A 55655-nucleotide genomic window follows, 5' to 3' on the forward strand; every position below is an offset into this window, starting at 1 on the left:
CAATGTCGGAGGGGTCACACCCGTTCCCATCCCGAACACGGAAGTTAAGCCCTCCAGAGCCGATGGTACTCCGCGGGAAACCGCGTGGGAGAGTAGGTCGCTGCCGGATTCTTTTTGAAAGCCCCTGGCGCCGCAAGGCGCCAGGGGCTTTGTCTTTGCGGGCTTGTCACGCTGACATCCCTTGCATGCGTCTTCGTGGATTGATCCGACGGGATGCGAACGTACGGGCGCCTGCCTTTGAAGCTGGCACGACCCGGCCTGCTTTTGCTTGAGTGGCACTCCTTCCCCCTCTCTGGACAGGAGCCTCTCGCATGCATCTGCTTCGAATCTACGCCGCCGGGCTGTTTGCGTTGGGGCTCCTGCTGGTGCCCGCCGAATCCAAGGCGCAGCAGTCCGGGGTCCGCCTGGGCGTGGGCGCGGACTACTGGGTCGATACCAGCGCCGCCTTCAACTTCACGCTGGGCGTCGAAGGGCATGTCGCGGGGCCGCTCTTCGTGGGTGCCCGGTTCGGCGCCGTGCTCGTCACCGACGGCAACATCATCGGCGTTCCGTTGGACATCTCGCTTCGGGCGACGGTAGGTCGCACCGTCTACATCGAAGGACTCGCAGGGCCGTGGATCTTCTTCAAGGGGGACACCTTCAAGGCCCATGCGGCGTTTGGCTTTGGCCTCCAGGGAAAGGCCGCGAGCATCGGCATCGAGGTGGGCTACCTCGACCCGAACCCCGTCATCGGTCTGCGGCTGGGCTACAAGTTCTGAGGCCGTGCCTCAGTAGTGCGGCGGACGCTCCTGCTGGCGGGCGTCCACCAGGCCCGGCTCGGCGTCCAGCTTGCGCTTGAGCCGGTCCAGCTCCGCCCGGAGCGCGTCGATGACGCGCCCCTGCTGATAGAGCACGTCGCTCAGCTCCTGCAGCAGCTCCTGCTGCTGTGTGTAGCGGATTTCCAGCTCGACCAGGCGCTTGTCTTCCATTGCCGTCTTCTCCGCTCGGGGACCGTGCCCCATGAATACCGTCGAATACCTGCAGCGTGCTCGCGAGCTGCTTGGACGCGGACAGCCCGAGCTGGCGGAGTCCGCGCTGAGTGACGCCATCGATGCGGCCGTGGCGGCGGAGGACCTGGTCCTCCTCACCCAGGCCCGGTTCGCGCTGGGTGAGCTGCTCTTCCAGCAGGGCCGCGATGAAGAGGCAATCCCCTTCCTCCAGGCCGTGGTGCGCACCGAACGGGCCGACGGGTCCGTGGATGCCCCGGTCATCGCCTCCGCGCGGATGCTCCGGCAGATCCGGGGGCAGGAGCCGCGGTGAGCTTCCCCTGAGCCTCAGGGCAGCCGGCACTGCTCCCGGATGGCGTCCATCCGCTGCGGGAAACGCCGCTCCAGGTCCGTGCGCGTCTGGCGAGCTCCCTCGAACCTTCCTGCCTTCACCTGAAGCGTGCAGAGCATGCCCAGGGCCCGCGTGTCGGAGACGTCCAGACGGTCCGCCTGACGCAGGGCCTCCTCGGCGGCGTTCTCGTTCCCCAGCTGGAACCAGGCGATGCCCAGCTGGAAGTGGCCTTCCGCGAGCTTCGGGTCCTTCTGCACCGCCTGCTGCAATAGCCCCACGGCTTCGCGGTTCCGGCCCTCCCTGGTGAGCACCAGCCCCTGTTCCACCAGGAGCCGCGCCGCGGGCACCCTTCCCTCCAGGGAGTGGAAGACCTTCAGGGCTTCCTGGGGCCGTCCTACCCGGCTGAGCAGCCGGCCGTAGCGCACACCGACGAGGGGATCGCCTGGCGCCACGCTGTAGGCCTGGGCCAGGGCCGACGTGGCGCCCTCTACGTCGCCCTTCACCTCGCTCAGGTCCGCCCGGAGCAGCTCCGCCCGCGGGTCCGCCGGCGCGAGCTTCCGTGCCTTGCCGAGTGCTTGCTCCACGCAGCGGGACATCCGCTCCCGGTCGCAGATGCGCGCGAGCAGGAGCTGGGTCTCCAGGGCGTTCGGGTCCCTTCGCTCGGCTTCCAGGGCCAGGTCATGCGCTTCCGCTGGCGCTCCTTCGCGCAGGAGCTCCGCCGCCGCGCGCAGATCCGCCGCCGTCGCCTTGTCGTTGTGCTTCAAAGGCACCAGGAATCGCAGCCGGCCTTCCACGTTGTCCGTGGCCCGGGCGATGGCCAGCTCCTGCTCGGGCATGTTGCGGGGCAGGAACAGTGGAATGACGTGGATGACGAGGGCCACCCCGCAGACCCAGAGAACGCCCCGGAGCCCCTGGTTCCAGCGCCGGCCGGTCCGCTCCCCCGGTTCGTTCGATGGGTCGCTCATGAGGCGTTTTTAAACGGCTCGGAGGTGGGAGCGCAGCCCCGAGGGAAGCTCGAGCTCGCAGCTCCAGCAAAGCTCGAAGTTGGCGGGATTCTCCTCGCCGCAACGCGGGCACGTCACCGAGCGGCTGGCGGCTTCCTGGTTGGCCTGGAGCTCCGCGAGGACCTGACGCCCGGCCTCCAGTTCCTGGGGCCATAGCCACAGCTCCACCCAGGCCTCGGTGCTGGGGATTTCTCCGCTCAGCGGGACCAGGGACTCGCCGCGGATGTCGACCGAGAGCCCCGCTGATTCCAGGGCGCCCGCCAGCATCCGCGCCTCTCCGACCGTGCGGTGCACGGAGAACTGCACGCGCTTCATGCTGCTTGTCTGTCAGAACCGGGCCGTCAGGGCAACCCGCCCCGGTTGCTCCCCTGCTGTGCCCTGCCCGACGTGGTCCCTACGGGCCGTGTGGCCCTGTCATTCGTCGTGACGGAGTTGGTGCGGCAGCACGGCGTGCGCGTGGCGGGGGGCCCGGGCGTGGAGCTCCGCGGTCAGCAGGGCGTCCAGCTCCGCGAGCAGGCGATCATACCCGCCACCGGCGCCCTTCGCGGGCAGCCGCTCCGTGGCGAGCCTCAGCCGGGGCGTCTCCTCGTCCTCGAAGGCCAGGGTCACCGCCAGCCCGTCCGGGCCTCCTGCCTGGGGGACGAGGGCGGCGGGTTCGGGCTCCCGCTGGAGGGTTTCCAGCAAGGGGGCCAGCCGGCGGATCTCCTCCGGCGTCAGGTCCCGCTCCACCACCGGTTCGCCCTGTTCCAGGACGCGGAGGTGCTTGAGGCCTTCCACTCGCAATGCCTGCGCCCCTGTGTTCGTCCGGCCACTGCGCTCGTAGGTTACCGTCTTCACGCGCCGTACCTCCGTGGGTTCAGGAGTAGGCATCCGCCTCCTCCCCGGCATCCGGAGCGGAGCGCTCCCGGCGCTTCCTGTCCCCGAATGGCAGATCGAGCGACCGATGCCGGACACTGGGCCGCGCCCGCTGGGCCCCTGAGTTTCCCGGGCGCGTCTCCCTACCGTGCCTTCCGTCCGGGCGCCCTGTCCGGACACTGGGAGGTCGCCGAACGATGAGCAAGCACAAGAACCCGAACCCGAATGATCAGCGCTCCAACACGAAGAACCCCGAGCGCCCCGAGCACAAGTCCGCCCAGGACAACCGCGCCAACCAGATGAACCCCAACCGTCCTCCCAACCCGCCGTCCCAGATGCCCTCTCACGGCGGTGGCATGACGGGCGGGGACGACACCTCGAAGCGCTGACCGGAACAGGAGAGGCCGGCCGCGTGTTCGGGCCGGCCCCTCCCCGGTGCGGGGTCCTAGCGGACGCGCGGTGAGCACTCGCCTTCGCCACGGTAGTGGCCCACGGTGCGCACGAGCGCCGTGATGAAGTCGCGCAGCGTCCGGACGCTGCCCGCGCCTCCCGTGCCGTACTGGTTCGAGGGCAGCGCCGTCAGGTCCACCAGGCCCAGTTCATCCAGGGTGATTTCGCCGTCCGGACCGACCACGCCCGTGCTGTCCGCCGCTGCGATGGCGTCGAAGCGCATCTTCGCGTCGGCCGACTGGAGGTCGTCGAAGAAGAGGTGGTCCCCGTGGATGGTGAGCTGCACCGTCTCCGTGCCGCCCTTAGGCACCGTCACGCCGTCACCGATGTCCTCGTTCTCGCAGTGCTCGTAGACGGTGTTGGTGGGGAAGCCCCAGCGGAAGCGCTTCGTCACGGTGCCCTTGGTGGCTGTGCCCTCGACGTAGACGGACCAGCCTTCGGTGTTCATCCGCGTCACGTCCTCCGCGTCCGCGTTGCCGGCGGTGGCGTCCGTGACGGGGGCGATGGCGTAGCTCACCTCGTCCCATTCCTCGGAGGCCAGGTCGTTGAACGTCGCGACGTTCACCGGTCCTGGACGGTGCACGTCGTACACCTTCGCGGCCGTCTGCTCGGCGGCGGTCTCTCCCTCGTGGTTGGCGACCTTCACCTCGCCCAGCTTCACGAGGAACTTGTCGTACTTCACGGTCCAGCCGTCCTCGAAGGCGCTGGCGGGGATCTCCTTCTCGATGAAGTCCTCCCCGTACGTGGTGAACGTCACGTTGCCTTCGCCCGAAGAGCAGGCGACCAGACCCAGACACGACACACCCATCAGCCAATGCTTCATCACGGTGCTGCTCCTTCCACCCACGTCACGACGTAGGCGCTGGTGTCTTCCACGCCGCGCACCAGCCCGTTCTGGGCCTGGCTTCCGGCGGGGAAGGTGGAAACGCCAGACGCGCCCGGGAGGGACGCGGTGGCGAAGTCGATGCGGTCCATCCATTTCCCCAGGTCCACCGCGATGCGCACGAAGCCGGCCTCCTGCTGGAGGTCGCGCTCGAAGCGCACGCCTTCAATGGCCTTGGGCAGGTCCACCGTCGCGTCGAAGCGCACCGTGGCTCCGGACGTGTGCGTCGCGGTTCCTCGCACGTGCGCCTGGTGGCCCCCGAGGACGTTCTGCGTGTCCGTGGCCGCCGTGGGCGTCACGAGCGTCAGCTCCAGCGAGCCGTACGAGCCCGTGACGGCATTGGCGTCTCCCAGGCTACCGCCCGCGAGCAGGTCCACCGTCTGGGGGTTCAGCACTTCTCCCAGTGCGTCGCCGGGGACGTAGTGGCCAGGATGCGCATTCGCGGTGCCTCCGATGAGCGAGTACCAGTCGAAGCGAGGGGCCCGGCGTGAGAGCAGCACGCGGCCCTCGAAGAACCGCACCGAACCCACGGACACCTGGGCGGCTTCGGGCGTCACCGTCCAGCCGTACTCGTTCGGAGCCGTGGGCGCTGTCGCCGTCATCGTCACGGCGAAGGTGCGGCGCTCCGCTTCCGTCTTGCCTCCGCAACCCAGGCTCAACAGGGTCGCGGTCAATGCCAATGCCAGCGCTCGGTTCATCACAGGTGGACCTCCAGGGTGAGCGAGGCCACGCGTGGTGCCCCCGCGGTGAAATGCCGGGCTGGAACGAGGCTCGGCTGGGATGTGGGGTCGAAGCGCGAGCTGTAGACGAACTCGCCGTCACGCCAGCGCGTGTTGAGCAGGTTCTTCACGTCGAGCCGCAACGCGAGCGCTCCCCTGCGCAGCGCGGCCTGCGCGTCCGCGAGGAACACCGTGTGGCTGTATTCGTCGTAGGGCAGGGGGCGCGGACCGATGAGCGTGAGGCCCGTGCCCACCGACAAGACGGATCCGATACCGGGAAGTGGCTTCTCCCAACCCACGTCCGCCCGGGCGACCAGGGGCGCGAAGTAGGGGAGCTTCGCGTCCGTCTTCGTCACCGTGGCGTTCGCCACCGTGGCGCTCAGCGCGGCCGTGAGCCCTTCGAACGGACGTGCCTGGAGCGCCGCGGAGATGCCCGTGCGCAGCGTCTCTCCCGTGAAGACGGTGGTGCCCACCGTGTGGTCGAAGAAGAAGTCGTCCGCCACCTGCGAGCCGAAGACGCTCGCCTGGAAGGACAGACGTTCTCCGTCCCTCCGGGTGCCCAGCTCCGCGCCGTGTACGTTGACGAAGGGGGCTTGTTCGCCTTCCGCGAGGCTTCGCGCCTGCGGGGAACGGAAGCCGTCACCGTAGCTGGCGAAGAGGGCCCAGGTGTCCGTGAGCGCGTATTCGACGCCGGCCTTGGCGCCCCAGTGCACCCCGAAGGCGCTCCGTGAGTAGCCCTGCCCGTCGTAGTAGCGCGGGTCCCGGAAGGCGAGCGCGTCGAAGACCTCCACGCCCAGCGCGTCGGCCCGGCCTCCGAGGCGGAAGGCCCAGCGGCCCAGGGGGAGCCTGGCTTCGGCGTAACCCCAGACGTCCGTCTGCGTGAGGTCCGCGTCCACTTCGTCCGCGAAGAAGGTGCCGTCCGTCTCGCGGTAACGGCGTTGCGTCTGGTGGATGCCGTCGCGCCGTCCTCCGAGTCCCAGCTCCAGCGCGACGGGCCGGCCGAAGAGGGTGACCTGGCGGCGGTGCTCCGCGCGCAGGCCCAGGGTGGAGCCGTCGTGGGTCTGCTCCAGGCCGTCGCCACGGTCGTCCACGCGGTAGCCGGTGAAGTTGTTGCGCAGGCGCAGGTCGGAGAGGATTCCAAAGGCCTCCAGCCGCGTGCGCGCGGTGCCTTCGCGCGGCAGGTCCACTCCGATGAGGAGCTGGTGCCGGGACACCGTGCCGCCCTGACGGTCGAAGGAGCCGGAGTAGAAGGTGCGGCGCCCGGCTTCGAGGTCGTCCTGCCGCACCACGCCCGGTGAGTCGAAGCGCGTGACGTAGCTGCCTCCCAGGATGCGTGCGCTCAGGCCGTGGCCCAGGTCCAGGTTGCCTTGCGCGAGCAGCGTGGCCCGGCCGTAGCCCCGCTGGGGGCCGAAGCCGTCACTCTCTCCAATCTCCGCCGCCGCGAAGGTGCCGGGGTCCTCGCCCGGGCGCACCGTCACGACGAGCCGGCGCGTGTTGAACTGGCCCAGCGTTCCGGCGAACTCCACGCCCTTCTCGCGGGCGCCCAGGTCCATGCGCACGGTTCCCGCGACCGCGAAGTCTCCCTGGAACGCGCGGTAGGAACCCTCCGTCACCTCCAGCGATTGGACGAGCTCCGGGATGATGAAGTTCGTGTCCGCGTAGCCGAGCGCGTGGATGTGGCTCACCTCATTCACCGGCAGGCCTCCGACGTTCAGCTCCACGTCCTGGCCGTGGAGCGCGTCAAAGCCCCGGAGGAAGAGCTGCTGGGCCTTGCCCTCGCCGCTGTGCTGCGAGGCCACGAGGCCCGGGACGACACGGAGCACGTCCGTCGCGTTCATGCGCGGTGCCGTGTCGAGGATGTCGCGGCCGATGGTGACCTCGGAGGCGCTCTGCGCCGGGCGCGTGCCTCGCACCACCGTGGAGCGCTGCTTGCCCGGTGCCTCCGGCGGCGGCGTGGGCTGCTGCTCCGTGGGGGAGGCGACTGTCCCGGCAGGGGCAGGTGCTTCCTGGGACTGCTGCATCACGGGTTGCTGCTGTTGCTGCGTGGCTTCTGTCTCCGCGTGGCGGGTCGCCTCCGGGCGCGGCCCTTCCTGTGCGGCGGGCACGGCCGAGGCAAGACACGTCGAGAGCGTGGTGAACGCGATGAGCAACATGGTCACGGTGAAGAAGGCACGAGGAGACAACGACACGTCGCCGGCTCGCGTGGGGACGCGCTCCGGAGGGTGCGGGTTGAAAGACAGACGGATTCGGGACGCACGCGCACGCAGGCCCGTGTCTGGCCCAGGCCAGACGGTCCGCATGCTCGCGAGTCACCCTTACAGAAGTTCGAAAGGGGCCTACGGGCCCTGCGGCATCGCCGCGGACCGCAGCCGCTGGCGCGGCGACCACTCGGGGCCTCTGGCGGCTTCGACCTGCCAGGACACCCAGCGCAGCTTCGGCGGTACGAACACCGTCCAGGTGGCCGCCACCGCCAGCAGGTGCTCCACCGAGCCCGTCAGGTGCTGATGGCCGTGGCCTCGCTTCGCTCCGTCTGGCGTGCCCTGTTCGGGCTCCGCCTTGCACGGGACCTTCTCCGCGCCGCACGCACCCGTGGTGCGGTGCACGTGGCTTCCCGTGCCGTGCTCGTGGGAGTGCGCCCCCAGGCCTCCGCCGTGTCCCACCACCGCGTGCAGCACCGGCGCCACCGCGAGCCCGTACACCAGGACCCACAGTCCCAGGAACGCCAGGTCACGTCGGTCTCGGGAGTCCCACACGGCGGTTCGGAGTGAGGCGGCGGAGCGTCCAGGATGGGGGAGGTGAGGCGACTGCCTCCCTATCCGTCCTCCCCAGGACAGGCAAGGCCGCCCCCGCCGCCCGCTGCCAGACAGTCCCCTGCCATCCAGTCCCATGACCCCGTGGACCGCTTGACGCATTGCATTGGAATCCGCTGCGGCCGCAGACTTCCCGTCATAGACTCCTGGCGTGCGTTCCGAATCCGCCGTGCTTCGTTCCCTGCCTGCCTCCACGGAGGTTCCCGCCCCGCCGTCGCGCGCGGACCGTCTGCGCTCCCTGGCGAGTGAGTCCTTCGACCTGCTCGTGATTGGCGGCGGGGTGACGGGCGCGGGGGCCGCGCGGGACGCGGCGCTGCGGGGCTTGAAGGTGGCCCTGGTGGAGCGCGAGGACTTCGCCAGCGGGACTTCCAGCCGCTCGTCGCGGCTCATCCACGGCGGCCTGCGCTATCTGGAGCATGGCCACCTGGGGCTCGTCTTCGAGTCGAGCATTGAGCGGCGTCGCCTGCTCAACCTGGCGCCCCACCTGGTGCGGCCGTTGGCCTTCGTCTGGCCCGTCTACGCGGGGGCTCGCGTGCCGCGCTGGAAGCTCAACGCGGGCCTCATGCTGTACGACGCCCTGTCCCTGTTCCGGAACGTGAAGGCCTACCAGCGCCTGTCGCTCAAGCAGGTGGTGGAGGCCGAGCCCGGCATCCGCTCCGAGGGGCTCAAGGGCGGCGCCCGCTACTACGACGCGGCCACCGACGATGCCCGGCTCACGCTGGCCAACGCGCTGGGCGCGAGCGAGGCGGGAGCGGTGGTGCTCAACCACGCCTCCGTGAAGCGGCTGGTGCTGGCGGAGGGCAAGGCGCAGGGCGCGGTGGTGGTGGATCACCTCACCGGCCTGGAGCACACGGTGCGCGCGCGCGCCGTCGTCAACGCGACCGGACCCTGGAGCGATGAGATCCGTCAGCTGGATTCAGGGCAGGTCCGCGCGGGGCCTTCGGTGCGCGGCAGCAAGGGCGTGCACATCGCCGTGCCCCGCTCGCGGTTGAACATCGGGGACGCGCTCACGCTGTTGTCCCCCGTGGACGGCCGCGTGATGTTCATCCTGCCCGCGGATGCGTTCACCCTCATTGGCACGACGGAGACGGCCACCCGCGCCCACCCGGCCGAGGTGCGCGCGAGCGAGGCGGACGTGGCCTACCTGCTCGCTTCCGCCAACGCCTTCTTCCCCGAGGCGCGGCTCACCCGCGAGGACATGGTCAGCGCCTGGGCCGGCATCCGCCCCCTGGCCGCGAGCGGCTACCACGGCAACAGCGACGCGGGCAGCGCCAGCCGCGAGCACTCCATCGACGTGAGCCCTTCCGGCGTGCTGGCCATCAGCGGCGGCAAGCTCACCACCTTCCGGGTCATGGCCCGCGACGTGGTCAACGCCGTGGAGCGCCACCTGGCCCTCCCGCACAAGAAGCCCGTCACCCACGAACAGCCCCTGCCTGGCGGCGACATCCTGAAGCTGGACGCGGAGTTCGCGGCGGCGCGGCAGGAGGTGGGAGACGCGGCCACGGGCGAGCACCTGGTGCGTGCGTACGGCAGCCGCTGGCGCGCGGTGTGGGCGCTCACTCGCGAGACGCCGGAGCTGGCCGGGCCGCTCGTGGACGGCCTGCCGTACCGCCGCGCCGAGGCCGCGTGGGGCGTGACCCACGAGATGGTCCAGACGCTGGCCGACCTGCTCATCCGCCGCCTCAAGGTCGCGTTCGAGACGCGCGACCAGGGCCGCGCCGCCGCCGTCCGCGCCGCGGAGGTGATGGCGCCGCTCCTGGGTTGGGACGCGGCGGAGACAGAGCGTCAGCTGGCCGCCTACGCCGTGGATGCCCAGCGCATCTTCGGCGTGGATCCTTCCGACGCCTGACGCGCCTGCGTGAAGCAGGGCCCGGTGCGTCATGCAGGGTCCGGCCGCGGGACCGCGGACGGGGCGCTCCCCATGAGCGTTGAGCGCCTCACGTTGGCCCGGCACCGGATGGCCGTCGGGCGCACGACAGCCGCACGAGCAGTCGTCCTTCGGCCATGCTTAAATCGTTGTGGGAACGGGAAGCAGGGTTGGCCCGTTCTTCCCGGCCCCCCTTTTCCGGGGGCAGCGGGTCACGGCGCGGTATCCCATGTAGGCCGGGCACGAAGGAGAGGCACCCCATGAAGCGTTGGCTTTGGATCGGGCTCGGGCTGTCCGGACTGGTGGCGAGCGGCTGCGGCACGGAGGTCCCCCCGGGCGGTGACATCCTGCCCCAGGCGTGTCCTGGCACCGCGGAGGCGGCGCTGCCGGCCCCGGCGGTTTCCGCGCTGCGCACGGACACGGCGGACGGGGTGATCATCACCTACAAGCCGAAGGTGAGCGCCAGCGCGCTGGCCGCCTCGGCGGACATCGTGAAGGCCGTGGAGCGCGAGGGCGGCACGGTGCTGCGCCGCGTCCCGACCCTGAACATGGTGGCCGCCCGGCTGTCGCCGGAGGCTCTCACGACGCTGAAGCTCAACCCGGACGTGCTCTCCGTGACGCCCAACCGCCGCGTGTACGCGATGGGCCTGCCCACGCCGCCGCCGCTGGTGTCGTGGCAGGGCACGCTCATCCCGCAGGGGTCGGTGGGCGAGTACACCGACGGGCTGAAGCTGGTGCAGGCCCCGCAGGTGTGGGACGCGAACAGCGACGGTGTCATCGACCCCGGCGCGCCCACGGGCGAGGGCGTGAAGGTGTGCGTCATCGACAGCGGCTGGGACAGCAAGCACCCGGAGCTGATGGGCGCGTTCGTCAAGGGCAAGGACTTCGTCGACAACGACGACGACCCGTCCGACCAGACCGTGTCCCAGGGCGTGGTGACGGTGGGCGGCGGCCACGGCACGCACGTGTCCGCGACCATCCTGGCGCAGTTCGGCGCGGGCTCCGGCGGGCGCGTGGGGCCCGGGCAGGACCCCAACGGTGTGGTGGGCGTGGCGCCGGGCGCGTCGCTGCTCGTCGCGCGCGTGCTGGACACGGAGGGCGGCGGCAGCACGGTGGACGTCATCGCGGCGGTGGAGTGGTGCCATGAGCAGGGGGCGCAGGTCGCCTCGCTGTCGCTGGGCGCTCCGGATCCGTCCGAGACCGAGCAGGCCATGTTCGACAAGGTCTGGGACGGCGGCAAGGGCATGCTGTCCGTCGCGGCCAGCGGCAACGACGGCAAGAAGGGCGTCGCCTATCCGGCCGGGTATCTGCCGTCGGTGATGGCGGTGGGCGCGGTGGACCTGAAGGGCGAGTACGCGCCCTTCTCGCAGTTCGGCCAGGAGCTGTCCGTGGTGGCCCCGGGTGTGAACGTGCTGAGCGCCACGGTGCTGGGGGCGGCGGCGCTGTCCTCGGTGGACGTGGGGTCGGCGCCCGTCACGTCGTCGCCGCTGACGTACACCGCGCAGGGCACGTACACGGGCCGGCTGGTCAACTGCGGCCTGGGCGCGGACCGTGCGGCGTGCGGTGAGCAGGCCACCTGCGAAGGCTTCGTCGCGTACGTGGACCGCGGCGACCTGTTCTTCGAGGAGAAGGCGCGCAACGTCATCCAGGCTGGCGCGCGCGCGGTCATCATCGGCAACAACGTGGCGGAGGACGGGGACGGCACGTTCACGCTGGGCTCCGCGAACTCGCACTGGGTGCCCACGGTGTCGGTGTCGATGGCGTCCGGCGCGGCCCTCAAGCAGCTGGAGGGGCGCGAGGTGACGGTGACCACCACCGGTCTGGACTACCAGCGCGAGTCCGGCACCTCCATGGCCACCCCGCATGTGTCGGGTGTCGCGGCGCTGGTGTTCAGCGCCCGGCCGGACCTGAGCGCCGCGCACGTGCGCGCGGTGCTGGAGAAGACGGCGCTGGACGACAAGGCGACGCCGGGCGTGGACGACAAGTACGGCCATGGTCTGGTGCAGGCGGCCAAGGCCGTGGAGCTGGCGCGCACGCTGCCCCAGGGTGGCGGCCCGCTCCCGCTGCCGTAAGCGGCCTGCTTCCCGCAGGCTCGGCGCCCCCGCGTCCCTTGAGTGGGACCCGGGGGCGTTTCGTTTTCCACGGCAGGCGCTGTGTCGTGGGGTGGGAGTGCGGGCTGGCGGCCGACCGCCCGGCTTCCGGGTTGGTGGCTCCCGCCGTGTGTGCACGCACCTTCCCGAAAGGGAGGCGCGCCGCGCATGAGGCGAGACACCTGGCTGGGGTTGGGAATCGCGGGTGTGGCCTGCCTGCTGATGTGCGCCGGGACCCCATCCGGCGGCATGGAGGATGACGCGGCGCCCGAGGAGACGACGGCTCCCGCGACGTCACAGCCGGCCGCTCCACAGCAGGCTCCGGCGACGGCCTCCCAGCAGCAACCCGGCACGGGCGGATCCGGAACGGGCACGCAGGCGCCCCCTGGCACGGCTCCGGGCTCCGCGCCCCAGCAGGGCACGTCAGCGCCGAATGGGAATGCCCAGGAGGATCCGAACAGCCCCAGCGCGGATCCAAACCCGGAGGGGAGCACGACGCCTCCCAATCCGGGCACGGAGCCGAACGCGGGCACCGGGGGCACGGGCAACACGGGGACGGGGGCTCCCGCCACGGCGGCGCCTTCCGCTCCGGGGGCTTCGCAGGGCGTCGCGGTGGTGGACGCCATCTACCGGGGCACGGTGCGCTCGGTGTCCTCCAACGAGGTCGTCATCGACAACGAGGGTTCGCGCCTCCCACTGGAGATTGGCACCAAGACGCGCATCGTCCGCGACGGCGAGGACATTGGCGTGACGGAGCTCCAGGAGGGCGAGCGGGTGCGCGCCACCGTGAACATCGTGGGCCGGAGCCACACCCGGGAGATCGCCGTGCTGACCGGCGCCGAGGCCAAACGCGACGCAGCCCAGCGCCGCCGGTGACAGCGGGACCTTCCGTCCGTCAGCCGCGCGGCACCGTCCGCGTCTCCCGGACGGAGGTTTCCCACCATGACGGTCTACAACCGATACCGAACCCTGTTGCACCAGTTGGCCCTTGTCCGCGCCCGCGCGCCGGGCGGGGATTCACCTGAAGCGGACGCGCTGCTCGACTCGATGGACGAGGTCTGGGACGCCCTGTCCGAAGGCGAGCGTGCCGCCCTGGAGCGCGAACGCGCCCGGCTGGCTGTGAGTGCTTCCGATGCTCGCGCGGTGCCCGCGTGACGCGTCATTCCCGCATGGACCCCATGGGGGCACCCGTGGGCCCATGGGGAATGCGCGAGGACGGCCGGGACGGCGGCAGTTCCTGGCGCTGACGCTGACGCCACACCGCCCGCGTGTAGTCCACCACCGACGCCAGCGACAGCAGCGCGACGAACGCCACGAGCGGACGCACCAGCGGCGGGTAGAGCAGCACGCACAACAACACCGCGAGCTGCAACGTCGTGACGACCTTGCCCAGCATGCGGGCCTTGAGCTCGATGGCCCGCATGTCCGGCCGCAGCCTCGCGACGATGAAGCCGATGGCCGTGCCGATGTCGCGCAGGAGCAGCAGCGTCAGCTCCACCGGACCAATCAGCGCGTCCAGCAGACACACGATGAAGGCCGTCACCATGAAGGCGCGGTCCGCCACCGGGTCGATGAGCGCTCCCAGCCGCGTGGCCAGCCCGCGGTGCCGGGCAATCCAGCCGTCCAGGAAGTCCGTCGCCGCCGCCAGCACCACCAGGAAGGCCCGCAGGCGCAGGTCCGACACCGCGATGAACACCGCGGCGAGCGGAAGGCGCGACAGGGACAGCGTATTGAGCAGCACGAGGCTTGCCCGACGGTGCATGACCTTCAAAAGGTAGTGCTCGGCACCCGGGGCGCACCTGACCGCCCTGGCGAGCGTCCAGCGAACAACTTCCCCGGTGTCCTTGCCGGATCTCCTCCCGGGAGGAACCCGCGGCCCTTCGTGCGGTGTCCCAGGGAGATGCCCGGGATTTTCCCGGCCTGTCCCCCTGGAGTCCGCCCCGTGAACGCGATGGGACCCTGCCGCGGCCTGATGACCCTGGCCACCCTGCTCACCGTCGCGCTGCCCCTGGCGAGCTGCGAGGCGGCCGGACGCGTGAAGGTTGCGTCTCATGCCCCCTCGGCCGAGGAGCGGACGCGCTACCCGTGGCTGACGGCCTCCGCGCAGGTGCGCTCGCTGGAAGAGACGTTCGCGCCCCCGGAGGGCTACACGCGCGTGACCCTGGAAGCGGGCTCCTTTGGCGCCTGGCTGCGCGGCCTGCCCCTGCGCCCCGAGGGCACCCCCGTGCGTGACTTCCAGGGGGGCACGGTGCTGGCGGCCTCCGACGCGCGGCTCGCGGCGGTGGGCGCGCTGGACGTGGGCACCGCCAACCTCCAGCAGTGCGCGGATTCCATCCTGCGCCTTCACGCCGAGTGGCGCTGGGCCTCCGGCCACCCGGAGCGAATCGCATACCGCTTCACCAGCGGACACCTGGCGTCCTGGCCCCGGTACGCGGCCGGGGAGCGGGCGCGCGTCTCCGGTTCGAAGGTGACGTGGGTGCCGGGCAGCGCGGCGGCGGACAGCTCGCGGGCGGCGTTCCGGAACTACCTGGACCTGCTCTTCACCTACGCGGGCACCCTGTCCCTCCAGGCGGAAGGCGCGCGTCCCACGCGGGAGCAGCTGCGCCCCGGGGACTTCTTCGTCCTGGGCGGCAGCCCCGGCCACACGGTGCTCGTGCTGGACGTGGCCACCGATGCGAAGGGTGAGCGGGTGGCGCTGATCGGCCAGGGCTTCACCCCCGCGCAGGACTTCCACGTGCTGGCGGGGAAGGACGGGCCCTGGTTCCCGTTGAGCGGGGACGCCGTGGCGACGCCCTTCTGGGTGCCCTTTCCCATGACGTCGCTGCGCCGCCTGCCGTCCCCGTGACGGGGATGAACCTGAAGCACCCGGGAGCCGCGGGCTGACGGGCGCCCCCCTGGTGCGTTCCCGAGCAGACGGGGAGGCAGTACGGGTGGGGTCCCCACAGGGTTCTGCTGGAATCGGCAGGAGGGAGGAGGCAGGTTGCGGCGTTGGGTGTTGTCCTGCCGTCAACGGGGACGCACCGAAGCCGGGCCCGTCCTGCCCCCACGTGCCTGCAAGCAGCCTAAAGGGAAGGGGCGCCTGCCTCCCGAGTCACCACCATGTCCTCCGCCGCCGTGTCCCTGCCCGCGTCCTCCCCCCGGGCCAGCATCCTCATTGTCGACGATACGCCCGGGCACCTGCTGGCGCTGGAGGGCATCCTCGCGCCCCTGGGGCAGCGGCTGGTGCGTGCCGCCTCCGGACGCGAGGCCCTGCGATGCGTGCTGGACGAGGACTTCGCCGCTGTCCTGATGGACATGAACCTGGGCGACATGACGGGCGTGGAGGTGCTGGGCCTGCTGCGCGAGCGCGAGCGCAGCCGGCGCACGCCCGTGCTGCTGATGACCGCGGGCGACGGTGACGAGAAGGAGTGGCTGGCCGCGTACGCGCACGGCGCGGTGGACTACCTGCGCAAGCCGCTGCGGCCTGAAATCCTGCTGGCGAAGGTGTCGATGTTCGTGGAGCTGCACCTGGCGCGTGAGGCCGTGCAGCTGCGCGAGGAGTCGCTGCGCGAGCGCGAGCGCAACGCCCTGGAGGCCGTCCACCGCGAGCGGCTGCACGCGTTCTTCATGCAGGCCCCGGTGGGCATCTCCATCGCGCGCGGACCGGACTTCGTCTTCGAGCTGGCGAACCCCTACTACGAGCTGCTGGTGGGCCGGCGGGTGACGCCGGGCCAGTCGCTGCTGGAGGTGTTCCCGGAGATGGCCTCGCAGCCGGAGGTGCTGGAGGTCCTGCGCGGGGTGGTGCGCACGAAGCAGCCCTTCGTGCGGCCGGAGTTCGAGGTGAAGCTGGAGCGCGACGGACAGCCGGACTCCGTCTTCTTCAACGTCATCTACCACCCGATGATGGAGCTGGACGGCACCGTGTCCGGCATCATCACCCTGGCCACGGACGTGACGGAGTTCGTGCGCGCGCGCCGCCACACGGAGGCGCTCACGCAGGACCTGCGGAAGCAGCAGGCCGCGCTGGCGGACAGCGAGCAGCGCCTGCGCCTGGCGCTGACCGCCACCGCGCTGGGCACCTTCGACATGGACATCGTGACGGGCGAGCTCAAGTGGGACGCGCGCTGCAAGGCGCTCTTCGGCCTGCCGCCCGAGGCGGAGTCGTCCTACGACCTGTTCCTCGCGGGCCTGCACCCCGAGGACCGGGACGCCGTGCAGCGCGCGGTGGCGCTCAGCTGGGACCCCACCGGCAAGGGCGACTACGACGTGGCCTACCGCACCGTGGGCCTGAAGGACCGCGCGGAGCGCTGGGTGCGCGCCACGGGCCGCACCTACTTCCAGGACGACAAGCCGGTGCGCTTCGTGGGCACCGTGCAGGACATCACCGCGCGCAAGCGCGCCGACGCGGAGCGGGCCCGGCTGATGGCGGGAGAGCTGCGCCGCACCGAGCAGCTCCGCGGCCTGTCGCGCGCGAGCCTGGCGCTCAACGCGGCCGGCAGCGTGCCGGCCATCCTGGAGCTCGTGACGCTCAAGGCGCGCAAGCTGATTGGCGCGAACCAGTCCTCCGTGCAGGTGGTGGACGGCCGGGACGCGCAGCCCCTCTCCGCGCTGTCCGCGGCGGAGCACGAGGGGGTGGCGGGCGCCCCGGCGGTGGCGCTGGACGAGCGCGGCCTCTTCGCGCGGGTGTACCGGGAGAACCGGCCGCTGCGGCTGACGCGCGAGCAGCTGCGCCAGGACGCCGCCTACGCGCAGGCCCCTGAATCGCCCCCGCCCGCGCTGCCCCTGAAGGGTTTCCTGGCGGTGCCGCTGGTGGGACACGACGGCCGCAACCTGGGCCTGCTGCAGCTGTCCGACAAGGTGGAGGGCGACTTCGACGCGGAGGACGAGACGGTCGCCGTGCAGCTGGCGCAGATGGCCAGCGTGGCGCTGGAGAACGCGCGCCTGTACGAGACGGCGCAGGCGGAGCGGCGCAACCTGTTCGCGGTGCTCAAGCAGCTGCCCGCCGCCATCACCGTGCTGCGCGGGCCGGAGCTCGTCTTCGAGATGGCCAACGACCTGCGCCTGAAGCTCACCGGTTCCCGGCCGCTGCTGGGGCTGAGCGTGCGCGAAGCCCTTCCGGAGCTGAAGGACCAGGGGCAGGTGGCCCAGCTGGAAGAGGTCTACCGCACCGGACAGACCTACCAGGGCCGTGAGATTCCCATGCGCCTGGGCCGCGACCTGGACCAGGAGGCGCCCGAGGGCTACTTCAACCTCACCTTCCAACCGCTGCGCAACGCGGAGGGCAAGGTGGACGGCATCGTGTCCGTGTCCTGGGAGGTGACGGAGCAGGTGCTGGCGCGCCGGCGCATCGAGGCGCTGGCCGCGGAGCTGAAGGAGCGCGAGCAGCAGTTCCGCACGCTGGCGGACTCCATCCCGCAGCTGGCGTGGATGGCGGAGCCGGACGGGCGCCTCTTCTGGTTCAACCAGCGCTGGTACGACTACACCGGCACGACGGCCGCGCAGGTGGGCGAGAAGGACTGGAACACGCTCATCGACCCGGAGGACGCGGACCGCGTGCAGGAGCACTTCAACGCGGCCCTGCGCGAGGGGACGCTGTGGGAGGACCAGTTCCGCCTGCGCCGCGCGGACGGCAGCTACCGCTGGTTCCTGTCGCGCGCGATGCCCGTGCGGGACGGCGAGGGAAGAATCGCCCGCTGGTTCGGCACCAACACGGACATCGACGACGAGCGCCGCACGCTGGAGAGCCTCAAGCAGGCGGAGGAGGAGATCCGCCACCTCAACACCGGCCTGGAGAAGCGCGTGCGCGAGCGCACCGCCCAGCTCCAGGAGGCGAACAAGGAGCTGGAGTCCTTCAGCTACTCCGTGTCGCACGACCTTCGCGCGCCCCTGCGCCACATCACCGGCTTCGCGCAGTTGCTGGACCGGCGGGCGGGCGCGAAGCTGGACGACGTGTCGAAGGGCTACCTCACCACCATCGCGGGCGCGGCGAAGCAGGGCGGCACGCTGGTGGACGACCTGCTCGCGTTCAGCCGCATGGGCCGCGCGGAGATGCGCCAGTCGCGGGTGGACCTGGGCCAGCTGGTGGAGGAGGCCCGGCGCGACCTGGCCCCGGAGTCCACCGGGCGGCAGGTGGAGTGGCGGGTGGAAAGCCTGCCCACGGTGGAGGGTGACCCGGCGCTGCTGCGGCAGGTCATCCACAACCTGCTGGCCAATGCGTTGAAGTATACGCGTCCGAAGCCGGAGGCCCTCATCGAGGTGGGGGCGCGCGACACGGAGAGCGAAGTCTCCGTCTGGGTGCGCGACAACGGCGTAGGCTTCGAGATGCAGTACGTGGACAAATTGTTCGGCGTCTTCCAGCGCCTGCACACGGCCGAGGAGTTCGAGGGCACCGGCATCGGGCTCGCGAACGTGCGGCGTATCGTGTCGCGCCATGGCGGACGGACCTGGGCGGAGGGCGCCGTGGGGCAGGGCGCGACCTTCACCTTCACCCTGCCCCGCATTTCTCCGCCGGAGAAGAAAGTCGAGACGCACGCGTGATGGACCTCAAGCGAATCCTCCTGGTGGAAGACAGCGCCAACGACGTGGCGCTCACGCTGGCGGCGCTGGAAGAGGTGCACCTGGCCAACGAGGTGGTGGTGGTGCGCGACGGACAGCAGGCGCTGGACTACCTCTTCCGCAAGGGCGAGTACGCGAACCGGCAGGACGGCCACCCGGCGGTGGTGCTGCTGGACCTGAAGCTGCCGAAGGTGGACGGGCTGGAGGTGCTGGAGAAGGTGAAGAGCGCCCCGGAGCTCAAGGCCGTGCCGGTGGTGATGCTCACCTCGTCGCGCGAGGAGCGGGACCTGGCGCGCAGCTATGGCCTGGGGGTGAATGCCTACGTGGTGAAGCCCGTGGCCTTCCCGGACTTCGTGTCCGCGCTGCGGGAGCTGGGGCTGTTCTGGGCGGTGGTGAACCAGCCGCCTCCGGGCTCGCCCGGCACGCCTGGAGCCTTGAAGTGAGCACTCGCGGCGGAGCCGCGCTGGACCTGCTGCCCCTGCCTTCGACGGACCGGCCCCTGTCCATCCTCCTCTTGGAGGACAGCCCCCTGGACGCGCAGCTGGTGGCCGCGCAGCTGGAGGAGGGCGGGCTGCCCTCGACGCTGGAGTGCGTGCAGGGACGGTCGGCCTTCGTCGCGGCGTTGGTGAAGGGGAAGTTCGACCTCATCCTGTCGGACTACAACGTGCCGGGCTTCGACGGGCTGAGCGCGCTGGAGGCGGCGCAGGCCGTGTGTCCGGACACGCCGTTCCTCTTCGTGTCCGGCGCGCTGGGCGAGGACCGCGCCATCGAATTGCTCAAGCGCGGCGCCACGGACTACGTGCTCAAGGACCGGCTGGAGCGGCTGGGCCCCAGCGTGCGGCGGGCGCTGCGCGAGGCGGAAGGGGTGCGGCTGCGCAAGCGCACGGAGGAGGCGCTGCGCCAGTCCGAGGAGCGCTACCAGCTGGTGGCGCACGCGAGCTTCGACGCCATCTGGGACCTGGACCTCCAGACGGACGCGATGCACTGGATTGGCGACGCGGCGGAGGAGGTCTTCGGCTTCCCGGTGGAAGAGGTGGGCGCGGACGCGGCGTGGTGGCACCGGCACATCCACGGCGAGGACCGCGAGCGGGTGCTGGCGGGCTTGCAGCGGGCGTTCGATTCGGACGAGGACCGGTGGCAGGACGAGTACCGCGTGCTGCGCAAGGACGGGGCGTACGCGTACGTGGCGGCGCAGGGCTCCATCCTGCGCGGGGCGGACGGGAAGGCGAGGCGCATCGTGGGCGCCATGCGCGACATCACGGAGCGCCGGCGCGCGGAAGAAGAGCGGCAGAAGCTGGTGCACGAGGCGCAGGCGCGGGTGGAGTTCGAGCAGCAGCTCATTGGCATCGTGAGCCACGACCTGCGAAACCCGCTGGGCGCCATCCTCACCGGCGCGTCGCTGATGCTCCGGCGCGACGACATCCAGCCGTGGCACGCGAAGGCGGCGGCGCGCATCCTGTCCGCGGCGGAGCGGGCCACGCGGATGATCCGCGACCTGTTGGACTTCACGCAGGCGCGCATGGGCGGCGGCATCCCGGTGCAGGCGGCGCCGTGTGACTTCCATGCGCTCACGTTGCAGGTGGTGGAGGAGGCGCGCACGGCGCACCCGGAGCGCACCATCCAGATGGAGCACGTGGGGGACGGGCAGGGGGCGTGGGACTCCGACCGGATGGCGCAGGTGCTGTCCAACATCCTGGGCAACGCGCTGAAGTACAGCCCGGAGGACACGCCGGTGCGCGTGGAGAGCCGGGGCGAGCCGGACGCCATCGTGGTGCACGTGCGCAACGGCGGGGACCCCATCCCGCCGGAGATGCTGCCGCGCATCTTCGAGCCGCTCCAGCGCGGGACGACGGTGGGGCGCTCCGAGCGCAGCATCGGGCTGGGGCTCTACATCGTGCGGCAGCTGGTGCTGGCGCACGGTGGGACGGTGGACGCGCAGTCCAACGCGGCGGAGGGCACGGTGTTCACCGTGCGCCTGCCGCGCGTACCCGTGCGGGATACGCCGTAGCAGGTGTCTCCTGGTTGCATCCGTGTCGTGGTCTCAAGTGGAAGGTGGACGCATGTCGAAGCCGCTGGAAGTCGTGAACGCCGTCCTGGACGCGGGCTTCGAGGGCCTGGGGCCGCTGTGCAGCGCGACGGGGCTGGCGGACGAGTACCTGGCGGACTCGCGCTACGCGAACCACGAGGCGCGCATCGATTCACTCATCCACTGGGAGACGGGGAAGCTGTTCACCACGGGCTTCCTGTCCGGGCTGGGCGGCCTGCTCACGCTGCCGGTGTCGCTGCCCGCGGGCCTGGGCGTGTCGTGGGCGGTGCAGGCGCGGCTCGTCGGCGCCATCGCGCGCATCCACGGGCATGACGTGGAGGAGGACCGCGTGCGGACCCTCACGCTGCTGGCCATCGTGGGGGACATTGGCAAGGAAGTGGTGAAGCAGGCCGGCATCGAAGTGAGCCAGCACCTGGGCATGCGCGCGCTGGAGGCCGTGCCGAAGCACGCGCTCAGCGGCATCAACCGCGCGGTGGGCTTCCGGCTGGTGAGCAAGGCGTCGCAGAAGGGCGTCGTGAACCTGTCCAAGGTGGTGCCGCTGGCCGGTGGGCTGGTGGGCGGCGCGGTGGATGCGCTCGCGTGCCGCGCGGTGGGGGCAACGGCCCGGCGGCTGTTCTCGCCGGGACCTGGGCCCGTGGTGCCCGTGCCGGGCATGTCACCTGGATGACCGGGGGCGGGGCTTGTCGTTGACGGTGGGCCTTCGCGCTGGAGTCATCCGGGCGCATGGGCCGCCTCTTCGTCTTCCTCGTCGTGCTGGGCCTCGCCGCGGGTGGCTGCAAGCGCTCGTCCGAGGGGGCGGGCACCGGGGGCCGCACGCGCATCGTCTTCAAGTTCCAGCCGCTGTGGGGCGACCCGAAGCCGTTCCGTGAGCTGCTGGCGCGGTACGAGCGCGCCAACCCGGACGTGGAGCTGGTGACGGAGGCGCTGCCCAACTCATCGGACCTGGCGCACCAGTTCTTCCTCACGTCGTTGCAGGGCGGGGCCACGGACTTCGACGTGCTGGTGGCGGACGTCGTCTGGGTGCCGGAGTTCGCTCGCGCGGGCTGGGTGGCGGACCTGTCCGAGGACTTCCCTCCCGCGCGCCTGCGCGAGGAGTTCCTGCCCGGGCCGGTGGACGCCGTCGTGATGAACGGCCGCACGTACGCGGTGCCCTGGTACGTGGACGTGGGCGTCCTCTACTACCGCAAGGACCTGGTGCCTCGCGCGCCGCGCACCTACGAGGAATTGCGGCGCTTCACCCGCGACGCGATGGCGAAGGCGCCCGGCATCCAGGGCTACGTGTGGCAGGGGCGGCAGTACGAGGGGCTGACCTGCAACGTGTACGAGGCCATCTGGGGCCACGGCGGCCAGTCGCTGGGGCCGGACGGGCGCGTGCTGCTGGAGACGGAGCCCGCGCGCGAGGCGCTGGCGTACCTGCATGGGCTCATCGCGGACGGACTGTCTCCCCAGACGGTCACGGGCTTTGGCGAGGAGGAGTCGCGGCGCGTGTTCCAGGAGGGCCGGGCGGTGTTCATGCGCAACTGGCCCTATGCGTGGAGCGAGGCGCAGGCGGAGGGCTCTCCCATCCGGGGCAAGGTGGGCATCGCGCCCTTGCCGACGAAGGATGGACAGCCGGGGTGGGGGACATTGGGCGGGTGGCAGCTGGCGGTGAACGCGCACGTGTCGCCCGCGCGGCGCAAGGCGGCGGCCCGGCTCATCGCGCACCTGACGTCTCCGGAGGCGAACCGCGTGCTGGCGCTGCACTACGCGCGCAACCCGCCCCGGTTGGCGCTGTATGACGACCCGGAGCTGCGCGCGGCGGAGCCGTTCATCGCGAGCCTGAAGGAGGCGCTGACGCGGGCGCGGCCCCGGCCGGTGACGCCGTACTACCTGCTCATCGCGGACGTGCTCCAGAGCGAGTTCTCCGCCGCCGTGGCGGGCCTGCGCACTCCGGAGGTGTCGCTCACGCGCGCGCAGAAGCAGGTGGATCACCTGACCGGTGAGCAGCCCCAGGAGGAGGACAAGTGAGGGGCGTGGGTTCGCAGGCGCGGGAGCGGCGGCAGGCGTACCTGCTGGTGGCGCCGGCCGTGTTGGTGCTGGCGGTGGTGGCGCTCTACCCGGTGCTGGCCGCGGTGTGGCTGAGCCTGCACCGCTTCATCCTGGTGTTCGGCGAGCGGCGCTTCACGGGGCTGGAGAACTACGCCTACTTGATGAGCGACGCGCGGTTCTGGTCCGCGCTGGGGAACACGGCGTACTTCACGGCGGTGGCGGTGGCGGTGGAGCTGTTGCTCGCGGTGCCGCTGGCGTTGCTGCTCAACCGTGCGTTCCCGGGACGCGGGTTGTTGCGCGCGTCGGTGCTGGTGCCCTGGGCGATTCCCACGGTGGTGAGCGCCCGGCTGTGGGCGTGGATGTTCAACCCGGACTACGGGCTCATCAACCGGATGCTGGGGGGCGCGGAAATCAATTGGCTGGGCGCGCCGGGGTATGCGCTGCACGCGGCCATCCTGGTGGACGTGTGGAAGACGACGCCCTTCGTGGCGCTGCTGGTGCTGGCGGGGCTGCAGGGCATTCCGGAGGACCTCTACAAGGCGGCGCGCGTGGACGGGGCATCGGAGTGGCGGCAGTTCCGGGCCATCACGCTGCCGCTGCTCAAGCCCGCGCTGCTGCTGGCGGTGCTGTTCCGGTCGCTGGACGCGTTCCGCGTGTTCGACGCCATCTACGTGCTGACGGAGGGCGGGCCCGCGAACACGACGGAGACGCTGAGCATCTACGCGTACAAGACGCTGATGCGCTCTGGTGACTTCGGGTACGGCAGCGCGCTGTCGGTGGCGACGTTCCTGTGCGTGGTGCTGCTGGCGGTGGTGTGGCTGCGCTGGCTGGGGCGCGAGGAGGGGCGGCGATGAAGCGGCCGGGGCTGGGCACGGCGCTGGCCGTGGTGGCGTTCCTCACGTTCTTCCTGGGGCCGTTCCTGTGGCAGGTGCTGACGAGCCTGTGGCCGGACGGCGAGCTGACGCGGCCGTGGCCTTCGCACCTGACGGGGGCGAACTACGAGAGCGTGTTGTTCGGGCGGCCGTTCCTGTGGGCGGTGTTGAACTCGCTGGTGGTGGCGACGCTGACGACGGTGTTCTGCCTCACGGTGGGCGCGTCCGCGGCGTTCGCGCTGGCGAAGCTGGAGTTCCGGGGGCGAGGGCTGTTGCTGTCCGCGGCGCTGGGCGTGTCGATGTTCCCGCCCATCGCGACGGTGAGCCCGCTGTACCTCATCCTCAACGCGGTGGGCCTGCGGGACAGCTTGGTGGGGCTGGCGCTGCCGTACACGACGTTCGCGCTGCCGCTGACGCTGTGGGTGCTGACGTCGTTCTTCCGTCAGCTGCCGGATGAGCTGTACCGGGCGGCGCGGGTGGACGGGTGCACGCCGGTGGGCGCGTTCCGCCGAGTGTTGTTGCCCCTGGCGGCGCCGGGCCTGGCGACGACGGCCATCCTGGTCTTCATCTTCGCGTGGAACGAGTTCCTCTACGCGCTGACGTTCCTGTCCACGCCGGAGAAGCGCACGGTGCCGGTGGCCATCAGCCTCTTCGCCAGTGAGTACAAGGAACCGTGGGGAGAGATCGCCGCCGCGTCAGTGGTGGCGACGCTGCCGCTGGTGGTGCTCACGGTGCTGTTCCAGCGGCGCATCGTGTCCGGGCTCACGGCGGGCGCGGTGAAGGAGTAGGCGCGGGCCTACAGGCGGCTTCGTGCGCGGGGCAGCCAGTAGTCCGGCCGGCGGCGCAGGTGCGCGATGGCGAGGACCACCACGTCCTCGTCGCGAACGAGGTATGGCAGGGCGAAGGGGTACTCCGGAATCAGGAAGCGGCGGATGGGCGGCGTGTGACGCAGGCCTGGCCAGAGGGGCCAGCGGTCCGGGTGCTCGTGGATGGAGGCCATCGCTTGATTCATGGCTCCGACAAAGTGGCTACCGAGCCCTGTGCGTTGGTTCTCGTACCACCTGGCGACCTTGAGCATCTCAGGCCTGGCGGCGTGATGCAGTCGGGTGCGCATGGAAGCACCTATCGCCGCATTCGCTCCAACTCCTCGTTCATTTGTTTTCGCACTTCATCCCACTCGACAAGCTCCACCGTGCCGTCGAGAACTTCCTGGGCACGGCGGCTGATTTCCTCGCCCCAGGCAGCCTCGGCATCTGGGGCTTCCACGTCTCCATCCAGGCTGTCGAGCAGCTCATGGGCGAGCCGGGCTCGGTCATCCGGGGAAAGTCTCAGGGCCTGGGCAAGCAGCTCGTCTCTGGTCGCCATCTTCCTCATTGTAGCTCCTCCGTGCGCACGGTGCCTGTCGAGCAGGCCCGATGCCTGCTCGACCGGTGAAGGAGCCTTCCTACCTGAAGGGTCTGACAGCTACCGGCCTACCGCTTCGACCTCCGCCCAGAGGCGCTTGCCTTCCAGCGCCGTGTCCAGCGGCGCGCGGCGCTCCGAGATGCGCAGCAGCACGGCGGCCAGTTGGTCCAGGTGCATGGGCTTCAAGTTGCCCAGCAGGGGCAGCTTGCCCAGTGCGTGCAGGATGCCGGGCGGCGCGTGGTATTCGCCCTCCAGCGCGGGCGGGCGCACCATCGTGTAGGGGATGCCGCTCTCGCGGACGATGCGCTCCGCTTCCGCCTTGGCCTTGAGGTACGCGCCCACCGGGCTTCCCGCTCCCACCGACGTGAGCAGCACGAAGTGGTCCACCCCCGCCGCCTTCGCCGCGTCCACCAGCTGCCGCGTGGTGCCGATGTCGCTCGTCTCGTAGGTGTCCCCGGCCGCGAAGCGCTTGCGCATCGTGCCGATGAGCTGGAGCACCGTCGTGCTGCCCTTCATCGCCTCCGTCAGCGCGGGCCCGTCCGCCAGCTCCAGCACCGCCTTCCTGGGCCAGGCGTTCGCGGGCTCCGTGTTCGCGCTCTTGGGACGCACGTGCGGCGTCACGGACACGCCGTTCGCCAGGGCCTGCCGCATCAGCGTGCGGCCCGTCGCGCCCGTGGCGCCCGCGACGAAGAGATGACGAGGAGCTGCGCTGCTCATGGCGATGCCTCCCGGGCCGTGCACTCCTCGGCCCTGGAGCCCTTCTTGAGCACACGGCCCACCCCTTGCCCACTGTTTCCCGGGGCCGGGCGTGAAACCGGACAGCGGGCTTCAGCGATGCGCCTGTTCGGCCTGGACCTCGCGTGCGTGCGTCAGGTCCTCCAGGAAGATGGCCTCCAGCTGGCGTGCCGCGTCCACGTCCTCCAGGACCAGGGAACCCTCTTCCAGCAGGTTGAACGACAGCGCGTCGTAGTTGATGGACCCCACCAGCACGAGCCGGTCATCCACCAGCATCGTCTTCGCGTGCATCATCGACGGCTGGTACTCCCAGAGCCGCACGCCCGCCTCCCGCAGCGTGTCGTAGGTCTGCCGCTGGAGCACCGTGATGGCCCGCTGGTCGTTCTTGTCCCCCGGCGCCAGCACGCGCACGTCCACCCCCGCGCGCGCCTTCTCCACCAGCAGCGCGGTCAGCGCGTCGTTGGGCGTGAAGTACGCCTGCGAAATCCACAGCCGCTTCTTCGCGGCCTTCACCATCAGCTGCGTCAGCCGCTCCGCGCGCGTCACCTCCGGGTTCGCCGTGCTGCTGACGAAGGCCGCCCAGCCTTCACCCGCGGCGTCCAGGCCGGGCTGCTCCACCGACAGCGTGGGGAAGTCCGTCTGGGGCAGCAGCTCGCCCGTCGACTCCTGCCAATTCTCCGCGAAGGACTGCTGGAGCTGCGCCACCACCGGACCCTGGACCCGCACGTTGGTGTCGCGCCACTCCTTCTCGTTGCGCGCGTTGCCCAGCCACTCGTCCTGGATGGCGAGCCCACCGGTGATGGCCACCCGGCCGTCCACCACGACAATCTTGCGGTGGTTGCGCGCCAGGTTCTCGTCCGCCGGCAGCGGGCGGAACAGGTGCGCTTCACAGCCAATCGCTTCCAGCCGGGGCTTCACTTCTGTTTCGAACGGACCGCTTCCCAGCGGATCCACCAGCACCCGGCAGTGCACGCCCTTCCGGGTCCGCTCCGCGAGCGCTTCAATCATCCGGTCGGACGCACGCCCCGGCCTCCAGATGAACATCACGATGTTGATGGAGGCGCGGGCCCGGCCGATTTCTTCCACCATCACGTCGAATACGGCGCCGTTGTTCGCCCACCGGATGCGGTTGCGCGGTTCCATCCGCACGCCCGTCGTCTGGTACAGCGCCGATGCGAAGCCCGCCCCACGCGAACCCACCTGCCCCGTGAGCTGGAATGGGCGAGACGATTCCTTCGTGCTGCACGCGGACGGACATCCCGCGAGCAGCAACGCCCCCATGACTCCCCCCCACCATCGTCCGCCCTTGCCCACGTCCGTTGCCCGCGCCTCCTGAACATCAGGGGTAGGCACCCCCAGGTGACGTGTCACCCGGGGGTTGGAGGCGAGTGTTCTCCGTCCACGGAGTGAGTGTGCGCACGGGGCGGCGAAGTGGGTGAAAGGTGCGTGCTACCGTCCTGCTCCGTCGAGACACCGGGAGCGGACATGGCGTTGAGCACGTCAGCGGAGTTCAAGTCGGACCTGGGCATGGCGCCCACTCAGCTGCTGCCCATCGTGTCGCGGCTGAATGAGTTCGTCCGGCCGTTCTGCGCCGCGCTCGATGCGTTCCACGCGGACTGGAGCGGGTGGGGCGGCAAGGCGACGTACTACCTCACGGGCAAGCAGGCCTGGGTGGACGCGCGATTGAAGGCGCTCGATGCCGCGGAGCACCTGCTCTACGGGCTGTTCGACCTGGAGCGCGAACGGCTCGCGCGGTCCAGGCCGTCGCGCCTGCTGCTGATGCGGCTGCTGGTGGAGATCCAGGAGAAGCACATCGAGCTGGTGGACTACGTCCACACGAAGAACCTGCTGCTCTACACGCCGGACCGCGCGACGCTTGGGACGGCCGCGCTCAACCAACTGGACGCGGACTGGAACGCGCTGCGGAACGGCACGGGCGCGGTGACGCTGCCCACGGACGCGGCCTCCGCGCGCGGCAACCGCGAGGTGCGAGCCATCCACGCGCGGCTGCTGTCGCGACCGCATGGGCGCCTGCTGATGCGGTGGATCCTCGCCTCCACTCCCACGGATGCGGTGTGGCCGGTGACGCTGGTGCTGACCCAGGCCTTCACCCCGTCCGCCCAGTTCCGCCAGCAGGTGGCGGTCAACCGCCAGCGCCTGGGGGAGATGTCCGGCCAGCTGCGCCCCCTGGAGGAGGAATACGAGACGGTGGGCCAGGAGCTGTCCCGGATGGAGGGCGAGGCCCGGCGCGGAAGCGAGCCATGGGGAGAGCTGCGCGAGCGGCTGAAGGGGGCATCGAAGGCCTATGCCGACCTGTCAGCGGCGCAGGGTGAGCTGGGCCGCCGCATCGACCACATCCGCGACGAGCTCCCCAAGTACGAGGATGACGGCCACGGCGAGGACTACATGCTGACGGAGCCCGCGCCCGGCATCGCGGGGAAGATCGTCGGGCGGGGCTCGCGGCTCAGCCTGCGCGCGGGGCTGCGCGACAGCACGCAGCGCAACTACTCCGGCGAGCGGTACCCCATCCCCGCGCCGGCCTTCATCGTGTACGGGCACGAGCTCATCCACGTCCTCCAGCACCGGTATCCGACGCGGATGGTGCTCGAGCCGCTGACGTACCCGCATTCACACGCGAAGCACGGCTACAGCAACACCACGGAGCACGAAACCATCCGCGCGCTGCGCAAGCACCGCACGGACGCGCACCTGCCGTTCTTCGAGAACCAGCTTCGTGAAGAACACCAGCTCTCGAAGCGCAAGCACCACACCGGCACCACCGCGTTCGACCTGGGCGAGACGGACTGAGGCGCGCCGGAGGCGTGACTACTTCCGCTGATCCCCCGGAGGCGTGGCGACCACCTCGCGCCCCAGCTCCAGCATTGTGGCGCTCTCCGATGGATCCGGGCGCTTGTCTCGCAGCGTGACGAACTCCTCCGCCGCCGTGGGGTGGATGCCCACCGTGGCGTCGAGCTGCTTCTTCGTCACGCCGCACTTCAGCGCCACCGCGAGCCCCTGGATGATCTCCGGCGCGTCCGCGCCCACCATGTGGAAGCCCAGCACGCGCTCCGTGCCTCGCTCCACCACCACCTTCATCATGGAGCGCTCGTCCCGGCCCGTCAGCGTGTGCTTCATGGGCCGGAAGCTGGAGACGTAGACGTCCACCTTGCCGTAGCGCTCCATGGCCTCGCGCTCCGTGAGCCCCACCGTGCCCACCGGCGGCTGGCTGAACACCGCGGACGGCACGTTCTCATGGTCCAGGGTCACCGGGTTGTTCCGGTAGAGCGTCTCCACCATCGCCCGGCCCTCCGCGATGGCCACCGGCGTGAGGTTCAGCCGGTCCGTCACGTCCCCCACCGCGTAGATGCTCTCCACCGACGAGCGCGACTGCCCATCCACCACCACCGCCCCGCGCTCGTTCAGCTTCACGCCCGCCTCCTCCAGGCCCAGGCCCTTCGTGTTGGGCACGCGGCCGGTGGAGTACAGCACCGCGTTCACCTCCAGCGTCTCCCCCATGCGCGTCAGCAGGCTGAGCGTGCCGTCCTCGCGCTTCTCGATGTCCTGGATGAACGTCTCCGGCCGGATGTCCACGCCCTTCTTGCGCATCTCCTGCGTCAGCGCCGCGCGGATGTCGTTGTCGAAGCCTCGCAGCACCGTGTCGCCGCGAATCAACATCGTCACCTTCACGCCCAGCGCCGCGAAGATGCCCGCGAACTCCACGCCGATGTAGCCGCCTCCCACCACCGCCACCCGGCGCGGCAGCGTGGGCAACTCCAGCGCCTCTTCCGACGTGAGCGCGTGCTCGATGCCCGGCACCTCCGGCAGGTAGGGCCGGCCTCCCGTGGCCACCAGGATGCGCTCCGCCGTGTAGCGCTTGCCCGCGACCTCCACCGTGTGCGCGTCCACCACCCGGCCCCGGCCCTCCACCAGCGTCACGCCCGCGTCGCGCAACAGCCGCCCGTAGATGCCCGTCAGCCGGTCCAGCTCCTTCGCCTTCACCGCCTGGAGCTTCTTCCAGTCCAGCGCGGGGCTGTTCACCGTCCAGCCGTAGCCGGCGGCGTCCTCCATGTCGTAGCGGTAGTGCGCCGCGTACACGAGCAGCTTCTTGGGCACGCAGCCGCGCAACACGCAGGTGCCGCCCACGCGCCCCTCCTCGCAGATGGCCACCTTCGCCCCGGAGGATCCCGCGCGCCGGCTGGCCGCCACGCCGCCCGACCCCGCGCCCAAAGTGAACAAGTCGAAGTCGTAGGCCGCCATCGGTGTCCTCCGTGCATCAAAAAATGGTGTTTCAGCACTACAGAGGGAAGGAGCCCTGCCGGGCCCCGCCCGCCGGGCTGCTCCCCAGGGTCCGAAGCGCCTCCTGCTTCGCCTGCCCTCCGCTGCATTCAATCCCCTCCCGCACGAGAAGGGGGGATATCCTCACGGACAGGGCGGCTCCCCCTCATGTCTCACCCCCCTTCCTGTCAAATCTCCCCCCGGACGGACGTTCCGGATGCCGACACGTCTCCGGGCATGGATCCGGAGGTCGTCGGCCGTCGCTACCGCATCCTCGACCTGCTGGGCCGCGGGGGCGCCGGCACGGTGTGGCGCGCACAAGACGGCCTCTCTGGCCCCGTGGCCCTCAAGCGGCTGCACAAGACGGTGGCGGACCTGGCGCGGCGCCCGGGCCGTGGCACTCCCTCCGCCTTCGCCACGCAGGGCATCGCGCTGTCGCTGGCCCACGAGTTCCAGACGCTGGTGTCGCTGCGCCACCCGCACGTCATCCGCGTGCTGGACTACGGCTTCGACGCGGAGGGCCGGCCCTACCTGGCCATGGACCTCCTGGAGGACGCGCGCACGCTGGTGGAGGCCGGCACGGACGCGCCGCTGACGACGCAGGTGGGGCTGCTCATCCAGACGCTCCAGGCGCTCGCGTACCTGCACCGGCGCGGCATCATCCACCGCGACCTCAAGCCCGGGAACGTGCTGGTGGTGCGCGGGCAGGTGAAGGTGCTGGACTTCGGACTGGCCGTGGGCCGCGACCAGCAGGGCCGCCGCGCGCAGCCCGCGGGCACCCCGGGCTACCTGGCCCCGGAGCTCTTCGAGGACCAGCCCCCGTCCGAGCTCACCGACCTCTTCGGCTTCGGCGCCATGGCGTGCCAGATGTTCTTTGGCCGGCTGCCGCACGCGGGCCAGGTGTTCGCGACGCCGGGCTTCCCGCCGGAGCTCAAGGCAGTGCTGGAGCAGCTGGTGGCGCCGGAAGCCCACCGCCGGCCACGCGACGCGGAGGCAGTCATCGCCGCGCTGTGCGCCGCCGTGGGCCAGCCCCGGCCCGCCGAGTCCGCCGCCACGCGCGAGAGCTTCCTCCAGTCCGCGCGCTTCGTGGGCCGCGTGGCGGAGCGCGAGCACCTGACGGACGTGCTCGACGCGGCGCTCGCGGGGCAGGGCGGCGCGTGGCTCATCGGCGGCGAGAGCGGCGTGGGCAAGTCGCGCCTCTTGGAGGAGGTGCGCTCGCTGGCGCTGGTGCGCGGCGCGTTGGTGCTGCGCGGCCAGGCGGTGGACACCGGTGGCGTGCCGTACCAGGAGTGGCGCGCGGTGCTGCGCTGGCTGCCCATGCTCGCGGAGCTCTCCGACCGCGAGGCGCGCGTGCTCCGGCCGCTGGTGCCGGACCTGGAGGCGCTGCTGGGCCGCGAGGTGCCCACCGCCCCGGAGCTGGACGCGGACATGGCGCAGCTGCGCCTGCACCAGACGGTGGAGGACCTCTTCGCCCGCCTGCCGCAGCCCACCGTGGTCATCCTGGAGGACCTGCACCAGTCGCACACCGAGTCCCTCCATCTCCTCGCGCAGCTGGCGGCGAAGGCCCCGGGGCTGCCGCTGCTGCTGCTCGCGAGCTTCCGCCACGACGAGTCCCCGCAGCTGCCGGAGCGCCTGCCCGGCACGCGCATGCTGCGGCTGCAGCGGCTGAACGCGGAGGAGATCGCCCAGCTGGGTGAGTCCATGCTGGGCGCCATCGGCCGCCGTCCCGACGTGGTGGAGCTGCTGCGCCGCGAGTCGGAGGGCAACCCCTTCCTGCTGGTGGAGGTGGTGCGCGCGCTGGCGGAGGACGCGGGCGGCCTGGACCGGCTGGGCGCCGTCACGCTGCCCCAGCGCGTGTGGGCGGGCGGCATGCGCGCGCTGGTACAGCGCCGGCTGGAGAAGGTGCCCCGGGAAGCGCGGGGACTGTTGGACGTGGCGGCGCTGCTGGGCCGGGAACTGGACCTGGCCGTGCTGGAGCGGGCCGCTCCCGGCGTGGACGTGGAGGCGTGGCTCACCGACTGCGCCGCGGCGGCGGTGCTGGACGTGGGGGATGGCCGCTGGCGCTTCGCGCACGACAAGCTGCGGGAACGGCTGCTGGAGGACCTGTCCCCGGCGGCCCGGCCGGAGCTCCACCGGCGCGCGGCCCAGGCGCTGGAGTCAGCGCACCCCACGGGCTACGCCTCCGCGTTGTCGTACCACTGGGGACAGGCCCGGGACGCGGCCCGTGAGTCGCAGTACGCGCGGCTCGCGGGCGAGGAGGCGCTGGCGGTGGGGGCGTGCCGGGAAGCGCTGCCGCTGCTCACGCGGGCGCTGGCGGTCGCGCCCGGGGCCACGCCGCTGGAGCAGGGCCGCATGGAGGCGCTGCTGGCGGAGGCCCGCTTCCAGCTGGGCGACCTGGACGCCTTCCGCGTGCACGCGGAGGCCGCGCTCGCGCACTTCGGCTGGCGCGTGCCGGCCTCGCGCGTGGCGTGGGTGCTGGGGACGCTGGGACAGGTGCTGTCGCGGCTGGCGCAGAGCGCCCGGCCGGACGCGTACGTGGATGACTCCACCCGGCGGCGCGAGGCCCGGCGGGTGGCGGGCCGGCTGCTCATGCGGCTCACCGACGCGTTCATCTACGCGCAGGAGGCGCTGCCGGTGCTCTGGAGCGGCCTGCGCATGCTCAACCTGTGCGAGCCCGCGGGGCCCACGCCGGAATTGGCGCGCGGCTACACGGTGATGGCGGTAGTGGCGGGCACGGTGCCGGTGCACCGCGTGGCGGACGCGTGGGTGAAGCGGGCGCAGGAGGTGGCCGAGAGCGTGGGCCGCCCGGCGGACCTGGCCTACGTGCTCAACCGCAACGCGGTGTGCGCGGTGTACCAGGCGCGCTGGCAGGACGTGGAGGCGTGGCTCGCGCGGGCGACGGCCATCGTGGACTCGGTGGGGGACCTGCGGCTGGCGGAGGAGTGCCGCGCGCTGCTCACCGTGTCCGCCATGTACCGCGGCCAGTTCGCGCGGGGCCTGCCGCTGATGGACTGGCTGGAGGCGTCCGCGGTGCGCCGGGGCGCGGAGCAGACGCAGCACTGGGCCCAGCATTACCGCGCGCACATGCTGCTGCGGCTGGGCGAGCACGTGAGGGCCCGCGTGGCGCTGGAGCCGGCGCTCGCGTGGACCGAAGCGCACGGCGGCGCCACCGACCGCATCATCGTGGACGGCACGCTGGCGCTGCTGTGCCTGCGTGAGGGTGACGCGGCGGGGGCTCGCGCGGCGGCGGAGAAGGCGCTGGTGCGGCTGTCCGCGAGCAAGCCCGTGGCGCACTTCGTCTACTTTGGCGCGACGGCGGTGGCGGAGGTGCTGCTCACGCTGTGGGCGCGCGAGACGCCCGGTCCCGGTTTGCAGGCGCTCACGCACAGCGCTCGGGCCGCGCTCCAGGCGGTGGAGGGCTTCGCGCGGGTGTTCCCCTTCGGCGAGCCCGCCGCGTGGCTGTGGCGTGGCTGCGAGGCGTGGCTCGCGGGCAAGCACCGCAAGGCCTTCCGCGCGTGGAAGCGCTGTATCGCGGAGTCCGACGCGCGGGGGATGCCCTACGAGGCGGCGCGCGCGCGGCTGGAGTGGGCGCGGCACCTGCCCCCGGGCGACCCGGAGCGCGCGGAATTGCTGCGGCGGGCGGCGGAGGACTTCACCCGGCTGGGGGCGCGCGAGGACCTGGCGCGGACGCTGGCCGAGCAGGGGACAGCAGGGTGACGAAGCGATGATGCGAGTGCAGGACGTGGCGCTGCTGGCGTGCCCGGATTGCCGGGGCCAGCTGGTGTGGCACGGGCAGAACGAGGACGACCGGCTGGACGAGGGCCGCTTGCGCTGCGGCGGCTGCGGCGAGACGTGGGAGGTGGAGGACGGGCTCGCGCGGCTGTACCGCGAGGACCGCGTGCAGGGCACGGACCGCCTGATGCGCCACATCTACGACGGGCTGCCCGCGCTGCACGACCCGCTGACGGCGGTGCTGACGCCGCTGTTCCAGTCCGTCTCCGAGTCGCGGATGCGCGACGGGTACATGCGCAGGCTGGAACTGGGCACGCTCAAGCCGCGCGAGGACGGGCAGCCCGTGCGCGTGCTGGAGGTGGGCGTGGGCGCGGGCGCGAACCTGCCGCGCATCCGGGGCTCGCTGCCTCCCGGGCTTCCCGTGGAGGTGTGGGGCCTGGACCTGAGCACCGGCATGCTGGCGCAGTGCGAGAAGCGGCTGAAGAAGGCCCGGGGCGTGAAGGACACGCGGCTCTTGCTGGCGGACGCGCACGCGCTCCCGTTCCGGGACGCGACGTTCGACCGCGTCTTCCACGTGGGAGGGATTGGCGGCTACCGCCAGCCCGCGGTGGCATTGCGCGAGATGGCGCGCGTGGCGCGGCCGGACACGCCGCTGGTGGTGGTGGACGAGCAGCTGGACGCGGCCTTCCGTCCATCGCTGTTCCAGCGCGCCGCCTTCCGCGCCCTCACGTTCTACACGCGCGACGCGAAGAGCCCCCGCGCGTTGCTGCCGCAGGGCGCCGAAGGCGTCATCGAGGAACAGGTGTCACCGTTCTACTACTGCCTCACGTTCCGCGTTCCGGCGGCCGTCACGGGTTGAGCACCAGGTCCATCAGCTTCAGCGTCATGCCGCCCGTGAAGTCGATGGTGGCGCCGTTGAACCAGGCGGCGTCATCCCCCACGAGCACGGTGACGAAGCGGGCCACCTCGTCCAGCGTGCCCATGCGCCCCGCGGGGTTCATGGCCGCGTGGCGCGCCTCCAGCTGGGCCAGCGCCTCCGGCGAGTAGACGTGGCGCAGCGCGGGCGTCATCACCGTGCCGAACTTGAGCAGGTTCACGCGGTGGCCCTTCGGGCCCAGCTCGATGGCCAGGTGGCGCACGTACATCTCCAGCGAGGCCTTGGCGGCGCTGATGAGGCCGGTGTTGCCCAGGTGCGTTTCATCCAGCGGGTTCTGCAGGCCCAGCAGGCGCGCGTCCGGGGCCAGCAGGTCGCGCCGCACCAGCGCCTGCGTCCAGTACACGAACGAGTGCGCCATGCAGTCGAACGTGCGCTGGATGCGGCGCGGGTGCAGCCGGTCCGGGCCCTCGGAGAGGAAGCGCCCCACGGACGCGCCGGCGATGGCGTGCACGAACAGCTTCACGCTGCGGGGGCCCGCGCGCTGGAGCAGCTCGTCCGCGCCAGCCTCGGCGGCTTCGGGCGTGGAGGCATCCGCCTGCCGCAGGTGGATGTCCCGGCCCAGGTCGCGCACGCGGGCCTCCAGCTCCCGCGCGGTGTCCACGTAGCGGCCCCGGTGCACGCCGAAGACGTCCAGGCCCGGCTTGCGCGCCACGGCCTCCGCGATGGCCGCGCCCGTGCCGGAGGAGGCGCCCAGGATGAGCGCCCACGCCGGGGCGGGGGCACCCTCCGATGTGCTGGGAGGGGATCCGCCTGCGGCTGGTGGCACGTGCATGATGTGCCCATCATAGGAACCCTCACGCGCCGGGGCTTGGAGGATCAGCCCATGCGGGCAGTGAAGGCCTACCGCGCGCGCATCGTCTGGAGGGCCGCCGCCACCAGCGCGGCGTTGTCCTCCGCGTGCCGGCCGTCCGGAAGCACGAGCGTGTCTTCCAGGCCGATGCGTGTATCGAAGCCCTGGCGCACGGCCTCGCCGAGCACGGCCCACGCGCCGCCCTCGGAGCCGTGCACGAGCAGCGGACGCGCGAGGCCCGTGGCACGCAGCAGGTCCACCAGCGCCCGCGCCTCCTGACACGCGGCCTCTGGCTGGGGCGACTGCGTCTCCACGAGGATGCGCAGACACTCCGCCGCGCGCGGCCACGCCATGAGCCGGGGCACGTCCTCCGGGAACCACACGCCCGCCTCCACGCCGATGCCCGCGTCGAGCAGCGCTTCCGCGATGGACTCCCAGCCGGGCTCGGACAGGTTCACGGAGGCGAAGTCGGGCCGGGTGCCGGCGGACAGCGCCTTCCAGCTGGCCACCCGCGCGTGGCGGGCCGTCACGTCCGGGAGGATCCACGCGCCGGTGCTCACCCCCACCGGCACACCCGGACAGGCGCGGCGGATGGCGGACACCGCCACACCGACGTCCGCCGCGTCCAGGGACTCGCCGCCGTGCGCCGCGCGGGGATGCACATGGAACGCGCCCGCGCCCGCGGCGTGACAGGCAGCGGCGTCGCGCGCGAGCGCTTCAGGGGTGACGGGCACCCGGGGATGATCCATGGCCGCGCGGGCTCCGTTGAGGCACACCTTGAGCAACATGTGCGGCATGAAGCCACGGATGACCCCGGTCCACGGGCTTCGTGAAGTTGCTCCGTCCGCTGGTGGAAACCCCGCTGCACGAAGGGAGGGGTGGCTTGTTCCCGGGTCCGTGAGCGTTTACCGATGAAGGACGCCTCCCCGCGCCGTGGAGAAGGAGCTGCCCATCGTGCGTCCCCTGGAGAAGGTCGTTTTCGGGCACACCGTCGAAGGCCTGCTGGTGGCCCTGGATGGGCATCTGGAGGGTCCGCTGCGCGGGCGCTTGAAGGAAGTGGGGCTGGACCTGGACCGGAAGCTGGAGCCCGCCTATCCCAAGGACCAGTGGCACCAGATGCTGATCATCGCCGCGGAGGCGCTCTTCCCCACGCTCTCCGTCGCGCAGGCGCACTGGCACCTGGGCCAGCGGTTCATCACCGCCTACTTCGCCGGCCGCATGGGCCGCGCGCTGCAAGGCGTGCTGAAGCTGCTGGGCCCCGCGCGCACGCTGGAGCGCACGACGCGCAACCTGGCCTACGGCAGCAACTTCCTGCAGGTGGACGTGGAGCGGTTGGGCGCCACGGACTACCGGCTCAAGGTGAGCGAAGGGGGCCGCCACCCGGAGTTCATCGGGGCCCTGTGCCACTTCGGGACGCTGACCACCGGCGTGAAGGGGCTCACGACGGTGGTGGAGGCCCGCGAGGAACCGTCGGCGACCTACCGGATGCGCTGGTAGTGCGTCCCGGGCGCACCGCGATGAAGTCACGGAACCCGTGACAGTGAGCACTTGGAGGAGGGCCCGCAGGGCTTCCCCGGAATGATCCGTCCGCTGGTGGAACAATCCACCGGGAACAGGACGGATCCGTTGTCCGCAGACGCGCAACCGTCTACCCATGACGGGCGCACACGGCTTTCCCCCGAGCCGTGGCGAAGGAGCATCACGTCGTGAATCCGCAGGATGAAGTCGTGTTCGGCCACACGGTCGAAGGTCTGCTCGTGGCGCTGGAAGGGCATCTGGAAGGTCCGCTGCGAACGAAGCTGAAGGCCGCGGGCCTGGACCTGGATCGCAAGCTGGCGCCGGCGTATCCCAAGGCGCAGTGGTACCAGATGCTGGCGCTGGGCTCGGAGACGCTCTTCCCGGAGCTGCCCGCGCCACAGGCGCACTGGCACCTGGGCGAGCGGTTCATCTCCGCCTATTTCTCCACGAACATGGGCCGCGCGCTGCAGGGCGTGCTGAAGCTGGTGGGCCCCTCACGCACGCTGGAGCGCACGACGCGCAACATGGCCTCCGGCAGCAACTACGTGCAGGTGGACGTGGAGCGGCTGTCGCCCACGGACTACCGGCTGAAGGTGAACGACGCCGGCATCCACCCGGAGTTCCTTGGCGCCCTCTGTCACTTCGGGACGATGACCACGGGCGTGAAGGGGCTCACCACCGTGGTGGAGTCCCACGCGTCCCCCGCCGCGACGTACCGGATGCGCTGGTAGCGCGGCAGGGGGGCCCGAGCAGGGCTTTCAGCCGTGGGAGATGACGAACTCCTGGTCTCCCACGCGCACCTGGAGCATGCGCTGCACGCCCGAGCCCAGCTTCCACCGCACGGCCAGCTGATCCAGCCATGCCACGAACGCGGCGACGCGGAAGTCGTCGCAGACCAGGTCATCCAGGGCCGCGAAGGCCTGCTGCACCACGGAGCTTGAGTCGTTCTCCGCGATGACGGTCTCCAGGTGGATGGCCTTGTTCAACGCGCTGAGCTTGTCGAGCAGGTCCTTCCAGAACGCGTACACCTTCCCGTACGGCCTGCTCCCGACGTCGCCCCCGTAGCGCGATGACTGCACGAGCACGTCCGAGAACGTGCCCGTGGCGCCGCTCTGCTCCCAGTGCGACGCGACGAAGCCGTCCGCGCCCGCCTGGGTCTTCAGGTGGTACGCCACGGTGGCCCTCGCCTTGTCCAGCGTCCAGTCCTTCGCGCCGTCCTTGAGGTACGCGTCCCAGAGCGGCGTGTAGAGCTCCTCCCGCCGCTGGAAGCCCGTGCGCACGGGCTGGCTGGCACGGGGCATCGCACGCGCCAGGGCCCTCGCGAAGGCGTTGCGTTCGAAGACGGGCTCGGTGCCCAGCTTCAAGAGCAGCCTCCGGAAGCTGGCGCTGTCCACCCGCAGCTCCAGCCGCGTGGTGGTCTTCGTGCCCGCGGGCGCCGAGCGGAAGAGGCGCTCCACCAGCGCCGGTGCGTCGTCCGGGAGGACCGCGCCCCAGACGGTGGCGGCGTCCACCGCGCGTTGGATCAGCTCCTTTGACAAGCCGTCCTCCACCTGGCTCTGCGCGAAGAGGGCGTAGTCGAACTCGTCCGCGCTGGGCGTGAGGCTGAAGCGCGGCATCTGGGCGCTGAAGTCGAGCCCCCAGCGGGAGGTCTTTCCGTACAGCACGCCCGAGCTCGTGTAGCTGCGGGCCCCCAGGAAGGCGTAGCGGCGGGGGCCCTGCCGGTGGTCGCGGGACGCGTGCTGGACCACGGCCTTGAGCTTCCGCCGGTCCTCCTGCGAGGCGAAGTTGAAGTCGCGCCAGCCCAGGCCCAGGCCCCAGACGCGCTGGGACTCCACGGACTTCAGGTGGAAGTAGCGCCGCAGCCAGGTGTCCTGCACCCGCTGCTGGATGGAGGCCAGGTCGCCGGAGACGAACGCCGCGTGTGCGCCCGCCAGCTCCTGCACGGGCACCTCCAGCTCCAGGAGCGTCGTGTCGTCGGTGCTCCGCGCGTATTCGTATTCGAAGCCGGCCTTGAGCGTCCCGCTCACCACGCTCTCGACGAAGTCCTTCAGCTCTTCATACGCGGCCTTCACCGACGCGAGCGTGGGCTCCACCGCCTTGAGGAAGCCCAGTTGCTTCAGCAGCGCGGCGGCGACCTGGAGGAGCGCGGGCGCGAGCGAGCCCTGCTCCAGGCCCTCCACGAGCTTCAGCGCGTCCTGCACCTTCGCGTCCACGGCGCCCAGCAGGGAGGCGATGAGCGGCGACGAGTACCCCAGCGTGACGCCCGCGGACACGTGGACCGCCGCGGCGTCCGAGGTGGCCTTGCGGACCGACACGCGGAACGGTCCACCGTCCTTCGGCCGGGAGAAGACGATGCGGAACTCGTCCTGGAGCGACACGGTGCCGCCGATGGACGCGCCCACTTCCGCGTTTAGTTCGAGCACCAGCTGCCCGGCCAGCCGCTTCGCGAGCGCGGCCACCAGGGACGTGCTGATGGCGGACCAGGACACCTTCACCCCGGCCTTCAGCTCCACGCGCGTCTGGAACGACAGCGCGTCACCGGGCTGGAGCGCCTGCACGTCCCCCAGCACGAACGGCAGGCGCAGGGACTTCGCGTCCGAACCCAGCGCGGCCTCCAGCGTCTTCGTCGCGGCGTGGTGCCGGTAGTCCGCCACCTTCACCTGGAGCGACCCGCCGCCGCTCAGCTCCACGAAGGGGAAGTTCCCCTGGCCGTTGGCCTCCGCGCTCAGCTCCGCCGCGTACTTCAGCCAGCACGCGGCGCCGTCCGGGGAGAAGAGGGGCTCCACCGAGGAGCCGTCGAGTTCCTTGGGCGGCACGCCGATGATGCCGTACGCGTCCTGGTCATCCCGGTCGTTGAAGAGCTCCACGGGGACCTTGAGCGTGCCCGTCAGGGACACCTGGCCTCCCTGGATGGGGATGGCCTTGTTGCCGTTCAGCTCCGCGTGGCCCAGCGCCTGCTCATGCGCGGCGTTGCCCAGCGCGAGCTTGAGCGTGTTCACCGCGGGAATGTGGATGCTCCAGCTCATGGTGCTCCCCCCAACGTCGAATGCCTCTGTTTCATGGACAGACCGGCAATCATTGCGGCGAGGCCTGCCTGGATGCTTCTGACGGCAGGGAGGTGTGACTGTCTGGCTGTGAAATCGTCATCACCCTGGGGATGTAGGGGTTGTTCACCCGTCGGTATCCGGTCTAACCAGTGGGCACCCAGCCGCGTCATCCCCCGAGCCGCGGCGGAGGAGCCCCTCGTGTCGAACCCGTCCGAGATCGTCTTCGGCCATACGGTCGAAGGCCTGCTGTTGGCCATGAAGGGCCGGCTGGAAGGCCCGTTGCGCGCGAAGTTCAAGGACGCCGGGCTGGACCTGGACCGGAAGCTGGAGCCCGCGTACCCGAACGCCGTCTGGCAGCGCCTGCTGCAGATCGGCGCGACGGAGCTGTTCCCGAACGTGTCCATGAACGAGGCGCAGTGGCTGCTGGGCGAGCGCTTCGTGTCGGGCTACTTCGAGACGAACATGGGCCGCGCGCTCCAGACGGTGCTGAAGCTGCTGGGCCCCGCGCGCGCCCTGGAGCGCACGTCGCGCAACCTGGCCTCTGGCAGCAACTTCCTGCACGTGGACGTGGAGCGGGTGGCGGACACGGACTACCGCATCAAGGTGAACGAGGGCGGGACCTACCCGGAGTTCATCGGCTCCATCTGCCACCACGGGACGCTGACCACCGGCGTGAAGGGGCTCACCACCGTGGTCGAGTCCCGCCAGGGCCGCGCCGCCATCTACCGCGTGCGCTGGTAGTCCCGCGCCGCGTCCAGCAGCCCCTGCACCGCGCCTGTCACCTCGCGGTGCACCGCCAGCAGTGACTCCCGGTCCGCGGCGTTGAACTCCGGGGCCAGGTGGGTCGTCAGCGGTTCACCTACCCACTGGGTCATCTTCACCGGGAAGGGCAGGGACAGGGGCCACAGGCCCGTGGCGCCCACGCCCAGCCACAGCGGCAGCCGCCCCGGCATCCCCACCCGCTTGCCCCAGGCGTAGCCGTCGTTCAGGCCCACGTAGGCGTCGTCCATGCCGTGGCCCGCGATGGGGACGATGGGCAGCCCGTAGCGCACCGCCAGCCGCAGGTAGCCCAGCCGCTCTCCCCAGTCCACGCGGTAGCGGTGCCGGAAGTCGCGGCAGCCCTCGCGCGTGCCTCCCGGCTGCACCAGCACGTGCTCGCCCTTCTTCACGGCTTCGGCCAGCCGCGGCCCGTCGCCCGTGACGAAGCCCAGCCCGTCCGTGACCTGGCGCATGCCCGGGATGCGGCCGAACGCGCCGTGCGCGATGCCGTGCGGCAGGTAGCCCAGGTGGTCGTGCAGCGTCACCGTCAGCATGCACTGGTCCACCGCGAGCGGCCTCCCGTGGTAGCCCACCAGCAGCTTCGCGCCGGGGCGCAACAGGGGCTCCAGGTTCACCACTTCATAGCGGTGGTAGCGCTGGAGCAGGCGGAACGTCGTCAGCCACGCGGCCCTCGCCGCCACCGCCGCCGGTGACTTCATCCGCCCACCCGGTACAGCACCGCGCCGTGCGCCACGCCCGCGCCCACGCCCACCATCAACACCCGGTCCCCGGGCTTCACCGGCCGCGTGCGCCACAGCCGGTCCAGCCCCGTGCCCAGCGACGCGGAGCCCACGCTGCCCACCGTGTCCACCACCGTGACGCTCTTCTCCGCCGGCACCTCCAGCGCCTGGAGGATGGCCGCGAACATGCTCCCGTTCGGCTGGTGCGTGAGCACCCACTCCACGTCCACCACCGTCAGCCCCGCGCCCTGGAGCACCGCCGACGCCGCGCGCGTCAGCGCCCCCAGCGCCACGCGCGTCATGTCCCGCGACGGCGTGAGGAAGCGCATCCCCTGGCGCTCGCCCGTCTGGTGCGGGTTCTCCAGGACGACGTCCGGTGGCAGCGTGCCGTCGTTGCCGAACGCCGCGCCCAGCACGCCTTCGCCGGGCCGCGCCTCGCCCAGCACCACCGCCGCCGCCGCGTCGCCCAGCACCAGGTAGGGACGCGGGTCTTCCGGCCGCGTGGTGCGCGACAGCAGCTCCACGGACACCACGCCCACCGGCCCCAGCCCCGTCGCCACCGAGCGCGCCGCCAGGTCGAACGCGCTCAGGAAGCCCATGCACGCGTTGCCCACGTCCATTGCGTCGCACGTCCCGGACAGTCCCAGCGCCGCAGCCACCCGGCTGCCGTTGGCCGGCGTGGTGACGTCCCCGCCCATGGACGACACGAAGAGGATGCGCTTCAGCGCCGTCGCCGGAAGCCCCGCGGCATCCAAGGCCTCCCGCAGGGCCTGGGCGCCCAGGTCCGCCGCGCGCGTCCCCGCTGGAGCGAAGTGCCGCGTGCGGATGCCCGTCTTGCGCTCCACCTCCAGGGCGTCCCGGCCCACTCGCGCGCAGACCTCCGCGGTCGTCACCGGTGGACCAGGCAGCACGCCCGCCGTGCCGAGGATGCGGACCGGAATCACGGAGCCCTCCTGTCGTCGGCGACGTGCCTGCGCATGCAAGAGGCCTCCCTCGCCACGATGCGCACGGGACTCACGCCGCCCTCCTGCCGCCGGACGGATTCCTGCGCCCGCGCAGCGACTCCCACGCCTGCTTGAGCTCCAGCAGCTTCTGCTCCAGGGCCATGTCGCGCGCGGCCTCGTCCAGCACCTCGTCCACGTGCGTGAAGCGCATGGACCCCAGCAGCGGATGGTCTCGCGTGCCCACGTCGTAGCGCAGGTCCCCTCGCGCGGACTCCAGGTCGCCGTTGCGGTGCAGGAGCAACACCCCACTGGCCAGCAGGTCCTTTGCCCGCGCCACCGGGTTGAGCGCGGAGAGGAACAGCCCCACCGCGCCGGGCAGCAGGGGCCGCGTGGCGTGGTGCTGGCCCATGGGGAAGATGTTGCTGGAGAAGACGAGGTCCGCGCCCGCGTTGAGCAGCACGTCCACCGGCACCATGCTGGTGAAGGCCCCGTCCACGTAGCGCGCGGGCGGCTGGAGCGTGGGCGCCCAGACTCCCGGCGCGGATCCACTGGCGCGCACCGCCAGCGCCAGCGGCCCCTTCTCCAGCACCACGCAGCGGCCGGTGGTCAGGTCCGTCGTCACCGGCAGGAAGCCCATGGGCAATTCCTCCAGCGCCAGGTCCCCCAGGTCGCCGCGCACCAGCCACTCCATGGCCTGCGTCGTCACCACGGAGGACAGCGCCGCGGCGGACAGGTGCCCGCCCCGGGCGCGGTGCTGGAGCCGGCGCAGGCCATCCAATCCCTCGCGGCCGTCGCGCGCGGTGCCGCAGTAGTACGCGCCCACCAGCGAACCCATGCTCGCGCCACTGAGGAAGTCCACCGGCACGTCCAGCGCGGCCAGTCGGCGCAACAGGTGCACGTGGTAGAAGCCCCACACGCCGCCGCCGCTGAGCGCCAGCCCCACGCGCCGGCCGGTGATGGCTCGAGCCCACCGCGACAGCGCGTCCCGCGTCCCCGCGTCCAGCCCCAGCGCCGCCAGCGGCCGCGAGTCCCCGGGCCGCACCACCAGCCGCTCCCAGTCCAGCCGCAGCCGGCACCCGGGGGGCGGCGCGTGCTCGTCCCATCCGTCCTCGTCCGGCAGCGAGCGCCCGCACAGCGTCGGGCTGCCCTGCGGCCGCCACGGCGACAGCAGCACGGTGGGCAGCACCGGCGCTCCCGGTGTCCCCAGGCCGTCCACCGCGCCTCCCGGCGGCAGCAGCCACACCTCGCGAGGCGTCAGGCCGTCCGGCACCGGCACGCCATCCACCAGCACGCAGTCGAAGTCCTCACCCTCGGGGAGCAGCGCCGCGCGCGGGCCCACCGTGCGGCGGAACACGCCGTCCGCGCCCCGCACCGCGCCCTCCATGCGCTTTGGCCCCGGGCGCACGAGCAGCACCCGGTCCCCGAAGTCGTGGACCATCACCTTCGCCACCAGCTCCACCAGCAGGGACAACACCCGAGGCGGCAGCTCCAAACCATCCTGTGCACGGAACGTCACCACGTCCACACGCCCGGCCGCGCCCGCGTGACGGGGCACCGCCGCCACCGCCTCCAGCTCCGCGCGGGGAAGGAAGAGGGCGTGCGACGCGGATCCGGCCGTCACGGTGACGGGCCACGTGCCTCGCGCGAGCGCCTCCACCCCCAGCGACATCCCCGAGCGCAGGTGCAGGAGCACCGTCCCTCCCGCCATCACCCGCCACTCGCCCGAACGCAGAAGGTAGATGCCTTCCACCGGCTCGCCTTCGCGGCAGATGCCCTCGCCCGGCTGGGGCTCCACCGGGCGGGCCCGCTCCAGCAGGCGGAGCAGGACGGACGCACGCGTGTGGCGCAGCGCGGGAGCCTGCTTCAACGTGTACAGCCACCGACGCCGCTCATCGACAGTCAGGGGAGAAGCCATGCGTCGCCCAAGGATAACCAGGACGCTCCAGCGCCGGATAGCGCACCCGGGTGCCTGCCCGCTTGCGCGGGTCCGTCGCGACGCGGTGCTCACGCCGGCTGGGGTCGCGGTGGCTCCTCCTCGGGAGGGATGGACGGCGGCGGCGGATTCTGCGGGCCCCCTGGTGGATTGCCGTGCTTGCGGTGTTTCAGGACCTTCGTGCGTGCCCCCTCCACCAGCGCGTAGAGCACGGGGATGAAGATGAGGTTCACGAAGGTGGAGAAGAGCATGCCGCCGAAGACGGCCGTGCCCAGCGACTTGCGCGCGGAGGCGCCCGCGCCGCTGGCCAGCATCAGCGGCACCACGCCGAAGAGGAACGCGAAGGACGTCATCAGGATGGGGCGCAGCCGCGTCTCCGCCGCGTTGATGGCGGACTCCACCACGCCCTGTCCCTGGGCTCGCAGCTGTTCGCCGAACTCCACGATGAGGATGGCGTTCTTCGACGCGAGGCCCACCAGCATCACCAGGCCCACCTGGCAGAACACGTCGTTCACCAGCCCGCGCAGGTTCTGGAGCAGGAGCGCGCCCATCATCGCGACGGGCACCGCGAGCATGACGACGAAAGGCAGGGCGAAGCTTTCGTACTGCGCGGCCAGCACCAGGAACACGAACACGATGCCCAGCGCGAAGATGACGAGCACGGTGTTGCCCGCGCTCTTCTGCTCCTGGGACAGGCCCGTCCACTCGTAGGTGAAGCCCGGCGGCAGGGACTGCTTCGCCACGTCCTCCATGGCCTGGAGCGCCTGTCCGGTGGAGACGCCGGGAGCGCCCTGGCCGTTGAGGTTGGCGGAGCGGAAGAGGTTGTAGTGCGTGATGTTGGGCGCCGTCGTCACCGGCACCACCTTCACCAGCGCCTCCAGCGGCACCATGGCCCCGGTGTCCGAGCGCACGTAGAAGCTGCCGATGTCCTTCGGGTTGTCGCGGAAGGGCGTCGCGGCCTGCACGAACACGCGGTAGACGCGGTTGGAGAAGGTGAAGTCGTTCACGTACTGGCTGCCCAGGTACACCTGGAGCGTGGAGAACAGCGAGGACAGGGGCACGCCCAGCGCCTTGGCCTTCTCCCGGTCCACGTCGATGTTGAGCTGCGGCGAGCCCGCGGTGAACGCGGAGAACACGCCGCGCAGGCGCGGCTCCTGGCTCGCCTTGCCCACCAGGGCCTGGGTGGCCTGCGCCAGCTCCTCCAGCGTGCGGCCCCCCTGCTGGTCCTCCAGCACGAACTCGAAGCCGCCCACGCTGCCCACGCCGCGGATGGCGGGCGGTTGCAGAGGCAGCACGCGCGCGCCGCCCACCTGGGACAGCGGACCGCGCAGGCGCTCCACCAGGCCGGCCACGCTGGATTCGCGCGTGGTGCGTTCCTCCCACGGCTTCAGGTTGATGAAGAGCGAGCCGTAGTTGGCGCCCGTGCCCAACAGCGAGAAGCCGCCCACGGTGAAGATCTGCGTCACCTCCTCCTGCTCGCCAATCAGCTTCTCCACCTGGATGAGCACGTTACGCGTGTACTCCAGCGACGTGCCCTCCGGACCCTGCACCGCGATGATGAGGTAGCCCTGGTCCTCGTCCGGGATGAAGCCCGTGGGCGTGGCCCGGTAGAGCAGGCCCGTGGCCACGAGGAACACGGCGAAGACGGCCACGACCAGCCAGCGCGCCTTGCCCAGCATGAGACGCAAGAGCTTCCCGTAGCCGCGCCGGAGCGCGTCCAGACCCTCGTCGAACTTGCGTGCCAGCACGAACTTCTGGCCCTCGTTGGGGCGCAGCAGGCGCGCGCACAGGGCGGGGGACAGCGTCAGTGCGACGAGCGCGGAGAGGCTGATGGAGAACGCGATGGTGAGCGCGAACTGGCGGTAGATGGCGCCCGTGGTGCCGGGGAAGAAGGACACCGGGATGAACACCGCGGAGAGCACCAGCGCGGTGGCCACCACCACGCCGGCCACCTGCTGCATGCCCCGGTGGGTGGCCTCCTTCGCGTCCACCTTCTCGTGCTCGATGACGCGCTCCACGTTCTCGATGACGACGATGGCGTCATCCACCACCAGGCCCGTGGCCAGCGTGAGGCCGAAGAGGGTCAGCGTGTTGAGCGAGAAGCCGAACGCGTTGACGAACATGAACGTGCCCACGAGCGACACCGGCAGCGTCGTCACCGCCACCAGCACGCTGCGCCAGCCGTGCAGGAAGATGAAGATGACCAGGACGACCAGGAGGATGGCTTCCCCCAGTGCCTTGAGCACCTCCTCGATGGAGGCGCTCACCGCGGCCGTGGTGTCGAAGGCCACCTGATAGGTGAGGCCCGGCGGGAAGTTGCCGGCCAGCCGCTTGAGCTCCGCCTCCACGCCCTCGCGCACCTCCAGCGCGTTGGAGCCGGGCAGCTGCGTGATGCCCAGGCCCACCGCGTCCTGGCCGTTGAAGCGCAACAGCTGCTGGTAGTTCTCCGCACCCAGCTGCGCCTTGCCCACGTCGCGGATGCGCACCAGGGCGCCTTCCCGTCCGCGCTGGATGACGATGGCGCCGAACTCCTCCGCCGAGGACAACTGGCCCTTCACCTGGAGGGACAGCTGGTACGCCTGGTCCTTGGAGGACGGGGCCTGGCCCACCTTGCCCGCGCCCACCTGGACGTTCTGCTCCTGGAGCGCGTTGACCACGTCCTGCGCGGTGAGGCCGCGCCGGGCCAGCTCCGTGGGGTCCAGCCACAGGCGCATGGCGAAGCGGCGCTCGCCGAAGATGCGCACGTCGCCCACGCCCTTCACGCGCAACAGCGCGTCGCGGATGAAGACGTCCGCGTAGTTGCTCAGGAACTCCGTGTCGTAGCGCTTCTCCTTGTCATAGATGCCGAAGGACACGAGCAGCTGCGTCTGCGCCTTGCGCACGGTGACGCCCAGCGCGTTCACCTGCGCGGGCAGCTGCGGCGTGGCGGTGGCGACGCGGTTCTGCACGTCCACCGCCGCCAGGTCCACGTCGCGTGACGGGTCGAACGTGGCGGTGATGGTGGACTGGCCGTCGTTGGTGCTGGTGGAGGACATGTAGCGCATGCCCTCCATGCCGTTGAGCTGGCGCTCCAGCACGGTGGTGACGGCGCTCTCCACCGTCTCCGCGGACGCGCCGGTATACGTGGAGGTGACCTGCACCTGCGGCAGCGCCAGCTCCGGGTACTGCTCGATGGGGAGGCTGGGAATGGAGATGGCGCCCACGAGCGTGATGAGGATGGACAGCACGCTGGAGAAGACGGGGCGCTGGATGAAGAAGTCGGTGAACATGGCAGCCCCCTACCGGCCCGCGTCCGCGCCGCCGCCCGTGCCCTGCGCTGGCGGCAGGGGCATGCCTTCTGTCTGCCCCTGTGCCTGCTGCGCGGGCTTCGGCTGGATGGGCATGCCGTCCCGCAGCTGCTGCACCCCGCTGATGATGACCTGGGTGCCCGCGTCCAGCCCCTTGAGCACCTCGTAGTCGTTGCCCTCCACCAGCCCCAGCGTCACCGGCTGGCGCTTCACCACGGTGCCGGCGTCACCTTCCCCCACCACCAGGGCGAAGGACTGGCTGCCCTGCCGCGTGACGGCGGTGGTGGGCATCTTCAGGGCGTCGCGCACGTCGTAGACCAGCTGCGCGCGCACCAACTGGCCGGCCTTGAGGCCCACGGTGTTCTCGAAGGCGGCCTGTACCTCCACCAGCTGCGTGTTGGGGTTGGGCGTGGAGGCGATGAAGAAGGCGGGAGCGCGGACGATGGGCTCACCGTCCTCGTTGAGCACCTCCAGCGGCGTCTCTCCAATCTTCACCCGCGCGGCCTGGTCCACCGGCACCTGCACGGACAGCTCCAGCGCGCGGCTCTGGTCCAGGATGGTGAGCCCCGTCTGGGGCGTCACGTAGTCGCCCAGCTTCACCGGGATGTCGCCGACGACGCCGTCGAAGGGGGCGCTCACGTTGAAGAAGCCCAGCTGCACCTGCTGGTTCTCAATCTGCGCCTCCGCCGCGCGGGCCTGGGCCTCGGATTGCGCGGCCTGGGCCACGGCCTGCTCGTAGTCCTGGCGGCTGACGAGTCCTTCCTTGAGGAGCTGCGCGCTGCGCTCACGCGTCTTGCGCGCGAACTCGCGGCTGGCGACGGCGGAGGCCTTCTGGGCCTGGGTGGCGCGCAGCGTGGCCTGCTCCTGGCGGGGGTCCACCACGAGCAGCACCTGGCCGGCCTTCACCTGCTGGCCGGGGCGGGCGTTGATCCTCTGGATGTAGCCGGCGACCTGCGGGACGACGGTGATGCTGCTGCGGGAGATGAGGGTGCCCACGTACTCGCGGGTGTCGCGCACCGGGCCGGGCTTCACCGCCATCACCTGCACGGGCGTGGGCTTGCCGCCGCCCTGGCTCTGCTGGCCCGCCTGAGGGCCGCCTCCGGGCACGGCCTGGCCGGGGTCCTTGCCGCCACTGCACCCGCCTGCCAGCGCGACGGCGAGCCCCCACGCGCCCCAACCGCCCCTCACCAATCGCATGCCGCCTCCGACAGGAATGCATCCACCTGGGCCTGGCGGAACTGGAAGTCGCGGATGACGAGCTCCAGTTCAGCCTGCCGCAGGGCCCCGGCTGACTGCACCAGCTCGAAGCTCGTTCCGGTGCCCACCTCGAAGCTGCGGCGGGTGAGCCGGTCATTCTCTTCGGCGAGCCTCCGCTCGCGGTCCGCCAGGTCCCGCGTCGCGCGGGTCACCTGCACGGCGCGCTTCGCCTGGGTGACCTCCACGGCGATGTTGCGCTCGCGGTTGGTGACGTCCGCGCGGGCCTGCTCCAGCTGTCCGCGCGCCTGGCGCAGGCGGCCCTCGCGCGCGCCGCCGTCCCAGAAGGGCAGCACGAGGCTGGCGCCGATGTTCCAGATGGGCACCTCCGCGAAGCCCGGGTTGACGGTGAGCCCGGTGGTGGTGCTGGTGATGCCCAGGGTGGGCGCGTACTGGCGCTTCACCTCTCCGATGGCGCGCTCGGCCACCACCTGGCGTGAGCGCGCGGCGGCGATGTCCGGGCGGTTCTCCAGCGACTCCAGCGTGCGGCAGGCCGCGTTCGCGCCCTGGAGGAACGTGTTCAATTCCAGGCCCGGCTTGATGCCCACGGGGGTCGGGGTGCCCAGGGCCAGGCCCAGGGACTCGCGCGCCTGGCGCAGGTTCTCATCGCCGGTGACGACGTTGCGGCGTGCGGACTGCGCGTCCTGTTCCACGCGGACGACATCCAGGCGGGTGCCGGCGCCCAATTCGAAGCGGCGCTGCGCCAGGGCCAGCCGTTCCAGCGCGGTGCGCAGGTTGACGCGGTTGACCTCCGCCAGCCGCTCGTAGGAGGAGACGGAGACCAGGGCCTGCGCGAGGCCCCGGGTGAGCTGCCGGCGCGTCTCCGCGAGCGACAGGTCCGCGGTGCGCCGCGACTCCTTCGCGCTGCCCAGGGCGTAGAGGCTGGCCAGGTCCACGACGGGCACGTTCGCGGTGAGCACGCCGATGCCCAGCAGTTGCGTGGGCGTGAAGCCTCCGGCGCCGCTGACGCCACCGCCCACGCCGCCGCCGACGCCGCCACCCACGGCGGGGATGTCCGGGTTGAGGATGTTGTATTGGGCGGACAGCTCGCCCCCGACGGAGGGCAGCAGGTTGGCGAGCGCGACGCGCCACGTGCCCGCCGCGACTTCAATCTGGCCCAGGGCCGCCTGGAGGTCGGTGGAGCGCTGGCGCAGGAGCGTGAGCGCTTCGTTCCAGGACTGGAGTTGCTGGGGCGCGGGAGGCGCGGGCGGAGCGCGCTGCGGTGGCGCGGTGTACTGCGCGAGGACCGGCAGGGATTGTCCGGAGCCGGGCTGTGCTGTCGCCGCGCCGGGGATGCCAGCGGGGACCAGCAGGGCTGCGAACACAAGCGCGTTCATAAGGGATGCTCCCCAGGTGGGGACGAAGCCAGCCCCCGCCACGGTTCGCGCCCCCGGCGCTCCAGTGAACGGCACGGCCGGGCGAGGAAGTGCTCAGCGGACGATGAACAGACCCCCCGCCACGGCGGGACGTCCGGGGGACCCCTTACGGACGGCAGGGCAGGGAGGGTGGAGGGATTCGAAGAGGCATGGCGCGTCCTGACGCGGGCGGTGGCAAGGGAAGAGCCAACGTGCGTCGCGAGCGCCGAGCGGGCGTCTGTCTTGAAGGGAGGGCGCGCGTTCAGCACGCCACGGCGGTCATGCCCGCCAGGCCCCGGGCCTCCATGCAGGGCCTCTCCTGCCCGAGGAAGTCCCAACTGGTCCGACAGTCGGACCAGTTGCCCGGAACCCGGGTGGAGCGGGAGGCCCTCGCCGGCCGTGGCTTCCCAACTGGTCCGACTGTCGGACCAGTTCGCGCGCCACGCCGCCGGCGGGGAGCCCCCACTGGGTTCTCACCTTCTCATCCGACGGACATCCTGCATGTTGGGGGGCTTGAAGCCCGTGACGGGAAGCCGCTGGAAGGGCACGGTCACTCGTAGAACTTGCCCGCGAACAGGATGCTCGCGCACCGGTGCCAGGGATTGGGCGAGCGGTCCTGGTCCTGGGTGTCCTCGCCCCAGGAAGCGCCTCGTTCGAGGAACGCCCCGATGGTGCCGTTCTCCCAGCCGAGCGGGCTGGGTTCGTGCGGAGCTGGAGGCCGACGGGCAGCCTCCGCGCGGTCCTCCTCGAAGTCCTCGCTCAGCGCCTGGACGAAACGCAGGAAGGACGCCTCGTCCGCGACTTCTTTCAACAGCTGGTGCAGGTCATGGGGCATGGCGCACTCCGGTTCCCGCATCCAGGCTGGGTGATTGGAGGAACGGCAAGGGCACGGAACCCTCGGGTGCATCGAAGGACCGGCCGACCTCCGACGTGGGAACCAGGACGCCGGGGCCCGCATCCGTTGGCATCAGAGCCCCATCCGGATCGCCGTCCCGAAGGCGGCGGAGGATCCGGCCATCACTTCCGACCGCATACTGCGCGCCCGAGTGCAGCGCGGGAACCGTCAGGCCACAGGCCCGGGGATCTTCATCGATCCGGATGAAGATAATGCCTTGCCGCTGGATGACCCTGTACCGGTGTGACTCGCGCCGGTCGACGCACGGGGTCTTGGCATCTTGTGGGCCCAGGAAGTCGGCGGCGGCGACGTCGAGCGCATGGAGGACGCCGCCACTCAGTTCGACCGCGCCTCCATCCGCGCCCGCTTCCACGGCGGGCCGCTCGAAGAACTGGGGAAACTCAATGGACGTGTCATTCGTCCAGGCACCACGCGTGGGCGTGGCCCGCGGGCAGCCCGCCAGGAGCAACGCTGCCGGAAGCATGAAGTGCTTTATCGCCATGAGCCCTCTTCGTGAATGCCCCGACCTCACACCTAATGGCGGTCGATCCGATAGTGCTGTGCGTCGATCCAGCTCACGCTGCCGATGGACTGGCGGCGCCATTGATTCCGCTCCTGCGTCCACTTCGACAGATCGCCGGTGGTGGGCGTGTACTGGAAGAAGCCGTCGCAAGAGGGATTGGCGGGGTCACTCGATGCCGAGAAGAAGGCCACGAGTGACAGCCGGAGCATTCCCGCCCTCGTCTTCACCTCCCAGCCATGCTCCAACCCCATGGAAACGATGTAGCGAATGTCCTGCTCCGTGAGTTCGCCTTCGTAGGGATGCGTGTGGAGCAGGTACACGTAGCCCAGGCTCTCGGGAGGGTAGCGGGCGTCATCCACCTTGGGAGGAAGGCGGCAGCTCCGTTTGCCACGTGCGTCCTGGATGGTCGTCACGGACATCATGCTCATCTCGAAGCGCTCATCAGGCGTGTAATAGATCCAGGCGCAGTACTCCTGCGACAGGTCCCATCTCAGCCGGAAGTTCATGTCCGACTTCCGTCCCGCCGTGGCATGCGGCTGCTTCAGCATCATCGAGCAGGCGGAGATGAGTGCGTCAGAGTACGTGTCGAACGGCCCGAAACCAGGCATGGGGCCTGAAATGCGCTCGGGAATGTCGCGCGCATTGATCTGCACGACCCCGGGTGTCGCAGCAGGCTGCGCGCAGGCGAGCCCGAGGAGCAGCGGCGACACAACCAGAAGCCTTGCCATGGTTCCCATCCGCTCACTGTGCCGGCAGCATCCCCAGCCGCTGCTTCGCGGATTTGTTCTGCGGGTCGAAGCGGAGCGCTTCCTCCAGCCGGTCGCGGCCCTTCTGCGCGTTGCCCTGCACCACGTACAGGTCCGCCAGGCGCACCAGCACCTCCGCGTTGTAGGGCTGCAGGTCCAACGCCTGCTCGAACTCACGCGTCGCGGTGACGACGTCGCGCTTGCGCATGGCCAGCTGTCCCAGCATCACGTGCGGCTGCACCAGCCCGCGCGTCTCCGGCTCCGTCGCCAAGGCCTGCAACGCCGGCATCGCCCGCGTGTCCCCGAACGCCGCCAGCGTCAGCGCCGCGCCCTGCCGCACCCACAGCGAGCCGTCCTTCAACAACGGCACCAGGTCCTCCGTCGCCTCGCGCGCGTTCGCCGCGCCCAGCCCGTCGATGATGTCCGAGCGCAACGTGCTGTCCGTCGTGCCCTTCAACGCCGCCCGCAGCGCCGGCACCGCGTCGTGCTTGAACCGGCGCGCCAGGAACTTCGCCGCCGCGCCCCGCAGCGTGCCCGCCTCCGACGTGTCCGCCAGCACCGCCTCCAGCGGCCCCCGGCTCCGCGCCGCCGTCTTCTCGTCGAACGCGTCCGCCAGCCGCAAGCGCCGCTGCTGCCGCGCCTCCGCCTTCGGCCACCACTTCACCAGCGACGCCTGCATCGCGTCCGGCGTCTCCTTCGCATGACAGGCATTGCACGCGTTGGGCACGTCGTGGCGCGCCGTGTTCTGGGGCACCGGCACGTCCAGCGCGTGGTCCGCGAAGTGGTCCAGCACGCCCGACACCACCGGCGGCATGTGACACGCCAGGCAGTCCTGCGCCGCCGCGGCCTTGTGGTGCGTGTGCTGCTCTCCCTGCGCCACCACCTCCTGATGACAGCCCTGGCACGTCGCCGCGTTCACCGACGTGCGCGCCGCCACCGGCTTCTGCTTCTTCACCTCGTTGGGCGCGCTCGCGTCGTGCGGCGCCGTGTGGCACGTGAGGCACGTGGCCCCGCCCTGCAGGTGGCATTGGGACTGGATGAGCGCCTGGTACTCGAAGCTGGAGGTGCTGGGACGGCCATCCGGGAAGAAGTCCCCGGAGCGCTCGTTGCCCACCAGCAGCACCATGGGCTGATAGCTCGCGTCGTAGCGCTGGCCGGGCTGGAAGCGGTGCTGCGCGTCCAGCATGGGGAACAGCGTGCGGCGCGGCCCATGGCACTGCGCGCACACCGCGAAGCCCTCCTCCTTTGACAGCTTCGCCGGCTGGATGATGTCCGCGGGCAGCTGCGACTCCGCGTGCCGCCCGCCGGGCCCGTGGCAGGACTCGCACGCCACGCCCGCGTCCGCGAACTTCGTCTCCCACTGGTGGGCCGCCCGGTCATAGCGCACGTCCAGCCCCGTCACGTGGCAGTCCAGGCACGCGTGCTGCGCGCTGCGGCGGAAGTTCGTCCAGAAGAACGGGTGGTCCGGCGACAGCGCCCCCTGCTTCTTCTCCGAGTAGTCCACCCACTCGGGCTTGCCCGTGACGTGGAAGTACACCGGCATCACCTGCCAGCGGCCGTCCGGCAAGAGCGTGATGGGGTCCTGCATCCGCTTGCCGCCCACCACCCACTGCACCGGCCACTCGCCCAGGTTCCCGTCCGCGCCCTTGGTGCGCATGAGGTACTTGCTTCCCTCGCGGCGCATCCACGCCTCGCTGGACTCGCCCTTGAAGTGCGTGCCCGCCGTGAACGTGCCCACCACGTACGGCTTCGCCGCGGGCGACAGCGCTCGAGCGTGCCAGTCATGCTTCCAGCCGGTGTGCTGCTCCTCGTGACAGTCCGCGCACACCTGCGAGCCCACGAAGTGATTCGGCTTCGCGGGCGGCGCCTCCACCGTCTTCACCGGCACGGGCGCCGGTGCCACCGGAGCGGGAGCTGGAGCCTGGGCCACCGGCGCGGGCGCGGCGGGGGGAGGCGCGGCCGAGCGGCGCAGGACGAAGAACAGACCCACCGCGAGAACCACCACCGCGAGGGCGACAAGGACAGGGCGAGAGGAGCGCATCCGGAAGGTGCCGTCCATGCTCCTCCCAAGCGCCGGGCGGCACAAGCGGTGCTCCCGGCAAGCCTTTCTCCTCCAGTGGACAACGACCTCCCAGGGAGGGCTGCGGTCCTGGCGAGCCCTGGATTAGGGTCCCCGGTCAGCGAAGGGAGGCCGTGCTCATGCCCATGCGGTCCGTGAATGGAACCCGGCTGTACTACGAGGACACCGGCGGCGCTGGGGACGTGGTCCTCTTCAGCCACGGGCTCCTCTGGAGCACCCGGCTGTTCGACCCGCAGGTGGAGGCCCTGCGAGGCCGCTTCCGCTGCATCGCGTATGACCACCGGGGGCAGGGCCAGAGCGACGTGCCCCCCGAGTCCGTCATCGACATGGAGACGGTGTACGCGGACGCCGTCGCGCTCATCGAGTCCCTGGGCGTGGCGCCCGTCCACTTCGTGGGCCTGTCCATGGGCGGCTTCGTGGGCATGCGGCTCGCGGTGCGAAGGCCGGACCTGCTGCGCTCGCTGGTGCTGCTGGAGACGTCCGCCGACCCCGAGCCCCCCGCCAACGTGCCGCGCTACACCGCGCTCAACCTCGTGGCGCGCTACGTGGGCCTGACCCCCGTCACCGCGCCGGTGATGCGCATCATGTTCGGCACGTCGTTCCTCACCGACCCCGGCCGCGCGGAGGAACGGGCGCTGTGGCGTGCGCGCCTCAAGGGCAACCGCCGCGACATCTACCGCGCCGTCAACGGCGTCATGAAACGCAAGTCCGTCGCGGATGAGCTGCCGCGCATCCGCACGCCCACGCTCGTCATCGTGGGGGAGGAGGACCGCGCCACGGTGCCCGCGAAGTCGGAGCGCATCCATTCCCTCATCCCGGGCTCGCAGCTGGTGCGCCTGTCGCGCGGTGGCCACTCGTCCAGCGTGGAGGAGCCGGCGCTCGTCAACGCGGAGCTCGCCCCCTTCCTCACGAGGCACGCGTCCAACCAGGCCGCGCACGCGGGCTGACGCGCCGTTAGCCCAAACCCCCAGGAGGCTTTCCCCATGCCAGTCGCGAAATGGAACGGCACCGTGCTCGCGAAGAGCGACACCTACGAGACGGTGGAGGGCAACGTCTACTTCCCGCCCGACAGCCTGTCGCGCGAGCACTTCAAGCCCAGCCCGACGCACAGCACCTGCCCCTGGAAGGGCGAGGCGAGCTACTACTCCGTGGAGGTGGACGGCCAGACGAACGCCGACGCCGCCTGGTACTACCCGGAGCCCAAGCCGGCCGCGTCCAACATCAA

The 55655-nt window shown here is 71.0% G+C and carries 50 protein-coding genes and 1 rRNA gene (1 of these 51 running past the window's edge); 24 read left to right on the forward strand and 27 right to left on the reverse strand.

Features of this window, described 5'->3' with window-relative positions; genetic code table 11:
* Positions 1 to 109: ribosomal RNA gene (rrf, locus tag D7W81_RS03655) — 5S ribosomal RNA — on the forward strand; the annotation flags it as partial.
* A 202-nt stretch (positions 110 to 311) separates the two neighbouring features.
* Positions 312 to 758 carry a hypothetical protein gene (locus tag D7W81_RS03660; protein WP_120553910.1) on the forward strand — a complete coding sequence of 149 codons (447 nt, stop codon included), beginning with the start codon at positions 312 to 314 and terminating at the stop codon, positions 756 to 758.
* 9 nt (positions 759 to 767) lie between these two features.
* Here the strand turns inward: D7W81_RS03660 and D7W81_RS03665 are convergent, their stop codons facing one another.
* Positions 768 to 968, reverse strand: coding sequence for a SlyX family protein (locus D7W81_RS03665; RefSeq protein WP_120553911.1), 201 nt, complete (start codon positions 966 to 968; stop codon positions 768 to 770).
* A 31-nt stretch (positions 969 to 999) separates the two neighbouring features.
* Here D7W81_RS03665 and D7W81_RS03670 point away from each other — a divergent pair, with 31 nt between their 5' ends.
* Entirely contained in the window at positions 1000 to 1299 is a 300-nt protein-coding gene (locus D7W81_RS03670) for a tetratricopeptide repeat protein (RefSeq protein ID WP_120553912.1), read from the forward strand.
* A gap of 14 nt (positions 1300 to 1313) precedes the next feature.
* Here D7W81_RS03670 and D7W81_RS03675 read toward each other — a convergent pair whose 3' ends face one another.
* The 3 genes from D7W81_RS03675 to D7W81_RS03685 all read right to left on the reverse strand — a co-directional run bounded on the left by D7W81_RS03675 (position 1314) and on the right by D7W81_RS03685 (position 3158).
* The gene (locus tag D7W81_RS03675; RefSeq protein ID WP_120553913.1) at positions 1314 to 2282 is read right to left on the reverse strand and encodes a tetratricopeptide repeat protein; all 969 of its coding nucleotides are present in this window, start codon (positions 2280 to 2282) and stop codon (positions 1314 to 1316) included.
* Between the two features lie 9 nt (positions 2283 to 2291).
* A complete protein-coding gene (locus D7W81_RS03680) occupies positions 2292 to 2636 on the reverse strand; it encodes a DUF7577 domain-containing protein (protein WP_120553914.1) in 345 nt (114 codons plus the stop codon).
* 99 nt (positions 2637 to 2735) lie between these two features.
* Positions 2736 to 3158, reverse strand: a complete 423-nt coding sequence (locus D7W81_RS03685) for a hypothetical protein (RefSeq protein ID WP_120553915.1) — start codon at positions 3156 to 3158, stop codon at positions 2736 to 2738.
* Positions 3159 to 3373: 215 nt separating this feature from the next.
* Between D7W81_RS03685 and D7W81_RS03690 the strand changes: the two genes are divergently transcribed.
* Entirely contained in the window at positions 3374 to 3565 is a 192-nt protein-coding gene (locus tag D7W81_RS03690; RefSeq protein WP_120553916.1) for a hypothetical protein, read from the forward strand.
* Between the two features lie 56 nt (positions 3566 to 3621).
* Here the strand turns inward: D7W81_RS03690 and D7W81_RS03695 are convergent, their stop codons facing one another.
* From D7W81_RS03695 to D7W81_RS03710, 4 genes are all read right to left on the reverse strand, one after another.
* On the reverse strand, positions 3622 to 4449 hold the full coding sequence (locus D7W81_RS03695) for a hypothetical protein (RefSeq protein ID WP_120553917.1): 828 nt from the start codon (positions 4447 to 4449) through the stop codon (positions 3622 to 3624).
* Entirely contained in the window at positions 4449 to 5207 is a 759-nt protein-coding gene (locus tag D7W81_RS03700) for a hypothetical protein (protein WP_120553918.1), read from the reverse strand. Before D7W81_RS03700 ends, D7W81_RS03695 begins: the two co-directional genes overlap by 1 nt.
* Positions 5207 to 7417, reverse strand: a complete 2211-nt coding sequence (locus D7W81_RS03705; RefSeq protein WP_120553919.1) for a TonB-dependent receptor — start codon at positions 7415 to 7417, stop codon at positions 5207 to 5209. Before D7W81_RS03705 ends, D7W81_RS03700 begins: the two co-directional genes overlap by 1 nt.
* Positions 7418 to 7564: 147 nt before the next feature.
* The gene (locus D7W81_RS03710; protein WP_244226943.1) at positions 7565 to 7981 is read right to left on the reverse strand and encodes a hypothetical protein; all 417 of its coding nucleotides are present in this window, start codon (positions 7979 to 7981) and stop codon (positions 7565 to 7567) included.
* 208 nt (positions 7982 to 8189) lie between these two features.
* On the opposite strand from D7W81_RS03710, the gene glpD reads away from it, so the two are divergent.
* The 4 genes from glpD to D7W81_RS03730 all read left to right on the forward strand — a co-directional run bounded on the left by glpD (position 8190) and on the right by D7W81_RS03730 (position 13150).
* Positions 8190 to 9887 carry a glycerol-3-phosphate dehydrogenase gene (gene glpD / locus D7W81_RS03715; RefSeq protein ID WP_120553920.1) on the forward strand — a complete coding sequence of 566 codons (1698 nt, stop codon included), beginning with the start codon at positions 8190 to 8192 and terminating at the stop codon, positions 9885 to 9887.
* Positions 9888 to 10165: 278 nt separating this feature from the next.
* On the forward strand, positions 10166 to 11977 hold the full coding sequence (locus D7W81_RS03720) for a S8 family serine peptidase (protein WP_120553921.1): 1812 nt from the start codon (positions 10166 to 10168) through the stop codon (positions 11975 to 11977).
* 186 nt (positions 11978 to 12163) lie between these two features.
* Complete coding sequence (locus tag D7W81_RS03725; protein ID WP_147445333.1) at positions 12164 to 12871, forward strand: hypothetical protein; 708 nt, start codon at positions 12164 to 12166, stop codon at positions 12869 to 12871.
* A 66-nt stretch (positions 12872 to 12937) separates the two neighbouring features.
* Positions 12938 to 13150: a hypothetical protein gene (locus D7W81_RS03730; protein WP_120553923.1), complete on the forward strand. Its 213-nt coding sequence runs from the start codon at positions 12938 to 12940 to the stop codon at positions 13148 to 13150.
* A gap of 4 nt (positions 13151 to 13154) precedes the next feature.
* On the opposite strand, the gene D7W81_RS03735 is transcribed toward D7W81_RS03730, so the two are convergent.
* A complete protein-coding gene (locus D7W81_RS03735) occupies positions 13155 to 13757 on the reverse strand; it encodes a CDP-alcohol phosphatidyltransferase family protein (protein ID WP_120553924.1) in 603 nt (200 codons plus the stop codon).
* Positions 13758 to 13946: 189 nt separating this feature from the next.
* Here D7W81_RS03735 and D7W81_RS03740 point away from each other — a divergent pair, with 189 nt between their 5' ends.
* The 8 genes from D7W81_RS03740 to D7W81_RS03775 all read left to right on the forward strand — a co-directional run bounded on the left by D7W81_RS03740 (position 13947) and on the right by D7W81_RS03775 (position 24264).
* On the forward strand, positions 13947 to 14840 hold the full coding sequence (locus D7W81_RS03740) for a DUF4846 domain-containing protein (RefSeq protein WP_120553957.1): 894 nt from the start codon (positions 13947 to 13949) through the stop codon (positions 14838 to 14840).
* A 254-nt stretch (positions 14841 to 15094) separates the two neighbouring features.
* Positions 15095 to 18511 (forward strand): PAS domain-containing protein, encoded by a 3417-nt coding sequence (locus D7W81_RS03745; RefSeq protein WP_120553925.1) that lies wholly within the window; start codon positions 15095 to 15097, stop codon positions 18509 to 18511.
* On the forward strand, positions 18511 to 18972 hold the full coding sequence (locus D7W81_RS03750; RefSeq protein WP_306440863.1) for a response regulator: 462 nt from the start codon (positions 18511 to 18513) through the stop codon (positions 18970 to 18972). Before D7W81_RS03745 ends, D7W81_RS03750 begins: the two co-directional genes overlap by 1 nt.
* On the forward strand, positions 18969 to 20537 hold the full coding sequence (locus tag D7W81_RS03755; protein ID WP_120553927.1) for a hybrid sensor histidine kinase/response regulator: 1569 nt from the start codon (positions 18969 to 18971) through the stop codon (positions 20535 to 20537). The genes D7W81_RS03750 and D7W81_RS03755 overlap by 4 nt, the downstream gene beginning before the upstream one ends.
* Positions 20538 to 20589: 52 nt before the next feature.
* Entirely contained in the window at positions 20590 to 21243 is a 654-nt protein-coding gene (locus D7W81_RS03760; protein ID WP_120553928.1) for an EcsC family protein, read from the forward strand.
* Positions 21244 to 21299: 56 nt separating this feature from the next.
* A complete protein-coding gene (locus tag D7W81_RS03765) occupies positions 21300 to 22583 on the forward strand; it encodes an ABC transporter substrate-binding protein (RefSeq protein ID WP_120553929.1) in 1284 nt (427 codons plus the stop codon).
* Positions 22580 to 23458, forward strand: coding sequence for a carbohydrate ABC transporter permease (locus tag D7W81_RS03770; protein WP_120553930.1), 879 nt, complete (start codon positions 22580 to 22582; stop codon positions 23456 to 23458). The genes D7W81_RS03765 and D7W81_RS03770 overlap by 4 nt, the downstream gene beginning before the upstream one ends.
* Positions 23455 to 24264: a carbohydrate ABC transporter permease gene (locus D7W81_RS03775; RefSeq protein WP_014392992.1), complete on the forward strand. Its 810-nt coding sequence runs from the start codon at positions 23455 to 23457 to the stop codon at positions 24262 to 24264. The genes D7W81_RS03770 and D7W81_RS03775 overlap by 4 nt, the downstream gene beginning before the upstream one ends.
* Before the next feature lie 8 nt (positions 24265 to 24272).
* Here D7W81_RS03775 and D7W81_RS03780 read toward each other — a convergent pair whose 3' ends face one another.
* The 4 genes from D7W81_RS03780 to D7W81_RS03795 all read right to left on the reverse strand — a co-directional run bounded on the left by D7W81_RS03780 (position 24273) and on the right by D7W81_RS03795 (position 26896).
* The gene (locus tag D7W81_RS03780; RefSeq protein WP_120553931.1) at positions 24273 to 24590 is read right to left on the reverse strand and encodes a type II toxin-antitoxin system RelE/ParE family toxin; all 318 of its coding nucleotides are present in this window, start codon (positions 24588 to 24590) and stop codon (positions 24273 to 24275) included.
* Between the two features lie 8 nt (positions 24591 to 24598).
* Positions 24599 to 24850, reverse strand: a complete 252-nt coding sequence (locus D7W81_RS03785; RefSeq protein ID WP_208721147.1) for an addiction module protein — start codon at positions 24848 to 24850, stop codon at positions 24599 to 24601.
* 90 nt (positions 24851 to 24940) lie between these two features.
* Entirely contained in the window at positions 24941 to 25597 is a 657-nt protein-coding gene (locus D7W81_RS03790) for an SDR family oxidoreductase (RefSeq protein WP_120553932.1), read from the reverse strand.
* A 111-nt stretch (positions 25598 to 25708) separates the two neighbouring features.
* A complete protein-coding gene (locus tag D7W81_RS03795) occupies positions 25709 to 26896 on the reverse strand; it encodes a phospholipase D-like domain-containing protein (protein WP_120553933.1) in 1188 nt (395 codons plus the stop codon).
* Between the two features lie 204 nt (positions 26897 to 27100).
* Between D7W81_RS03795 and D7W81_RS03800 the strand changes: the two genes are divergently transcribed.
* Complete coding sequence (locus tag D7W81_RS03800; protein ID WP_120553934.1) at positions 27101 to 28423, forward strand: hypothetical protein; 1323 nt, start codon at positions 27101 to 27103, stop codon at positions 28421 to 28423.
* An 18-nt stretch (positions 28424 to 28441) separates the two neighbouring features.
* Here D7W81_RS03800 and gor read toward each other — a convergent pair whose 3' ends face one another.
* Positions 28442 to 29872: a glutathione-disulfide reductase gene (gene gor / locus D7W81_RS03805; RefSeq protein WP_120553935.1), complete on the reverse strand. Its 1431-nt coding sequence runs from the start codon at positions 29870 to 29872 to the stop codon at positions 28442 to 28444.
* 186 nt (positions 29873 to 30058) lie between these two features.
* Between gor and D7W81_RS03810 the strand changes: the two genes are divergently transcribed.
* Together D7W81_RS03810 and D7W81_RS03815 are read left to right on the forward strand one after the other, a co-directional pair.
* Positions 30059 to 33607, forward strand: coding sequence for a serine/threonine-protein kinase (locus D7W81_RS03810; protein ID WP_120553936.1), 3549 nt, complete (start codon positions 30059 to 30061; stop codon positions 33605 to 33607).
* Positions 33608 to 33614: 7 nt separating this feature from the next.
* Positions 33615 to 34481: a methyltransferase domain-containing protein gene (locus D7W81_RS03815; RefSeq protein WP_208721148.1), complete on the forward strand. Its 867-nt coding sequence runs from the start codon at positions 33615 to 33617 to the stop codon at positions 34479 to 34481.
* Here the strand turns inward: D7W81_RS03815 and D7W81_RS03820 are convergent.
* Complete coding sequence (locus D7W81_RS03820) at positions 34471 to 35331, reverse strand: SDR family NAD(P)-dependent oxidoreductase (protein WP_120553937.1); 861 nt, start codon at positions 35329 to 35331, stop codon at positions 34471 to 34473. The genes D7W81_RS03815 and D7W81_RS03820 overlap by 11 nt on opposite strands.
* Positions 35332 to 35399: 68 nt before the next feature.
* Positions 35400 to 36146: a 3-keto-5-aminohexanoate cleavage protein gene (locus D7W81_RS03825; protein WP_208721150.1), complete on the reverse strand. Its 747-nt coding sequence runs from the start codon at positions 36144 to 36146 to the stop codon at positions 35400 to 35402.
* 136 nt (positions 36147 to 36282) lie between these two features.
* On the opposite strand from D7W81_RS03825, the gene D7W81_RS03830 reads away from it, so the two are divergent.
* Both D7W81_RS03830 and D7W81_RS03835 read left to right on the forward strand, forming a co-directional pair.
* Complete coding sequence (locus tag D7W81_RS03830) at positions 36283 to 36846, forward strand: DUF2378 family protein (RefSeq protein WP_244226945.1); 564 nt, start codon at positions 36283 to 36285, stop codon at positions 36844 to 36846.
* Positions 36847 to 37055: 209 nt separating this feature from the next.
* A complete protein-coding gene (locus tag D7W81_RS03835) occupies positions 37056 to 37598 on the forward strand; it encodes a DUF2378 family protein (RefSeq protein WP_244226946.1) in 543 nt (180 codons plus the stop codon).
* 27 nt (positions 37599 to 37625) lie between these two features.
* Here D7W81_RS03835 and D7W81_RS03840 read toward each other — a convergent pair whose 3' ends face one another.
* Positions 37626 to 39893: a hypothetical protein gene (locus tag D7W81_RS03840; protein WP_120553939.1), complete on the reverse strand. Its 2268-nt coding sequence runs from the start codon at positions 39891 to 39893 to the stop codon at positions 37626 to 37628.
* Positions 39894 to 40112: 219 nt separating this feature from the next.
* On the opposite strand from D7W81_RS03840, the gene D7W81_RS03845 reads away from it, so the two are divergent.
* Positions 40113 to 40655 carry a DUF2378 family protein gene (locus D7W81_RS03845; RefSeq protein WP_120553940.1) on the forward strand — a complete coding sequence of 181 codons (543 nt, stop codon included), beginning with the start codon at positions 40113 to 40115 and terminating at the stop codon, positions 40653 to 40655.
* Here the strand turns inward: D7W81_RS03845 and D7W81_RS03850 are convergent.
* From D7W81_RS03850 to D7W81_RS03895, 10 genes are all read right to left on the reverse strand, one after another.
* Complete coding sequence (locus D7W81_RS03850) at positions 40637 to 41392, reverse strand: lysophospholipid acyltransferase family protein (RefSeq protein WP_120553941.1); 756 nt, start codon at positions 41390 to 41392, stop codon at positions 40637 to 40639. The two genes, D7W81_RS03845 and D7W81_RS03850, sit on opposite strands and share 19 nt — an antisense overlap.
* A complete protein-coding gene (locus D7W81_RS03855) occupies positions 41389 to 42357 on the reverse strand; it encodes a 3-oxoacyl-ACP synthase III family protein (RefSeq protein WP_120553942.1) in 969 nt (322 codons plus the stop codon). The genes D7W81_RS03850 and D7W81_RS03855 overlap by 4 nt, the downstream gene beginning before the upstream one ends.
* 70 nt (positions 42358 to 42427) lie before the next feature.
* Positions 42428 to 44272, reverse strand: coding sequence for a cyclic nucleotide-binding and patatin-like phospholipase domain-containing protein (locus D7W81_RS03860; RefSeq protein ID WP_120553943.1), 1845 nt, complete (start codon positions 44270 to 44272; stop codon positions 42428 to 42430).
* Positions 44273 to 44361: 89 nt separating this feature from the next.
* Complete coding sequence (locus D7W81_RS03865; RefSeq protein WP_120553944.1) at positions 44362 to 47559, reverse strand: efflux RND transporter permease subunit; 3198 nt, start codon at positions 47557 to 47559, stop codon at positions 44362 to 44364.
* Positions 47560 to 47568: 9 nt separating this feature from the next.
* The gene (locus tag D7W81_RS03870) at positions 47569 to 48774 is read right to left on the reverse strand and encodes an efflux RND transporter periplasmic adaptor subunit (RefSeq protein ID WP_120553945.1); all 1206 of its coding nucleotides are present in this window, start codon (positions 48772 to 48774) and stop codon (positions 47569 to 47571) included.
* The gene (locus D7W81_RS03875; RefSeq protein WP_120553946.1) at positions 48762 to 50168 is read right to left on the reverse strand and encodes a TolC family protein; all 1407 of its coding nucleotides are present in this window, start codon (positions 50166 to 50168) and stop codon (positions 48762 to 48764) included. Before D7W81_RS03875 ends, D7W81_RS03870 begins: the two co-directional genes overlap by 13 nt.
* Positions 50169 to 50736: 568 nt before the next feature.
* The gene (locus tag D7W81_RS03880; protein WP_120553947.1) at positions 50737 to 51021 is read right to left on the reverse strand and encodes a DUF7660 family protein; all 285 of its coding nucleotides are present in this window, start codon (positions 51019 to 51021) and stop codon (positions 50737 to 50739) included.
* Positions 51011 to 51583, reverse strand: coding sequence for a hypothetical protein (locus D7W81_RS03885; protein ID WP_120553948.1), 573 nt, complete (start codon positions 51581 to 51583; stop codon positions 51011 to 51013). Before D7W81_RS03885 ends, D7W81_RS03880 begins: the two co-directional genes overlap by 11 nt.
* Positions 51584 to 51615: 32 nt before the next feature.
* Positions 51616 to 52332 carry a hypothetical protein gene (locus tag D7W81_RS03890; protein ID WP_244226947.1) on the reverse strand — a complete coding sequence of 239 codons (717 nt, stop codon included), beginning with the start codon at positions 52330 to 52332 and terminating at the stop codon, positions 51616 to 51618.
* Positions 52333 to 52345: 13 nt separating this feature from the next.
* Positions 52346 to 54409 carry a HEAT repeat domain-containing protein gene (locus D7W81_RS03895; protein ID WP_120553949.1) on the reverse strand — a complete coding sequence of 688 codons (2064 nt, stop codon included), beginning with the start codon at positions 54407 to 54409 and terminating at the stop codon, positions 52346 to 52348.
* 140 nt (positions 54410 to 54549) lie between these two features.
* Here D7W81_RS03895 and D7W81_RS03900 point away from each other — a divergent pair, with 140 nt between their 5' ends.
* Both D7W81_RS03900 and D7W81_RS03905 read left to right on the forward strand, forming a co-directional pair.
* The gene (locus D7W81_RS03900; protein ID WP_120553950.1) at positions 54550 to 55377 is read left to right on the forward strand and encodes an alpha/beta fold hydrolase; all 828 of its coding nucleotides are present in this window, start codon (positions 54550 to 54552) and stop codon (positions 55375 to 55377) included.
* 36 nt (positions 55378 to 55413) lie between these two features.
* A protein-coding gene (locus D7W81_RS03905) for a DUF427 domain-containing protein (protein WP_120553951.1) crosses the window boundary here: on the forward strand, positions 55414 to 55655 show its 5' portion. The gene runs 43 nt beyond the window's last position; 242 of the gene's 285 nt are visible here — the first part of the coding sequence; the start codon lies at positions 55414 to 55416; its stop codon lies beyond the right edge, outside the window.

The organism is Corallococcus aberystwythensis (assembly GCF_003612165.1).
GTDB lineage: Bacteria > Myxococcota > Myxococcia > Myxococcales > Myxococcaceae > Corallococcus > Corallococcus aberystwythensis.

What these genes read in the sequence shown, in the direction of transcription:
- D7W81_RS03735 (WP_120553924.1), bottom strand. Translation starts at nt 13,757, where the DNA reads ATGCACCGTCGGGCAAGCCTCGTGCTGCTCAATACGCTGTCCCTGTCG.
- D7W81_RS03865 (WP_120553944.1), bottom strand. Translation starts at nt 47,559, where the DNA reads ATGTTCACCGACTTCTTCATCCAGCGCCCCGTCTTCTCCAGCGTGCTG.
- D7W81_RS03765 (WP_120553929.1), top strand. Translation starts at nt 21,300, where the DNA reads ATGGGCCGCCTCTTCGTCTTCCTCGTCGTGCTGGGCCTCGCCGCGGGT.
- D7W81_RS03780 (WP_120553931.1), bottom strand. Translation starts at nt 24,590, where the DNA reads ATGCGCACCCGACTGCATCACGCCGCCAGGCCTGAGATGCTCAAGGTC.
- D7W81_RS03665 (WP_120553911.1), bottom strand. Translation starts at nt 968, where the DNA reads ATGGAAGACAAGCGCCTGGTCGAGCTGGAAATCCGCTACACACAGCAG.
- D7W81_RS03775 (WP_014392992.1), top strand. Translation starts at nt 23,455, where the DNA reads ATGAAGCGGCCGGGGCTGGGCACGGCGCTGGCCGTGGTGGCGTTCCTC.
- D7W81_RS03725 (WP_147445333.1), top strand. Translation starts at nt 12,164, where the DNA reads ATGAGGCGAGACACCTGGCTGGGGTTGGGAATCGCGGGTGTGGCCTGC.
- D7W81_RS03825 (WP_208721150.1), bottom strand. Translation starts at nt 36,146, where the DNA reads ATGCCGCACATGTTGCTCAAGGTGTGCCTCAACGGAGCCCGCGCGGCC.
- D7W81_RS03810 (WP_120553936.1), top strand. Translation starts at nt 30,059, where the DNA reads ATGTCTCACCCCCCTTCCTGTCAAATCTCCCCCCGGACGGACGTTCCG.
- D7W81_RS03660 (WP_120553910.1), top strand. Translation starts at nt 312, where the DNA reads ATGCATCTGCTTCGAATCTACGCCGCCGGGCTGTTTGCGTTGGGGCTC.
- D7W81_RS03790 (WP_120553932.1), bottom strand. Translation starts at nt 25,597, where the DNA reads ATGAGCAGCGCAGCTCCTCGTCATCTCTTCGTCGCGGGCGCCACGGGC.
- D7W81_RS03795 (WP_120553933.1), bottom strand. Translation starts at nt 26,896, where the DNA reads ATGGGGGCGTTGCTGCTCGCGGGATGTCCGTCCGCGTGCAGCACGAAG.
- D7W81_RS03815 (WP_208721148.1), top strand. Translation starts at nt 33,615, where the DNA reads ATGATGCGAGTGCAGGACGTGGCGCTGCTGGCGTGCCCGGATTGCCGG.
- D7W81_RS03740 (WP_120553957.1), top strand. Translation starts at nt 13,947, where the DNA reads ATGGGACCCTGCCGCGGCCTGATGACCCTGGCCACCCTGCTCACCGTC.
- D7W81_RS03680 (WP_120553914.1), bottom strand. Translation starts at nt 2,636, where the DNA reads ATGAAGCGCGTGCAGTTCTCCGTGCACCGCACGGTCGGAGAGGCGCGG.
- D7W81_RS03870 (WP_120553945.1), bottom strand. Translation starts at nt 48,774, where the DNA reads ATGCGATTGGTGAGGGGCGGTTGGGGCGCGTGGGGGCTCGCCGTCGCG.
- D7W81_RS03895 (WP_120553949.1), bottom strand. Translation starts at nt 54,409, where the DNA reads ATGGACGGCACCTTCCGGATGCGCTCCTCTCGCCCTGTCCTTGTCGCC.
- D7W81_RS03875 (WP_120553946.1), bottom strand. Translation starts at nt 50,168, where the DNA reads ATGAACGCGCTTGTGTTCGCAGCCCTGCTGGTCCCCGCTGGCATCCCC.
- D7W81_RS03720 (WP_120553921.1), top strand. Translation starts at nt 10,166, where the DNA reads ATGAAGCGTTGGCTTTGGATCGGGCTCGGGCTGTCCGGACTGGTGGCG.
- D7W81_RS03750 (WP_306440863.1), top strand. Translation starts at nt 18,511, where the DNA reads ATGGACCTCAAGCGAATCCTCCTGGTGGAAGACAGCGCCAACGACGTG.
- D7W81_RS03850 (WP_120553941.1), bottom strand. Translation starts at nt 41,392, where the DNA reads ATGAAGTCACCGGCGGCGGTGGCGGCGAGGGCCGCGTGGCTGACGACG.
- D7W81_RS03675 (WP_120553913.1), bottom strand. Translation starts at nt 2,282, where the DNA reads ATGAGCGACCCATCGAACGAACCGGGGGAGCGGACCGGCCGGCGCTGG.
- D7W81_RS03690 (WP_120553916.1), top strand. Translation starts at nt 3,374, where the DNA reads ATGAGCAAGCACAAGAACCCGAACCCGAATGATCAGCGCTCCAACACG.
- gor (WP_120553935.1), bottom strand. Translation starts at nt 29,872, where the DNA reads ATGGCGGCCTACGACTTCGACTTGTTCACTTTGGGCGCGGGGTCGGGC.
- D7W81_RS03695 (WP_120553917.1), bottom strand. Translation starts at nt 4,449, where the DNA reads ATGAAGCATTGGCTGATGGGTGTGTCGTGTCTGGGTCTGGTCGCCTGC.
- D7W81_RS03700 (WP_120553918.1), bottom strand. Translation starts at nt 5,207, where the DNA reads ATGAACCGAGCGCTGGCATTGGCATTGACCGCGACCCTGTTGAGCCTG.
- D7W81_RS03670 (WP_120553912.1), top strand. Translation starts at nt 1,000, where the DNA reads ATGAATACCGTCGAATACCTGCAGCGTGCTCGCGAGCTGCTTGGACGC.
- D7W81_RS03745 (WP_120553925.1), top strand. Translation starts at nt 15,095, where the DNA reads ATGTCCTCCGCCGCCGTGTCCCTGCCCGCGTCCTCCCCCCGGGCCAGC.
- D7W81_RS03785 (WP_208721147.1), bottom strand. Translation starts at nt 24,850, where the DNA reads ATGAGGAAGATGGCGACCAGAGACGAGCTGCTTGCCCAGGCCCTGAGA.
- D7W81_RS03730 (WP_120553923.1), top strand. Translation starts at nt 12,938, where the DNA reads ATGACGGTCTACAACCGATACCGAACCCTGTTGCACCAGTTGGCCCTT.
- D7W81_RS03840 (WP_120553939.1), bottom strand. Translation starts at nt 39,893, where the DNA reads ATGAGCTGGAGCATCCACATTCCCGCGGTGAACACGCTCAAGCTCGCG.
- D7W81_RS03800 (WP_120553934.1), top strand. Translation starts at nt 27,101, where the DNA reads ATGGCGTTGAGCACGTCAGCGGAGTTCAAGTCGGACCTGGGCATGGCG.
- D7W81_RS03880 (WP_120553947.1), bottom strand. Translation starts at nt 51,021, where the DNA reads ATGCCCCATGACCTGCACCAGCTGTTGAAAGAAGTCGCGGACGAGGCG.
- D7W81_RS03820 (WP_120553937.1), bottom strand. Translation starts at nt 35,331, where the DNA reads ATGCACGTGCCACCAGCCGCAGGCGGATCCCCTCCCAGCACATCGGAG.
- D7W81_RS03760 (WP_120553928.1), top strand. Translation starts at nt 20,590, where the DNA reads ATGTCGAAGCCGCTGGAAGTCGTGAACGCCGTCCTGGACGCGGGCTTC.
- D7W81_RS03860 (WP_120553943.1), bottom strand. Translation starts at nt 44,272, where the DNA reads ATGGCTTCTCCCCTGACTGTCGATGAGCGGCGTCGGTGGCTGTACACG.
- D7W81_RS03890 (WP_244226947.1), bottom strand. Translation starts at nt 52,332, where the DNA reads ATGGCAAGGCTTCTGGTTGTGTCGCCGCTGCTCCTCGGGCTCGCCTGC.
- D7W81_RS03885 (WP_120553948.1), bottom strand. Translation starts at nt 51,583, where the DNA reads ATGGCGATAAAGCACTTCATGCTTCCGGCAGCGTTGCTCCTGGCGGGC.
- D7W81_RS03900 (WP_120553950.1), top strand. Translation starts at nt 54,550, where the DNA reads ATGCCCATGCGGTCCGTGAATGGAACCCGGCTGTACTACGAGGACACC.